General features: G+C 71.7%; 46 protein-coding genes (1 of these 46 running past the window's edge). 18 read left to right on the top strand and 28 right to left on the bottom strand.

Annotated elements, in window-relative coordinates:
• Both ACFYXC_RS36955 and ACFYXC_RS36950 read right to left on the bottom strand, forming a co-directional pair.
• Positions 1–125: the start of a GNAT family N-acetyltransferase gene (locus ACFYXC_RS36955; RefSeq protein WP_388906529.1), read on the bottom strand. 427 nt of this gene lie to the left of the window's left edge; only the first 125 of its 552 coding nucleotides appear in the window; it begins with the start codon at positions 123–125; the stop codon falls past the left edge of the window.
• Positions 126–138: 13 nt separating this feature from the next.
• Positions 139–555: a MarR family winged helix-turn-helix transcriptional regulator gene (locus tag ACFYXC_RS36950; protein WP_389556994.1), complete on the bottom strand. Its 417-nt coding sequence runs from the start codon at positions 553–555 to the stop codon at positions 139–141.
• A 305-nt stretch (positions 556–860) separates the two neighbouring features.
• Here ACFYXC_RS36950 and ACFYXC_RS36945 point away from each other — a divergent pair, with 305 nt between their 5' ends.
• Together ACFYXC_RS36945 and ACFYXC_RS36940 are read left to right on the top strand one after the other, a co-directional pair.
• On the top strand, positions 861–1,829 hold the full coding sequence (locus ACFYXC_RS36945) for an alpha/beta hydrolase (RefSeq protein ID WP_389556972.1): 969 nt from the start codon (positions 861–863) through the stop codon (positions 1,827–1,829).
• A gap of 235 nt (positions 1,830–2,064) precedes the next feature.
• Positions 2,065–2,586: a MarR family winged helix-turn-helix transcriptional regulator gene (locus tag ACFYXC_RS36940; protein ID WP_388906533.1), complete on the top strand. Its 522-nt coding sequence runs from the start codon at positions 2,065–2,067 to the stop codon at positions 2,584–2,586.
• A gap of 17 nt (positions 2,587–2,603) precedes the next feature.
• On the opposite strand, the gene ACFYXC_RS36935 is transcribed toward ACFYXC_RS36940, so the two are convergent.
• The 3 genes from ACFYXC_RS36935 to ACFYXC_RS36925 all read right to left on the bottom strand — a co-directional run bounded on the left by ACFYXC_RS36935 (position 2,604) and on the right by ACFYXC_RS36925 (position 6,551).
• Positions 2,604–4,373 carry a PP2C family protein-serine/threonine phosphatase gene (locus ACFYXC_RS36935; protein WP_389556970.1) on the bottom strand — a complete coding sequence of 590 codons (1,770 nt, stop codon included), beginning with the start codon at positions 4,371–4,373 and terminating at the stop codon, positions 2,604–2,606.
• 208 nt (positions 4,374–4,581) lie between these two features.
• A complete protein-coding gene (locus ACFYXC_RS36930) occupies positions 4,582–5,049 on the bottom strand; it encodes an anti-sigma regulatory factor (RefSeq protein ID WP_389556968.1) in 468 nt (155 codons plus the stop codon).
• A gap of 329 nt (positions 5,050–5,378) precedes the next feature.
• Entirely contained in the window at positions 5,379–6,551 is a 1,173-nt protein-coding gene (locus ACFYXC_RS36925) for a PP2C family protein-serine/threonine phosphatase (protein ID WP_389556992.1), read from the bottom strand.
• A 156-nt stretch (positions 6,552–6,707) separates the two neighbouring features.
• On the opposite strand from ACFYXC_RS36925, the gene ACFYXC_RS36920 reads away from it, so the two are divergent.
• Positions 6,708–7,187 (top strand): MarR family winged helix-turn-helix transcriptional regulator, encoded by a 480-nt coding sequence (locus tag ACFYXC_RS36920; RefSeq protein WP_389556967.1) that lies wholly within the window; start codon positions 6,708–6,710, stop codon positions 7,185–7,187.
• 182 nt (positions 7,188–7,369) lie between these two features.
• Here the strand turns inward: ACFYXC_RS36920 and ACFYXC_RS36915 are convergent, their stop codons facing one another.
• From ACFYXC_RS36915 to ACFYXC_RS36900, 4 genes are all read right to left on the bottom strand, one after another.
• A complete protein-coding gene (locus tag ACFYXC_RS36915; RefSeq protein ID WP_389556965.1) occupies positions 7,370–7,750 on the bottom strand; it encodes an STAS domain-containing protein in 381 nt (126 codons plus the stop codon).
• 208 nt (positions 7,751–7,958) lie between these two features.
• Positions 7,959–10,382, bottom strand: coding sequence for a SpoIIE family protein phosphatase (locus ACFYXC_RS36910; RefSeq protein WP_389556991.1), 2,424 nt, complete (start codon positions 10,380–10,382; stop codon positions 7,959–7,961).
• 192 nt (positions 10,383–10,574) lie between these two features.
• Positions 10,575–14,852, bottom strand: a complete 4,278-nt coding sequence (locus tag ACFYXC_RS36905; RefSeq protein WP_389556963.1) for a HAMP domain-containing protein — start codon at positions 14,850–14,852, stop codon at positions 10,575–10,577.
• Positions 14,853–15,243: 391 nt separating this feature from the next.
• The gene (locus ACFYXC_RS36900) at positions 15,244–16,122 is read right to left on the bottom strand and encodes an RNA polymerase sigma factor SigF (protein ID WP_388906546.1); all 879 of its coding nucleotides are present in this window, start codon (positions 16,120–16,122) and stop codon (positions 15,244–15,246) included.
• A gap of 378 nt (positions 16,123–16,500) precedes the next feature.
• Here ACFYXC_RS36900 and ACFYXC_RS36895 point away from each other — a divergent pair, with 378 nt between their 5' ends.
• From ACFYXC_RS36895 to ACFYXC_RS36885, 3 genes are all read left to right on the top strand, one after another.
• Entirely contained in the window at positions 16,501–17,418 is a 918-nt protein-coding gene (locus ACFYXC_RS36895; protein ID WP_389556961.1) for a SigB/SigF/SigG family RNA polymerase sigma factor, read from the top strand.
• Between the two features lie 101 nt (positions 17,419–17,519).
• Positions 17,520–17,795 carry a DUF5133 domain-containing protein gene (locus tag ACFYXC_RS36890; RefSeq protein WP_388906552.1) on the top strand — a complete coding sequence of 92 codons (276 nt, stop codon included), beginning with the start codon at positions 17,520–17,522 and terminating at the stop codon, positions 17,793–17,795.
• A 294-nt stretch (positions 17,796–18,089) separates the two neighbouring features.
• On the top strand, positions 18,090–19,034 hold the full coding sequence (locus ACFYXC_RS36885) for an anti-sigma factor RsbA family regulatory protein (protein ID WP_389556959.1): 945 nt from the start codon (positions 18,090–18,092) through the stop codon (positions 19,032–19,034).
• A 111-nt stretch (positions 19,035–19,145) separates the two neighbouring features.
• On the opposite strand, the gene ACFYXC_RS36880 is transcribed toward ACFYXC_RS36885, so the two are convergent.
• Positions 19,146–19,718 carry a Dps family protein gene (locus tag ACFYXC_RS36880; protein ID WP_388906559.1) on the bottom strand — a complete coding sequence of 191 codons (573 nt, stop codon included), beginning with the start codon at positions 19,716–19,718 and terminating at the stop codon, positions 19,146–19,148.
• Positions 19,719–19,794: 76 nt separating this feature from the next.
• Entirely contained in the window at positions 19,795–19,965 is a 171-nt protein-coding gene (locus tag ACFYXC_RS36875; protein ID WP_388906561.1) for a hydrophobic protein, read from the bottom strand.
• Between the two features lie 204 nt (positions 19,966–20,169).
• Between ACFYXC_RS36875 and ACFYXC_RS36870 the strand changes: the two genes are divergently transcribed.
• Positions 20,170–20,541 (top strand): PRC-barrel domain-containing protein, encoded by a 372-nt coding sequence (locus tag ACFYXC_RS36870; protein WP_389556956.1) that lies wholly within the window; start codon positions 20,170–20,172, stop codon positions 20,539–20,541.
• Between the two features lie 38 nt (positions 20,542–20,579).
• A complete protein-coding gene (locus ACFYXC_RS36865; RefSeq protein ID WP_388906566.1) occupies positions 20,580–21,026 on the top strand; it encodes an ATP-binding protein in 447 nt (148 codons plus the stop codon).
• Positions 21,027–21,178: 152 nt separating this feature from the next.
• Here the strand turns inward: ACFYXC_RS36865 and ACFYXC_RS36860 are convergent, their stop codons facing one another.
• A complete protein-coding gene (locus tag ACFYXC_RS36860) occupies positions 21,179–21,613 on the bottom strand; it encodes an ATP-binding protein (RefSeq protein ID WP_388906569.1) in 435 nt (144 codons plus the stop codon).
• A 278-nt stretch (positions 21,614–21,891) separates the two neighbouring features.
• On the opposite strand from ACFYXC_RS36860, the gene ACFYXC_RS36855 reads away from it, so the two are divergent.
• A complete protein-coding gene (locus ACFYXC_RS36855) occupies positions 21,892–22,068 on the top strand; it encodes a hypothetical protein (RefSeq protein WP_388906571.1) in 177 nt (58 codons plus the stop codon).
• Between the two features lie 106 nt (positions 22,069–22,174).
• On the opposite strand, the gene ACFYXC_RS36850 is transcribed toward ACFYXC_RS36855, so the two are convergent.
• From ACFYXC_RS36850 to ACFYXC_RS36825, 6 genes are all read right to left on the bottom strand, one after another.
• The gene (locus tag ACFYXC_RS36850; RefSeq protein WP_389556955.1) at positions 22,175–23,893 is read right to left on the bottom strand and encodes a dolichyl-phosphate-mannose--protein mannosyltransferase; all 1,719 of its coding nucleotides are present in this window, start codon (positions 23,891–23,893) and stop codon (positions 22,175–22,177) included.
• A 101-nt stretch (positions 23,894–23,994) separates the two neighbouring features.
• Positions 23,995–26,049 (bottom strand): glycoside hydrolase, encoded by a 2,055-nt coding sequence (locus ACFYXC_RS36845; RefSeq protein WP_389556953.1) that lies wholly within the window; start codon positions 26,047–26,049, stop codon positions 23,995–23,997.
• A 68-nt stretch (positions 26,050–26,117) separates the two neighbouring features.
• Entirely contained in the window at positions 26,118–28,160 is a 2,043-nt protein-coding gene (locus ACFYXC_RS36840) for a beta-galactosidase (protein ID WP_389556951.1), read from the bottom strand.
• A gap of 50 nt (positions 28,161–28,210) precedes the next feature.
• Positions 28,211–29,545, bottom strand: a complete 1,335-nt coding sequence (locus ACFYXC_RS36835) for an ABC transporter substrate-binding protein (protein ID WP_389556949.1) — start codon at positions 29,543–29,545, stop codon at positions 28,211–28,213.
• An 83-nt stretch (positions 29,546–29,628) separates the two neighbouring features.
• Positions 29,629–30,576, bottom strand: a complete 948-nt coding sequence (locus ACFYXC_RS36830; RefSeq protein ID WP_389556947.1) for a carbohydrate ABC transporter permease — start codon at positions 30,574–30,576, stop codon at positions 29,629–29,631.
• A 5-nt stretch (positions 30,577–30,581) separates the two neighbouring features.
• Entirely contained in the window at positions 30,582–31,508 is a 927-nt protein-coding gene (locus ACFYXC_RS36825; protein ID WP_389556946.1) for a carbohydrate ABC transporter permease, read from the bottom strand.
• A gap of 196 nt (positions 31,509–31,704) precedes the next feature.
• Here ACFYXC_RS36825 and ACFYXC_RS36820 point away from each other — a divergent pair, with 196 nt between their 5' ends.
• The gene (locus tag ACFYXC_RS36820; RefSeq protein ID WP_389556944.1) at positions 31,705–32,784 is read left to right on the top strand and encodes a LacI family DNA-binding transcriptional regulator; all 1,080 of its coding nucleotides are present in this window, start codon (positions 31,705–31,707) and stop codon (positions 32,782–32,784) included.
• A gap of 212 nt (positions 32,785–32,996) precedes the next feature.
• Complete coding sequence (locus tag ACFYXC_RS36815) at positions 32,997–33,797, top strand: aminotransferase class IV (protein ID WP_389556943.1); 801 nt, start codon at positions 32,997–32,999, stop codon at positions 33,795–33,797.
• A gap of 251 nt (positions 33,798–34,048) precedes the next feature.
• Here ACFYXC_RS36815 and ACFYXC_RS36810 read toward each other — a convergent pair whose 3' ends face one another.
• Together ACFYXC_RS36810 and ACFYXC_RS36805 are read right to left on the bottom strand one after the other, a co-directional pair.
• Entirely contained in the window at positions 34,049–35,521 is a 1,473-nt protein-coding gene (locus ACFYXC_RS36810; RefSeq protein WP_389556941.1) for a hypothetical protein, read from the bottom strand.
• 114 nt (positions 35,522–35,635) lie between these two features.
• The gene (locus tag ACFYXC_RS36805) at positions 35,636–36,664 is read right to left on the bottom strand and encodes an alpha/beta hydrolase family protein (RefSeq protein WP_389556939.1); all 1,029 of its coding nucleotides are present in this window, start codon (positions 36,662–36,664) and stop codon (positions 35,636–35,638) included.
• Positions 36,665–36,845: 181 nt separating this feature from the next.
• Between ACFYXC_RS36805 and ACFYXC_RS36800 the strand changes: the two genes are divergently transcribed.
• The 3 genes from ACFYXC_RS36800 (at position 36,846) to ACFYXC_RS36790 (ending at position 39,282) form a co-directional block, all read left to right on the top strand.
• On the top strand, positions 36,846–37,661 hold the full coding sequence (locus tag ACFYXC_RS36800) for an SAM-dependent methyltransferase (protein ID WP_389556937.1): 816 nt from the start codon (positions 36,846–36,848) through the stop codon (positions 37,659–37,661).
• 103 nt (positions 37,662–37,764) lie between these two features.
• The gene (locus tag ACFYXC_RS36795; RefSeq protein ID WP_389556935.1) at positions 37,765–38,298 is read left to right on the top strand and encodes a GNAT family N-acetyltransferase; all 534 of its coding nucleotides are present in this window, start codon (positions 37,765–37,767) and stop codon (positions 38,296–38,298) included.
• A 333-nt stretch (positions 38,299–38,631) separates the two neighbouring features.
• A complete protein-coding gene (locus tag ACFYXC_RS36790) occupies positions 38,632–39,282 on the top strand; it encodes a DUF4360 domain-containing protein (protein ID WP_389556934.1) in 651 nt (216 codons plus the stop codon).
• Between the two features lie 64 nt (positions 39,283–39,346).
• Here the strand turns inward: ACFYXC_RS36790 and ACFYXC_RS36785 are convergent, their stop codons facing one another.
• From ACFYXC_RS36785 to ACFYXC_RS36765, 5 genes are all read right to left on the bottom strand, one after another.
• A complete protein-coding gene (locus ACFYXC_RS36785) occupies positions 39,347–40,669 on the bottom strand; it encodes an alpha-glucoside ABC transporter substrate-binding protein (RefSeq protein WP_389556932.1) in 1,323 nt (440 codons plus the stop codon).
• Positions 40,666–41,892, bottom strand: a complete 1,227-nt coding sequence (locus ACFYXC_RS36780; protein WP_389556930.1) for a hypothetical protein — start codon at positions 41,890–41,892, stop codon at positions 40,666–40,668. Before ACFYXC_RS36780 ends, ACFYXC_RS36785 begins: the two co-directional genes overlap by 4 nt.
• Positions 41,889–44,261, bottom strand: coding sequence for a tetratricopeptide repeat protein (locus tag ACFYXC_RS36775; RefSeq protein WP_389556929.1), 2,373 nt, complete (start codon positions 44,259–44,261; stop codon positions 41,889–41,891). The genes ACFYXC_RS36780 and ACFYXC_RS36775 overlap by 4 nt, the downstream gene beginning before the upstream one ends.
• A gap of 90 nt (positions 44,262–44,351) precedes the next feature.
• The gene (locus ACFYXC_RS36770) at positions 44,352–45,851 is read right to left on the bottom strand and encodes a metallophosphoesterase family protein (protein WP_389556927.1); all 1,500 of its coding nucleotides are present in this window, start codon (positions 45,849–45,851) and stop codon (positions 44,352–44,354) included.
• 44 nt (positions 45,852–45,895) lie between these two features.
• Positions 45,896–46,315 carry a RidA family protein gene (locus tag ACFYXC_RS36765; RefSeq protein ID WP_388906614.1) on the bottom strand — a complete coding sequence of 140 codons (420 nt, stop codon included), beginning with the start codon at positions 46,313–46,315 and terminating at the stop codon, positions 45,896–45,898.
• 121 nt (positions 46,316–46,436) lie between these two features.
• On the opposite strand from ACFYXC_RS36765, the gene ACFYXC_RS36760 reads away from it, so the two are divergent.
• From ACFYXC_RS36760 to ACFYXC_RS36745, 4 genes are read left to right on the top strand one after another with little or no spacing between them, the layout of a single operon-like run.
• Positions 46,437–46,919, top strand: a complete 483-nt coding sequence (locus tag ACFYXC_RS36760) for a cupin domain-containing protein (RefSeq protein ID WP_389556926.1) — start codon at positions 46,437–46,439, stop codon at positions 46,917–46,919.
• On the top strand, positions 46,916–47,842 hold the full coding sequence (locus tag ACFYXC_RS36755; protein ID WP_389556925.1) for an acyl-CoA thioesterase: 927 nt from the start codon (positions 46,916–46,918) through the stop codon (positions 47,840–47,842). The genes ACFYXC_RS36760 and ACFYXC_RS36755 overlap by 4 nt, the downstream gene beginning before the upstream one ends.
• Positions 47,843–47,883: 41 nt before the next feature.
• The gene (locus ACFYXC_RS36750; RefSeq protein ID WP_389556924.1) at positions 47,884–49,599 is read left to right on the top strand and encodes an AMP-binding protein; all 1,716 of its coding nucleotides are present in this window, start codon (positions 47,884–47,886) and stop codon (positions 49,597–49,599) included.
• A gap of 10 nt (positions 49,600–49,609) precedes the next feature.
• The gene (locus tag ACFYXC_RS36745) at positions 49,610–51,991 is read left to right on the top strand and encodes a bifunctional salicylyl-CoA 5-hydroxylase/oxidoreductase (RefSeq protein WP_389556923.1); all 2,382 of its coding nucleotides are present in this window, start codon (positions 49,610–49,612) and stop codon (positions 51,989–51,991) included.
• A gap of 275 nt (positions 51,992–52,266) precedes the next feature.
• Here ACFYXC_RS36745 and ACFYXC_RS36740 read toward each other — a convergent pair whose 3' ends face one another.
• The 3 genes from ACFYXC_RS36740 to ACFYXC_RS36730 all read right to left on the bottom strand — a co-directional run bounded on the left by ACFYXC_RS36740 (position 52,267) and on the right by ACFYXC_RS36730 (position 57,289).
• Positions 52,267–52,686 carry a PPOX class F420-dependent oxidoreductase gene (locus tag ACFYXC_RS36740; RefSeq protein ID WP_389556921.1) on the bottom strand — a complete coding sequence of 140 codons (420 nt, stop codon included), beginning with the start codon at positions 52,684–52,686 and terminating at the stop codon, positions 52,267–52,269.
• Positions 52,687–53,123: 437 nt separating this feature from the next.
• Positions 53,124–54,569, bottom strand: coding sequence for a glyceraldehyde-3-phosphate dehydrogenase (locus tag ACFYXC_RS36735; RefSeq protein ID WP_389556920.1), 1,446 nt, complete (start codon positions 54,567–54,569; stop codon positions 53,124–53,126).
• A 167-nt stretch (positions 54,570–54,736) separates the two neighbouring features.
• The gene (locus ACFYXC_RS36730; RefSeq protein ID WP_389556918.1) at positions 54,737–57,289 is read right to left on the bottom strand and encodes a discoidin domain-containing protein; all 2,553 of its coding nucleotides are present in this window, start codon (positions 57,287–57,289) and stop codon (positions 54,737–54,739) included.
• Positions 57,290–57,671 lie beyond the last annotated feature (382 nt).

Raw genomic sequence — 57,671 nt, 5'->3', positions numbered from 1 at the left:
AGGGCCACGGGCGCGGACCAGCCCTGGTAGCGGGCCACCTCGGGATCGGACCGGTACGCGGCCAGCGGCGCCGCGTCCTCGGCGCGGAAGCGCCGCAGGACGAGCCGCGGGGTCTCCAGCAGCATGCGCGAACCGTCCCTAGGGGGCGCTGACGTTGGCCGTCAGGAGGCGGAGCAGTTGTTTGGCCGTGGCGTCCTGCTCCGGGGTCAGGCCCATGGCGTCGCCCATGGCGAGGGGGACCGCCGCGGCCCGGTCCTGGAGCCGTACTCCGGCGTCGGTGAGGCGCAGGGCGACGGAGCGCTCGTCCTCCGCCCGGCGCTCGCGCCGCAGCAGGCCGTTCGTCTCCAGGCGCTTGAGGAGGGGGGAGAGGGTGCTGGACTCCAGTTGCAGCGCGGTGCCCAGGTCCCGTACGGAGATCGAGTCCTGTTCCCACAGCACGAGCATGACCAGGTACTGCGGGTAGGTCAGTCCCAGCTCGTCCAGGAGGGGCCGGTAGCGGGCGGTCACCGTCCGGGAGGCCGCGTAGAGGGCGAAGCAGAGCTGGTCCTGCAGCAGGAGCGAGCCGGGTTCCGCCGGGGGGAGCTGCTGCTCCTGGGCCGGCCGGGGTGTTCCCTCGGGTGCCGATGCGGTTCCGGCAGTGCTCACGGCGTACCTCCTTGTATCCGCGGCTCCGGGTCGTGGGTCCGCGTTCCGCCCGGGCCCGGTGAGCTCCACCCTATCGCCGGTGGTCCCCACGATCGTATCGTGCCCGCATTAGTTGTGCACGACTAAGTCGTGCGCTACTGTCAGGGAAGTGCCGCCGCCCCCGGCGAAGCCCGCCGCAGGAGCCTGCCCACGGCACCAGATCCGAGGAGATCGCCATGACCGACACGACCGGCATCCGTCCCGTCCTCGAGCCCGCCGCCGCGGCGTTCGCCGAGGCGACCGCGAATCCGCCCTACCTCTTCGACCTCGGCCCGGTCGAGGGCCGCAAGACCGTCGACGAGGTGCAGTCGGGCGAGGTCACCAAGCCGGACGTCGACGAGGAGTGGATCACCGTCCAGGGCGGCCCCACCGGCGAGGTCCGCACGAGGATCGTGCGCCCCGCGGGAGCGACCGGCACCCTGCCGGTGATCCTCTACATCCACGGCGCCGGCTGGGTCTTCGGCAACGCCCACACCCACGACCGCCTGGTGCGCGAACTGGCCGTCGGCACCGGCGCGGCGGTCGTCTTCCCCGAGTACGACCTCTCGCCCGAGGCGCGCTACCCCGTCGCCATCGAGCAGAACTACGCCGTCGCCCGGTGGGTCGTCACCGCCGGCGCCGACCACCGCCTCGACGCCTCCCGCATCGCGGTGGCGGGCGACTCCGTCGGCGGCAACATGACCGCGGCCCTGACCCTCATGGCCAAGGAGCGCGGCGACGTCCCGCTCGTCCAGCAGGTGCTCTTCTACCCGGTCACCGACGCCTCCTTCGACACCGGCTCGTACCACCAGTACGCCGAGGGCTACTTCCTGCGCCGTGACGCCATGCAGTGGTTCTGGGACCAGTACACGACCGACGAGCAGCAGCGCGCCGAGATCACCGCGTCCCCGCTGCGCGCCACCACCGAGCAGCTCACCGGCCTGCCCCCGGCCCTCGTCATCACCGGCGAGGCCGACGTCCTGCGCGACGAGGGCGAGGCGTACGCCGACAAGCTGCGGGAGGCCGGCGTCCCGGTCACCGCGGTCCGCTACCAGGGCATCATCCACGACTTCGTGATGCTGAACGCGCTGGCCGAGACCCACGCGGCCCGCGCCGCCATCAGCCAGGCGATCACCGTGCTGAAGGGCGCCCTGGCCACCGGCTGACCTGCAGGCCCGCAGGTCACGGCCCGGCCCGCGCCCTCCCGTCCACGCACACGGGAGGGCGCGGTCCGGGCCGTTCGCGGTCACCGGCGGTCAGGTCCGGAACGCATCGGCGACGGCAGTCTGTGTACGGCCGGATTCTTCGGGTAGGGCCGACGTACATGACACCTGTCCGGGCCGGAGTCGACTGGAAGAGAAGTGCGTGTGATCACCCCCGTGCCGGATCCCGGCCGAACCTGTGAACGCTGACCGCGCCGTGGGCTGCGAACACGACCCCGGCCACCTGCCGGACAACGTTGCCGATCACGTCCTCGACGCGGTGGAGAGCCTCGTGATGCTGTGGTTCGCGGCGGCCGAGGACCTCACCCCCCGCATGTCCACACGCCAGCTCCTCGCGCTGCAGACCGTGCGCCGCCTGCCGGAGCTCAACCTCACCGCGCTGGCCGAGCACCTGGGCATAGCGCTGCCCACCGCGAGCCGCCTGTGCGACCGGCTGGAGGCCGCGGGACTGCTGCAGCGCACCGTCCAGCCGCACAACCGCCGCGAGGTGCAGCTGGTGGTCACCTCGCAGGGGCGCCGGCTCCTGGCGGACGTCACCGAACTGCGCGCCCTGTGCCTCACCACGGTGTTCGACGCGATGGCGCAGAGCGAGCGCGACTCCCTGCAGCACGGGCTGCGCGCCTTCCACCACGCCCACACCCTCGTACGGTCACGGCCGCCCCGGGACGTGCGGGACCTGCGGCCGGGGGAGGGGCGGTGACCGGCGGCTGAGCCCGCTCAGCGGGACAGCTCGGCGGGACGGCTCTGCGGGGGCCGCGCCATCTCGGCCGCCCGGCTGTGCAGATGGCACAGCAGAAGACACACGTCGTCGTCCCGCTCGGAGTCCTTGAGCAACGGGTTGAGGAGCAGGTCGGCCGAGCCGTCCAGGTCCGCGTCGAGATCGGCGGACCGGAACGTTCCCAGCGCCGCCGCGAGACGCCCGATGCCGGGGTCTATCCCCTCGGCACGCCGTTCGACCAGCCCGTCCGTGTAGAGCGCCAGCGTCGAACCGGGCGTCAGAGTCATGGTGTGGTCGCGGATCCGCTGTTCCACCGGGATGCCCAGCATCGCGCCGGGCTTGGCGTCGAGCGTGTGCACCTGCCCGTCGGGGGTGCGCAGCACGGGCGGCGGATGACCCGCCGCGGCCCAGGTGAGCGTCGGGTCGTCGGGGTGGAAGCGTGCGATGACGGCCGTCGCGTACAGGTCGGGCTGCAGATGGTGCAGGAAGATGTGCAGCCGGGTGAGGAGCTGGCCCGGGGTGCCGCCGTCGACGGCGTAGGCGCGCAGCGCCGTGCGGAGCTGGCTCATCATGACGGCGGCGTGCAGTCCGTGTCCGGTCACGTCCCCGATCACGGTGATCAGGCTGCCGTCGGGCTGGCGGAAGGCGTCGTACCAGTCGCCGCCGATGTTCAGACCTCTGGTGGCCGGCAGATAGCGCGCGGCCAGCTGCAGCCCCGGAGTGGCGGGCAGGTCCGTGAGCAGCGCCCGCTGCAGCGTCTCGGCGATGTCGCGGTTGTGCTCGAACCGCCGGGCGTTGTCCAGCGCGATGCCGGCCCGCCGGGTGAGTTCGATCAGCATGACGGCGTCGTCGGCGTCCCAGCGGACTCCCGACGGCGCGAGGGTCAGGACCCCCAGCGCCGTCCGCCGTGCCGACAGCGGAATGCACAGCAGGGGCACCGAGGGATACGCCGCCGAGGGGGGCCGGTCGTCCACGCCGGGCAGTCCGCCCGGATGGTCGGCGGCGTACTGCGGGCGTCCGCTGCGGGCCGCGGTCACGGCGGCGGCCGGACGGGGCACGCTCGGCACCTCCTCCTCCCCGCCGTCGAGGAGCCACACGTCGACACTGCGGGCGTACTCGGGGACCAGGAGGCTCCGCAGCCGGCGGACGATCTCGTCGTGGTTCAGCGAGGCCGTCAGGACGGCGCTGGCGTCGGCCAGGAACGTCAGCCTGCGGCGGGCGGTCTCCGCCTCCGTCCGCGCCGCGCGCTCGGCGGCGAAGAGCTCGCGCTGGGCCTGGCCGGCCGCGTCCAGCTCGGCGTGCAGGGCCAGCACACCCTGGTTGGTCTGGTGCAGTTCCTCCCGGTGGGAGGTGACCAGGTCCTCCTGCTCGGCGAGCTTCTCCAGTACCAGGGCGGTGTCCTCGTCGGCGCCCAGCAACCCCTCGGCCAGCGTCTCGGGATCGTCCGCCGCGGGCACGGTGTCCGCCGCGTCCCCGCCGTGGGGGCAGGCGACCGTCATGTGCCACGGTGGTCGCCGCTCGGCGCCGGTGTCGTCGCACGAGGTCACGACGGCCCGCAGCAGACCGTCCTCGGACGGAGCCGGGGCCGCCTCCAGGTCCAGCCTCCAGGTGCCGCCCTCGACGAGGCACTGGTGCAGGTGGGCGCTGAGGGCGGCCGTCAGCCGGGTCCGCTCCAGGCCGGGCACCCCGTACGCGGCCGCCAGGCGGGCCGTGTCGATGCGGGCCCGGGCGGCGTCGGTGACGGTGGTGATGTGCCAGGTGCGAGTCATGGTCTGCGATCCGACGGAGTGGGGGCCGGTACGGCGACGGCGGCGTCGTCCCGCACGGGCCGGGCGGGGCTGCTCGTACCGGACACCCCGGGGGCGGCGGTCACAGCCGGGGCGGAGGACGCGGGACCCGCGCCGACGGGCGGAGCCCATCGGCCGGACGGGCCACCGGCTGCCGGCGCTCGCGCGGGTACGTCCCGGTCGAGCGGCCTCACATCCCCTCGCGCGGACGCGGCGCACGGGGCGGACGCGGTGGTGGCGGCGGGCCGCCGGCCCAGCAGGTCACCGTGACCGTCGTCCCCTCGCCGGGGCTGCTGTCGACCGAGAACTCGTGCACCAGCCGCCGGGTACCGCCGAGCCCCATTCCCAGCCCGCCCCTGGAGGCGTGCCCGTCCCTGAGCGCCTGGTCGAGGTCCGCGATGCCGGGGCCCTCGTCCGCGAAGGCCAGCCGCAGCCCCCGGGCCGGGCCGTCCGTCAGGCAGGCCGACTCCATCGTGCCGCCTCCGCCGTGCACCAGCGTGTTGCGCGCCAGCTCGCTCGCCGCGGTGACCAGCTTGGTCTGCTCCACCAGGCCGAAGCCGAGCCGCGCCGCCGTCCGCCGCACATGCTGCCTGACCCGCACCAGGTCCAGGTCCGAACGGATCGGCAGGCAGGCGTGGACCCGGCCGGCTGTCTGCATGACGGGCTCTCCTGGCGTGGGCCGCCGGGGCGGGACGTCTGGGGTCGTGGCCTGCGTACGGGCGGATCACCACGCGGACGCGTCGCCGGTCGCCGGGCCCGCGACGGCGGACCCCGGCCCGCCGGGGGCGTACGCCAGGGGCTGCTGTACTGCCGTTCCGTGCTCCGGCACTGCTTCTCTCCTCGTGTGCTGCTCATCGCCCGGGTTCGCCGGGGACGACGTGACAACGATCAAACCATTGCCGGACGGCAACTGTATCGGGGGTCCGGGGTCGCGCAACACCGCACCCCGAACGGGGAGTTCCCCCCGCAGTCCCACCCGGCGCGGACTCACGTCGCCGGAATGCCTCCGTACCAGTCGAGACAGGCGACCAGCGCGTCGTCGTCCGGTTCGGGCCCGCCACGGTGTCCGGTCAGCTCCCGCAGGATCGCCCCGGGGACCTCGGCCGCCGGCACCAGGCTGGTGGACGTGATGGCACGGGCCAGCGCGCGTTCGCCGTACACCTCGCCGCCGGGCCCCGCCACGGCGTGGACGCCGTCGCTGACGAAGATGAGCCGGTCGCCCGGCTCGATGACGAACTCCTGGGCGAAGTAGTCGGTCTCCTCGAACATGCCCAGCGGAAGCTGCGCCTCGAAGTCGACGGCCGTCACGGTCCTGTCGCGCAGCCGCAGCATCTGCGGCGAGCCGGCGTCGACGACCCGCAGACGGCCGGTGGACAGCTCCAGGTCCAGCATCAGCACGGCCAGATGGGCGTCCCCGCGGTAGTGCGCGTACACCGCCTGGTCGGCGAGGGCGGCCTGGTCCGCGAGCGGGAGGCCGGCCCTGCGCGCGTTGCGCAGCGCGTTGACGCCCAGGCTGGTCAGCAGCGCGGCCTCGATGCCCTCGCCCATGCCGTTGGTGATGTACAGCGCCAGATGGTCGGCCGTGGCGGACCAGTCGAAGTTGTCGCCGAAGACGGCGTAGGCGGGCTCCAGCTGGGCGCCGAGCGCGTACTCGGGCCGCGCGCAGGAGCGGGCGGGCAGCAACTGCCACTGCATCTCCGCCGCGAGGGTGAGCCGGTCCTTGCGCCGTGCCTGCAGATACAGGTCGGTGTCACGCTCGGCGACGATCACCTCGTGGCCCAGCACCTCCGCCACCTCGGCCAGTTCGGCCGCGCCCTCGGCGGCCGCGTCCGCCGAGGGCAAGGTGACGGACAGGACGCCCAGCCTGTCGCCGCGCACGGTGACGGGCAGGTGGACGCGCACCGCCCCGCCGGGGCAGTCCTCGGTGACCGGCTCCTGGGCCCCGAAGGCCCGGCCCGCCGGACCGGTGTGTATGGGCAGCGGGGGCAGGGTGAGCGGCAGGGTGGACACCGGCTGCAACAGGGTCAGTCCGTAGTCGGCCATGAAGAGTTCGACCTCCTCGGCCGCGTACTGGCCGCGCAGCACGTCCCGGACCGCGTCCAGCAGCTGGTGCGGAGCGGCGGAGCGCAGCGCGCGCTCGGCCGCGACGAATCTGTTCACCAAGTCGGGTACGCCGTTCTCTGCGTGTCGGCGGCCGGATGTCCGCGCCATGGGGTGCCCGGTGCCGGGCGTCTTTCCTGTTCCGGGCCTGCCGGGAGCACGGGCGGCGCCGGCGGGCGGGCTGACATCGCCCGAGAAGCCTGCGAGAGTGGCAGCGTGACTTCCTCCTCCGCGCGTCCCCGGCCCCACGAGGTGGCGCCGGTGGCCGCACAGGCGGCGGAGCTGCTGGAGGTCCTGTGGGGGCGCGCCTCCACGGCGCCCGTCTCGGCGTCCCAGCTGCGGGTGCTGTTCATCCTGGAGCACCAGGAGGGCATCAACCTGCGCACACTCGCCGATGCCCTGGGGTCCACGCCTCCGTCGACCAGCCGGCTGTGCGACCGCCTCCAGGCCGTGGGGTTCGTCGAGCGCCGGCCGGGTGCGACGAGCCGCCGCGAACTGCGGCTGTACCTGAGCCGCCGAGGACGGACCTTCCTCGGCGACCTGCGGTCCCGCCGCGAGCGGGCGCTGGAGTCCGTGCTGGAGCAGATGCCCGCCGCCCGGCGGACCCAGCTGCTGCAGGGACTCGTGGCGTTCTGCGCCGCCGCGGCGGAGGAGATCCACGAGGACGGCACGGTCACCGGCGCCGCGACGGCCTGACCGCCCGCACTGCCGCGCCCGGCGCACGGGTCGGTCCTCGTCGTCACATGCATCCGGATCCCTTCCGCGCCTCGGCGCTGCCCACTTTCTTGCTTCTGACCATTGTTGTCAAACGGCAAGTGTCAGGTATGAGTGTGCTCCGCCCTTTCCCCGGTGGGACGGCGGAGCGTGTCGGACGGATCTCAGGCGGAGTCGCCCTGCTGCTTGTCCACCAGGGCGAGCGAGTCCTCGACGCTGTCCGAGACCGGCACGGTGATGCTCACACCGGTGAGATCGAGAATCCGGCGCACGGCCGGCGCCGGCGCGATGATGTGGACGCTTCCCCCCAGTTCCCGGGTCTGCTGGTACGCCCTGATGATGATGTTCATGCCGGACGAGTCCATGAAGGGGACGGCCGAGAGCTCCAGCAGGAAGTGGCGCCGGCCGTGCTGGAACTGGTTCGCCAGGTGATGCTGCAGTCCGGTCGCCGTATCGATGTCCAGATGCCCCTCGACCGTGAGCAGGACGACGTCCTCGCGAGGCAGGGTGACCTCGACGGACAACGGGTTCTGGGCTATGGACACAAGTACCTCCCACAAAGCAGCAATGATCTGGCCCGGCTACCCCCGAACGCGGATCCGATGCCTTCGATCACCGGCATGGCGGTGTGATCCAGCTCTCGTCGCCCTGCTCGTCCGGCCCACCGGAAGGGCAGCCCTGTCCCTCGTCGCCCATGCACCGCACCTACCCCCGCGCAGGTCCCGCATGCGGGGGCGTCACGCGAGTGGGGGACTACGACACCCGGATGCCCACGATGCAGGTGTCGTCGTCGGTGTCCGACCTGCTGTAGGTGAGGAGCCGGTCCAGCTGCTGGTCGAGCGTGCACGGCGCCGCCCGGACCGTGGTGAGCAGCTGGGTCATGGACTCCTCCATCGTGCGGTCCCGGCGCTCGATCAGACCGTCCGTGTACATCAGCAGCGTGTCGTCCACCGCGAGCTGCACCTCGTCCTCGGTGTACGTCACCTCGGGCACGGCGCCCAGCAGCAGGCCCTTGAGCCGGGGCAGGGACACCGCCTCCGCGTCCCGCACCAGCACGGGCGGCAGATGACCGGCCCTGGCCCAGCGCAGCGTACGGGTCTGCGGGTCGTAGATGCCGCAGACCGCCGTGGCGGTGATGGAGCCCGTCAGATGGTGCGCCACGCTGTTGAGCCAGGACAGCAGCTGGCCGGGACCCGCGCCCGTGACGGCCAGTCCCCGCAGGGCGTTGCGGAGCACGACCATGCTCGTCGCCGCCTCTATGCCGTGACCGGCCACGTCACCCACGCACAGCAGCACCAGACCGGACGGCAGCACGACCGCGTCGTACCAGTCGCCGCCCACCAGCTGCTCGGTCTCGGCGGGCCGGTAGCGGACGGCCACGTCGAGCCGGGGAGCCCGCAGCGGCGCCTGCGTCGGCGGCATGATGGCGTGCTGCAGTTGCAGCGTCAGCCGGTTGCGTTCGGCCGCCTGCTGCTCGGAGTGCGCGAGCTGGTCACGCGTGGCGGCCAGCGCCACCTCCGTCCAGTGCTGGGCCGAGATGTCCTGGTAGGCCCCGCGCACCACGAACGGCCGTCCGCCGGCGTCGAGCACCGGCTCCGCCACCACCCGGATGTGCCGGGTGACCTCGTCGGGGCGCTGCAGCCGGAACGCCGCGGACGCCGCCCGCCGGTGATGCAGCAGCGTGCGCAGGAAGCGGCCGATGGCGACGGCGTCGTCCGGGTGCGCGTGCAGCGCCAGCTCCTCCAGCGGTACGGGACCGCTCGACGGCGGCCTGCCGTACAGGCTGAAGAGCTGGCCGTTCCAGGTGATCTCACCCGTGACGAGGTTCTCCTCGAAGCCGCCGATGCGGCCGAGGCGCTGTGCGTGCTGGAGCAGGCTCGCCAGCCGTGCCGTCTCGTCCTCGATGCGCCAGATGAGCAGCACGCTGTTGCCGTGGCGGCTGATGCTGATGTCGGCCACGGCCGCCAGCGGCACCTGGTCGACGAGCGCCGTGAGGTTCATGCGCTGCGCGCGGAACGGCTCCCCGGTGGCGTAGACGCGCTCGACCCGCTGGAAGAGCTCGCTCTCCCCGGCGGCCATCGGGTATGCCTCGAGCAGCAGGGCACCGCTGATCAGACCGCGCGGCCGGCCGGCCGGGTCGAGGAAGCGGCTGTTGACATGGTGGATGTGGAAGTCCACCAGCTGTCCGCCGTCGGTGTAGGGGACGAGGACCAGCGCGGGGTCGTGCAGTCCGTCGGCCAGATCCACCAGTTCGGCGGCGTCCGGCATGACCCGGGCCTCGCTGACGCTGTCGCCGCCGTTCACGAAGGCGTACGTCTCCAGGGTGTGGGCGCACAGCTCCGCCAGCGCCTCCACCTGCCGGATCACCTGCGGCGACTGGGGCGGCAGGGGAGCGGCCCAGACGACTTCGAGGACGCCGTGGACGCGCCCTCCGGCGCCGGCGGGGAGGGCGGCCCTGCCGCCGTCCGGGTAGTGGTGCTGGCCGATGGAGGGCAGGCCGGTCTCGGCGAGGGAGCCGATCCACTGCCCCGCACGCTCGGTGAGGCTCGTACGGGCCACCGTCGTCACGCCGGGGGGCACGTAGTGCCACCGGGCCGCCTCCGCCGGGGAGAAACCGGCGCTGCCCGCCAGCGTCAGCGAGCCGTCGGAGCGAGCGGTCCAGATGGCCACCGCCACCGCGCCGAGCGGCGTCAGCGCGTGGGTGAAGAGGGAGTCGGCGACGGCCTGGGTGTCCGGGGCCGCCAGTGCGCCGCTCTCGGCCTCCCGCAGCCGCACGGCGGCCGAGCGCGCGCCCTCCTCGCGGGCCGCGGCCCTGGCCGAGGCCGCCGCGGCGGCCGTGGCCTCGGCGTCCTTCGCGCCGGCCAGGAAGGCGCCGGTCATGTCCGACAGCCGGTCGCGGGCGGACTGGTTGATGACGTCGACGGCGAGTTCGAGCGGTGTCACCTTGGCCTGCTCGGCGAGTGCGGCGAGCTGTCGGGCGGCCTCGGCCGGGCCGCAGCCCAGCCGTTCGACCAGGATGCCCTTGGCGAGTTCGATCAGGGCCCGCCCGTCGGCCTCGGCCTGCGCCGCCCGCACCTCGCGGCGCAGGCGCTCCACCGTGGCCGCCAGCTTGCCCACCGGGTAGCGGGCGTCGAGGGTGGTGTCGCGCTCGTCCGCGGGCAGGCCGTCGCCGTCCACGGCGATCTCCGTGCCGGTGCCGGTGCCGGTGTCGTCGGCCTCGGACGCGGGGTACGACGCGTCGTCGGCCGGATCCGGGCGACGGTGTTCAGGATGGCTCACGATGCTGTTGCTCCTCGGCTGGGATGCCCGTGCGGGCGGGGCGCGGGGACGGCGCCCGGCCGGCGCGCACGCACGGCCGGGCGCCACCCCTCACGCGGGCAGCCAACGGCGGACGCAGGCGATGAGGTCGTCGGTGTCGACCGGTTTGGTGACGTAGTCGCTCGCACCGGAGGCGAGACTCTTCTCCCGGTCGCCGGGCATCGCCTTCGCGGTGACGGCGATGATGGGGAGCTGCGCGTACCGGGGCATCTTGCGGATCTCGGCCGTGGCGGCGTAGCCGTCCATCTCCGGCATCATCACGTCCATCAGGACGAGCGCGATGTCGGGGTGGTTGACCAGCGTCTCGATGCCCTTGCGGCCGTTGTCCGCGTGCAGCACGTGGAATCCCTGGAGCTCCAGGATGCCGCTCAGCGCGAAGAGGTTGCGCGCGTCGTCGTCGACCACCAGGACCGTACGGCCGAGGAAGGCGTCCTCGACGGCCCGCGGCGCCTCGGCCCGCGGCTCCTCCGCGCGGGCCAGGGACGGCACGTCCCCCAGTTCCTCGGCGGACAGGTGCAGGGCGATGCGCTCCCGCAGTTCGTCCAGGCTGGACAGGAACTCCAGGGCGCGGGTGCCGGAGCGGGCCTGGAGCGCCTGCTCCTGCGCCAGGTCCGCGCGATGACCGCTGTGCACCAGCACCGGAACGTTCGCGAGCGCGGAGTCGCCCTGCATCGCGTCCAGGAAACGCGGCGCCTCGCCGCTCGGCATGCCGAGTTCGAGGACGACGCAGTGGCAGGGGCCCGCGGCCAGCGCGCTCGCCGCCTCGTGCGCCCCTGAGGCGGTGATGACGTCGACGGTGCCGCGCGGGTCACCGGCGTCCTGGCCGCGGGTGACGTCCGAGACGGCGCTCTCCGCGACGAGGGTCAGCAGTCCGCGCTGCCGCTCCTCGACGACGAGCAGCCGGCGCCGCGGGCGCCTGGCCGGGGCGGCCGGACCCGGGACCGGGACGCTCGCCTCGGACTCCTCGGAAGGGGCGGTGCCCGGCGGAAGCTCCGGGGCGCGGTCGCCGATCACCAGGTTCTCGAAGTCGGGGCGGGCCACGGGCAGGAACAGGGTGAAGGTGCTGCCCTGCCCCGGTGTGCTGTCGACGGTGACGGCGCCGCCGAGGAGATGGGCGATCTCCCGCGTGATGGACAGGCCGAGGCCGGTGCCGCCGTACTTGCGGCTCGTCGTCCCGTCCGCCTGCTGGAAGGCCCCGAAGATCGTCTCCAGATGCTGCTCCGGGATCCCGATGCCGGTGTCCTGCACCCGGAAGGCGACGATGGTGCCGCCACGGAACACGCCGGTGGGCACCTCGTGGTCGGCCGCCGGTTCGATGCGCAGTTCGACGCCGCCGTGCTCGGTGAACTTGACCGCGTTCGACAGCAGGTTGCGCAGGACCTGGCGCAGCCGGGAGTCGTCGGTCAGCAGGTCGGCGGGCGCGCCGGGCGCCGTGCGCACGGTGAAGTCCAGGCTCTTCTGTGTCGTCATCGGCCGGAAGGTGGCCTCCACGTACTCGAGGAGCTGGCGCAGCGGCACGACCTCGGGAGTGACGTCCATCTTGCCCGCCTCGACCTTCGACAGGTCGAGGATGTCGTTGATCAGCTGCAGCAGGTCGGAGCCCGCGGAGTGGATGATGCCGGCGTACTCGACCTGCTTGGGGGTGAGGTTGCGTGACGGGTTCTGGGCGAGGAGCTGGGCGAGGATCAGCAGGCTGTTCAGGGGGGTGCGCAGCTCGTGGCTCATGTTCGCCAGGAACTCCGACTTGTACTTGGAGGCCAGCGACAGCTGCTGGGCGCGCGTCTCCAGTTCCTGCCTGGCCTGCTCGATCTGCAGGTTCTTCGCCTCGATGTCGCTGTTCTGCGCCACCAGCAGCGAAGCCTTGTCCTCCAGCTCCTCGTTCGAGCGCTGGAGTTCGTCCTGCTGGACCTGCAGCTCCTCCGAGCGGGCCTGCAGTTCGGCGGTCAGCCGCTGGGACTCGTCGAGCAGTTCGTCGGTCCTCGCGTTGGCGACGATGGTGTTGACGTTGACGCCGATGGTCTCCATCAGCTGGCCGAGGAAGTCCAGGTGGATCTGGGTGAAGCGGGTGACCGAGGCCAGCTCGATGACTCCCAGCACCTGGTCCTCGACCGCGATGGGCAGCACCACCAGGGCGGTCGGCACCGTGTGGCCGAGGCCCGAGGAGATGGACACGTAGTTCGGGGGCAGTTCGTCGACGGTGATGGCGCGGCGGCTGCGCGCGGCCTGGCCGACCAGCGAGCGGCCGAAGGAGATGCGCTCGGGACGGCCCTCCTCGTCGGGCCAGCCGTAGGAGCCGACGAGCCGCAGCCCGCTGCCCTGCGCGCTCTCCTCCGCGAGGTAGAACGCGCCGTACTGGGCCGAGGCGAGGGGCGCGAGCTCGTCCATGATGAGCTCGGCCACCACCGACAGGTCCCGGTGGCCCTGCATCAGTCCGGAGACCCGTGCGAGGTTCGTCTTGAGCCAGTCCTGTTCCTGGTTGGCCCGGGTGGTCTCGCGCAGGGACTCCACCATGGAGTTGATGTTGTCCTTGAGCTCGGCGACCTCGCCGGACGCCTCGACGGTGATCGAGCGGGTCAGGTCGCCCTCGGCGACGGCGCTGGCGACCTCGGCGATCGCGCGCACCTGCCGTGTCAGGTTCCCGGCCAGCTCGTTGACGTTCTCCGTCAGCCGCTTCCAGGTGCCGGACACGCCCTCCACCTCGGCCTGGCCGCCGAGCCGGCCCTCGCTGCCGACCTCGCGGGCGACGCGGGTGACCTCGGCGGCGAACGCGGAGAGCTGGTCGACCATGGTGTTGATGGTGGTCTTGAGTTCGAGGATCTCGCCGCGGGCGTCGACGTCGATCTTCTTGGACAGGTCGCCCTTGGCCACCGCCGTCGTCACCAGCGCGATGTTGCGCACCTGGCCGGTGAGGTTGTTGGCCATCGAGTTGACGTTGTCGGTGAGGTCCTTCCAGGTACCCGCCACGTTCGGGACCTGGGCCTGTCCGCCGAGGCGTCCCTCGGTGCCGACCTCGCGGGCGACGCGGGTGACCTCGTCGGCGAAGGCGGACAGCGTGTCGACCATCGTGTTGATGACGTCAGCGAGGGCGGCGACCTCGCCCTTGGCCTCGACGGTGATCTTCTGCGAGAGGTCGCCGCGGGCGACGGCCGTGGCGACCTGGGCGATCGAGCGGACCTGACCCGTCAGGTTGGAGGCCATCACGTTGACGTTGTCGGTGAGGTCCTTCCAGGTGCCCGACACCCCGCGGACGGTGGCCTGTCCGCCCAGGTTGCCCGCGGTGCCGACCTCGCGGGCGACGCGGGTGACCTCGTCGGCGAAGGCGGACAGCTGGTCCACCATCGTGTTGAGGGTCTCCTTCAGGGCGAGGATCTCGCCGCGGGCGTCCACGGTGATCTTCTGCGACAGGTCGCCCCTGGCCACCGCGGTCGCCACCTGGGCGACGTTGCGGACCTGGGCGGTGAGGTTGCCCGCCATGAAGTTCACGGAGTCGGTGAGATCTCGCCAGGTGCCCTTGACGCCCTTGACGTCCGCCTGTCCGCCGAGGCGTCCCTCGGTGCCGACCTCGCGGGCGACGCGGGTGACCTCGTCGGCGAAGGCGGACAGCTGGTCGACCATCGTGTTGATGGTGTTCTTGAGTTCGAGGATCTCGCCGCGGGCGTCCACGGTGATCTTCTGCGAGAGGTCGCCCTTGGCCACCGCGGTCGTCACCTGGGCGACGTTGCGGACCTGGGCGGTGAGGTTGCCCGCCATCAGGTTGACCGAGTCGGTGAGGTCGCGCCAGACACCGCCGACGCCGGGCACCTGCGCCTGTCCGCCGAGGCGTCCCTCGCTGCCGACCTCGCGGGCGACGCGGGTGACCTCGTCGGCGAAGGCGGACAGCTGGTCGACCATCGTGTTGACGGTCTCCTTCAGCTGCAGGATCTCGCCCCGCGCCGGTACGTCGATCTTCTGGGAGAGGTCGCCCTTGGCCACCGCGGTCGCCACCTGGGCGATGTCGCGGACCTGGGTCGTGAGGTTGCCGGACATGGCGTTGACCGAGTCGGTGAGGTCGGCCCAGGTCCCGGAGACGCCCGGCACCTCCGCCTGTCCGCCGAGGGTGCCCTCGGTGCCCACCTCGCGGGCGACCCGGGTGACTTCGGAGGTGAACACGGACAGCTGGTCGACCATGCCGTTGAAGACGGTGGCGATGTCGCCCAGGAGCCCGTCCCCGTCGTCCGGCAGACGGGTGCCGAAGTCACCGTCCCGCACCGCCGTCAGACCGGCCAGCAGCTGTCGCAGCTCCTGGTCGCCCGGCGTGCGGTCGACGGCGTCGGTCGTCTGGCTGGTCATGCGCACCCTCGTTCCATGCCGAAGAGGTCCCTCGGCGGAGGGACTCGGAACTTCAGGCCCACTGCCGGACCACGCCCTCACCCAGGGTCCCGTTGTCCGGGCCCGTCGGCGGGGAAATACGCCGCAGGCTAACCCGTGAGTGTAGTTGTGAACAAAGTGTGGTGCCGAAATCGCCACAGCGGGGACAGGACGAGGTCAGACCGGGAGTGGACCGGGCACACAGGGGGCGTTCACGGGGTGCTGCGCGCTCGGGGCGCACGAACGCGTCCGCCGTCGCGGTCCGGTGAGCGGGGGCTCCTGGGACCGCGACGGCGGACTCGTTCTCCGGCGCAGGGGGAGGCGCCGGTTCTCCGGCGTGGGGGGACGCCGGACAGGTGGGGGCAGCCGGGTGTCAGGCCACCGAGGGGTCGAGCAGGCCGGCCCGGAGCCGCTTGATGATGCGGCTGATCAGACGCGACACGTGCATCTGCGAGATGCCGAGCAGCTCGCCGATCTCGGCCTGCGTGCGCTCCTCGACGAACCGCAGGTGGATGATGCGGCGCTCGCGCTCGTCCAGCTCGGCGACGAGGGGGGCCAGCGAGTGCAGGTCCTCGACGAGCTCCAGCGAGTGATCGTCCTCACCGATGAAGTCGGCCAGGACGGATTCGCCGTGCGAGCCGTTGTCGGGGGCCAGGGCGGCGTCGAGCGACGAGGAGTTGTAGCAGTTCGCCGCCTTGCGGGCCTCGATGACCTCCGCCTCGGGCAGCGACATGAGCTCCGAGAGCTCCTTCGTCGTGGGCGTGCGCCCGAGACGGGTCCGCAGCTCCTCCGTCGCCTTCGCCAGCTCGACCCGCGCCTCCTGGAGACGGCGCGGGACGTGGACGGCCCAGCTCGTGTCACGGAAGAAGCGCTTGATCTCGCCGACGATGTAGGGGACGGCGAAGGAGGTGAACTCCACCTCGCGCGTCAGCTCGAACCGGTCGATGGCCTTGATGAGCCCGATGGTGCCGACCTGGACGATGTCCTCCATCGAGTCGCCCCGGCCGCGGAACCGGGAGGCCGCGTACCGCACGAGGGACAGGTTCATCTCGATCAGGGTGTTACGGGCGTACTGGTACTCGTGGGTGCCTTCCTCCAGCACCGCGAGGCGGTCGAAGAACTGCCGGGACAGGTCCCGGGCGTCCCGCGGCTTGACGCGCGACGGGTCCTCGATGAGAGGCAGCTCCGTCTCGTCCGTCGTCCGGGTCCCCTGCGCCGTGGCCGTTGCCCCGCCTGCCGTCACGGCTGCCATGCCGTCCACCCCACTCACCGTCGCTGTTGATGACACCGGCCGTCTGCCCCGCTTCGAACAGCTCATGCCATCCAATTTCGAAAGAGATCCGCGTCACCCCGGATCTGGCCGGAAGTCGGCGCCCGGGCCGCCCTCGTCGACCGCCGGCCGACGGTCACCGGCCGTGCCGACGGCCGACGGCAGGGTTGGATCCCGTCTATTTCAAGACGGGGTGTTTTGCCTCGTGGAGCCAGGGCAAGCGGAACTCGTGCTTCGGACCGGAGGCACGCCCGCAGGAACGGTTCAGCCGACCGCGGTGGCCCTCCGGCGTCCCCGGAAAGCCACCAGTCCTTCCTGCGGCACCCCCTCGCAAGCCATCTTGTTCAGGAGCGAATCCGCATGCGTATCGACTTGTCGACAAGCCGCCTCGAGGAATACGCACCCACCGAGGCGAAGCCTGCGCCCGCCGGTTCGGCAGACGTGTCCGGTCCGCCCGTCCGGTCCGCCGCAGCAAGGCATCCGCACGACGACGCCCCCGACTCGGCGAGCGACTTCGCCCGGCTGGCCGCGCTGGAGGAAGGACCCGAGCGGGACGCCGTCCGTGACGAACTGGTGACGGCGTGGCTGCCCATGGCCCACCGCATCGCCGGACGCTTCCGCGACCGCGGGGAGAACATCGAGGACCTGCGCCAGGTCGCGGCGGTCGGGCTGGTGAAGGCGATCGACCGGTTCGACCCCTCCCGCGGCGCCTTCGAGAGCTATGCCGTGCCCACCATCACCGGCGAGGTGAAGCGGCACTTCCGTGACCGCATGTGGGCCCTGCGGGTGCCCCGCCGGGTGCAGGAGCTGCGCAACAAGGTGCGGGTCGCCCGCAGGGACCTCACGCAGAACCCCGGGGCCCCCGAGCCGACCACGGCCGAGATCGCCGCGCACGCCGGGCTGACGGAGGACGAGGTCGCCGCGGGAATGGAGGCGATGGAGAGCTTCAGCACGCTGTCCCTCGACGCCGAGCTGTCGTCCGCCGACGACAACTACAGTCTCGCCGACACCCTCGGGGACTCCGACTCCTCCTTCGACGTGGTCGTCGACCGCGAAGCGGCGAAGGAAGGGCTGCGCCGGCTGCCGGAACGCGAGCGGAACATCCTGTACATGCGCTTCTTCGAGGACATGACGCAGAACCGCATAGCCGACCAGCTCGGCATCTCCCAGATGCACGTCTCGCGCCTCATCACCCGAAGCTGCGCCCGGGTCCGGGACGAGGCGCTCGGTGACCGGACCCGCTCCGCCCCCGGCGACGGCGGACCGGGGGCCGCGTGACACGGCGCCGTGGTCCCGGCCCCGTACGAGGTGTCCCGGCCGGATCGTCCGAACCCGCGGTGGAACCACCGTCACGTCGTCAAGGAGCAGACCCGATGCTGATGCCCGATCCCGCAGTCCTGCGCGCGCTCGTGGAGGAGTACGAGACGCTCACCGCCCGGGCCGGGAGCGGCACCGCGGACGTGGATCAACGGGCGCAGGACGTGGCGTACACCCTCTGCGTGTCGACCGGCACGCGTGACGTCCGGTCTGCCCTCGACGTCGCCCGCCGCCGGCTGGCCACGGCGCCGGAACCCGGCCCCGTGGTGCCGATGGCGTCGCGGCCCACCGGGACCGGGGTCGCGGAGGCCCGTGACCTGGGTGAAGCCGTCGCCTGACGAACCCTCCGAGCCGGCCGCACGCGGGTACGGCCGGCCCGGCCCCCACCCGCCGGACGCCCGAAGCGATGAGGGAACGCCAGTGCGACCGAGTAGGGTGGCCCGAGGGGTGAGACCGGTGGACCTGATGGACAGTACGGACAGCTCGTCGTCGACGCCGCGGTACGGCAGTGCCGGGCAGGCCGGGCCGACCCTGCCGCAGACACCCGCCGCGCGGGCCGTCCACCCCGGCCGGACCCGGTGGCGCGCCCGCCGCGACGGCCGGTCCGCACCGCCCGCGACGAAAGGGCCGGCATGACGACGACGGCCACCGCGCGGGAGACCGGCGCCACTTTCGTGCACCCCGCGCTCTTCTACCGTGACGACCAGGAGTACCTGTCGGGCACGGTCCCCTTCATACACGAGGGCCTTTCGGCGTCGGAGCCGGTGGCCGTGGCCGCCCCCGCCCCGCGGCTGGCGCTGATCACCGCGGAACTGGGACGAGTGGCACAGGACGTCCGTCTCGTCGACATGAGCCTGGCCGGGCGGAACCCCGGCCGCATCATCCCGTCCGTCCTGCGGGCCTTCGCCGACGCCCACACCGGCGTCCGCGTCCGCATCATCGGCGAACCGATCTGGCCCGGCCGCACCGCCACGGAATACCCCGCCTGCGTTCAGCACGAGGCTCTGATCAACGAGGCGTTCAGCGGCCGTGACGTGATCATCCTGTGCCCGTACGACGCCCGGTCGCTGCCCGACAGCGTGCTCGCCGACGCCCACGCCACCCACCCGGTCCTCATCAGCGGGGGACGTCAGCGGGCCAGCGACGCCTACGACCCCGGGAAGGTGCTCGCGCGCTGCAACGAACCGCTGCGCCCGCCGCCCGGCGCGGCCACCTTCTCCTACGACGCGAGCACGCTGCCGGCCGTCCGGGACTTCGCACTCGCCGAGGCGCGGGAGCGCGGGACGAGCGCGGCCCGGCTGCAGGACCTGGCACTCGTCGTCGCCGAGCTGACCACGAACAGCGTGGTGCACGCCGGCGGCGGGGGGACACTGCGGCTGTGGGCGGAGAGCGACCAGATCGTCTGTGAGGTCCAGGACCTCGGCCGGCTGTCCGATCCCCTCGCGGGCCGCCGCCCCGCACGCCCCGACCAGATAGGCGGGCGCGGCCTCCTGCTCGTCCACCTCCTCTCGGACCTGGTACGCCTGCACACCGGCGACCGGGGCACGACGATCCGCAGTTACCTCGCCCGCGTCTGACGCACGCCACCGCGACGCACCTTCGCCCGCCGTACGCCGCGCACGTGCCTGCCGCACGCGCGGGGGCCCGGATCCGTCGCGGATCCGGGCCCCTGCGCGTGACGGCGTCCGTTACGCGCCGCCGTCCTGCCCGGCCGAGCGGGCGGCCTGGGTCTCGGTGTGCGCGTCCGCCGTGGACAGGACGCCACCGGAGCTCTCGAGGTGCGCCCGCACGAACCACTGGAACTGCTCCAGGGAACGCAGGTGCTCGGTGAGGAGGTCCTCCGTCACCGGGTCGAACTTGCCGGCCTCGGCCAGTGCCGCGCGGTGGCTCTCGATGATGCCCGTGTACACCAGGTCCAGGGCACCGAGGTGCGCGATGGCATCGGCCCGGCCGACGTCGTAATCGTCCCACGTCCGCTCCGCGACGAGGGCGCCCGGGGTACCCGCGGGGACCCCGCCCAGCGCGGAGATGCGCTCGGCCGTGTCGTCGGCCATGGCCCGGACACGGTCGACCTGCGGGTCGAGCATCTCGTGGATGGCGATGAAATGCGGACCGACCACATTCCAGTGGATGTGCTTCAGGGTGAGCGAGAGGTCATTGAGCGCGTGCAGCCGCAGGCGGAGCAGTTCGATTACCTTCCCGCCGTCCTGGGTGCTGAGTCCGGGAACGGTGTACTTGGGCTCGTTCGAAGACGACGTCATTCCGTATTCCTCCCTGGGAATTCTCGATGTTCGAAGATGGCGGGTGCCGCGGTCGGCATCCGGGGCTCGTGCCCTCCTACCAGCGGTACCACCGTCCACGGCGGCTGCCGGAGGTGTTCGGGCGCACGACGAAGCCGAGCAGCCAGACGATCAGTACGACGACCGCGACCCACCAGAGGATCTTGAGTGCGAAACCCGCGCCGAAAAGAAGCAGCGCCAGCAGCAGGACAAGAACAAGAGGGACCATCGATATCGACCTCCAGCGTTTCAGGTGCCCTACCTGTCTCCGGATACGCCTCCCGGGCCCGAAGAGGACCTGATTGGCCGCTGTGACGAAACCGCCGAGAATGCGGGTGCGGCGGCAGGGTATTTGCTGCCCGAGGGGAACGGCGGACGGCGCACACGGGGCCGCCGTACCTCCTCGGACTCGACCATGAGAGAGGGGAGCGACGTGACCACCGACAGAATCTGGTCGTACGCATCGGTCAGCGGGTACTCGGAGGGTCTGCTGCTCACGGGGTTCACGGTCGCCGCGAGCGACGGGACGATCGGGCACGTGGACCGGCAGGTGGACGCATCCGGGATGCGGCACCTGATCGTCGACACAGGCGGCTGGCTGTTCGGCAGGAGCGTCCTGATACCGGTGGGCCTCGTCACCGCCGTCGACCCGCAGGCCCAGGAGATCACGGTGGCCTGCACCGAGGACGAGGTCAAGGCCGCGCCCGGGTTCCGGACCGACAGCGAGACGCTGGACCCGGAGTACCTCGCCGGAGTCGGTGACTACTACCGGAGCCTGCCTCCCAGGCAGGCGACCGCGACCTGACCGGGCGCCACCAAGCAGAGTGCAGGGACACGACGCATATGGACCGAACCGACACGACCACCGTCGCGTCCACGGACCCGCCCGGGGGAGCCTTGTCCGCGGCGCCGATCACGACCGCGGCCATGGCCCGTGCGTACGCGCGGAGCGTGGTGCTCGAACAGTGGAACCGCCCCGGCCGTACGGCGACGGAGGCGGCACTCATCGATCTCCTGCTGGTCGTCTCGGAGCTGGCCGCGAACGCCGTCCGGCACGGAGGAGGGCTGGCCGGTTTCGAGGTGACGCCCACGGGCGGGGGAGTCCGGCTGGCCGTGCACGACAACAGTGAGGTCGTCCCGGCCGCCGCCTTCGGCCCTGGGGGCTTCCCGGCGCAGCACCACGGCAACGGCTACGGATGGCCGGTGATCATCCGGCTGGCGCGCGAGATCGCCGTCGAGAGGCGTCCGGGCGGCGGCAAGACCATCAGTGTGCTGGTACCGCTCGTCTGACGGGCGGCACCCACGGAAAACAGCCTCGGGCGGGCCGTCAGGCTCTCGTCCGAGGCTTCTGCGTTCCCGTCACATCTCTGTCTTCTCACATGCCTGTCTTCGGATCGCTGTCCCCGGAGGGTGTCCCGGACACCCGGTGAGACCCGTGGACCTCACCACGGCATGAAGACGTGGATGTCCTTGCCCTCGTCGGTCACCACCACGCTCACCTGGTCGCACAGGGTGTGGATCAGGTGCCACCCGACGCCTCCGCCACCCCGGCCGGGATGGAACGGGCGTGGTGCGGGCGGTGTGGTGCTGGTGTCGTGCATCGCCACGTGCACGCCGTCGAACGTGCGCCGCAGGCACAGTTCGAACGGGCCCGGGGCGTACTGCACCACATTGGCGGCCAGCTCCGTGACGACCAGGAGGATGTCGTCCCAGTGCTCGGGGGCAGCCGGTGGTGAAGCGCGCGTGAGCGCAAGCAGGAACTCCTCGGCGGCGAGTCGTGCGCCCGTCACATTGGGCAGCTCACCGGCGAAGGTGGTCGTCCTGGTGTACTTCTCGTCAGAAGGCAGTTTGTCGCCCCAACGCGGCTCGGTCGCCATTGCGCCTTCCCCAGCCCGTTCCCCGCAGGGCTGTACTGATCCTTTGCTTCCACCGCTGCTGCTTCCCGACGGGAAGAGCCTTACTCGTCCGGGTCCGGTGGGGGGTGGTGGGTGACCCGTGACGCGGTGGTCTCCGGTGATCCTCGTGTGGTCGGCGAGTACCACGATCGGACCGAGTCATGGGTCCCTTCTTCACGGGTCTGTTTCGGCCGGGCCGGGGCACATGGAGGTCTGGGACGAGAGTCCGTCTCGCCCCGTCACCGGAAAGAGGAGAATCCGTGCTCGGCATCGCAGCTGCAGTCCTGTTCTTCATCGCGTTCCTGATCAACGCCGCTGACATCTCGACGAACGACACCTTCACGTCGACGAACTGGATGCTCATCGGGCTGACCGTGCTGGCTCTGCACGTCGCCGGTGTGGGCAGTGGCTGGGGGAGCAGGAGCCGCCGGCGGTGACGTGGAGGACACCACCCCCGCACACCCGCAGGCCCAGAACGGACCGCAGAGCGACTTCCCGTCGCTGTGCGGTCCGTCCGCCGTTGCGGGGCCGTCGGAGCCGGTGTCATATCCACGTGTCGAACCACATCCTGGCGTGCCAGTCGGGATACGGAATTGTCGCACCCGTGTAGACCGGGAAGAAGTAGATGAAGTTCCACAGGACGAGCAGCACGAGGGCGCCCGCGGTGACCGTCCCCAGGGCCCGGCGCCGCTCGCTCGCCTCCGGCGGCCCCAGCAGTGCCCCCGCCGCCATCGCGACGGCCAGGCAGAGGTACGGCACGAAGACGACCGCGTAGAAGGAGAAGGTCGTACGGTCCTGGTACTGGAACCACGGCAGGAGACCCGCGGCCACCCCGCACAGGACGGCTCCCGCGCGCCAGTCGCGGCGCATCGCCCACCGGAACACCAGGTACAGCAGCGCGAGACACGCGGACCACCACAGCAGGGGCGTGCCCAGCGCGACGACGGCCTCGGAGCAGCCGGCGGCGGTCCGGCAGCCCTCCTGGGAGAAGTCCGTCTCGTAGGAGTACGCCACGGGGCGCCCCTGTACGAGCCAGCTCCACGGGCTGGACTCGTACCGGTGCCAGGAGTGCAGCCCCACGTTGAAGTCGTAGACCCCGCTCTCGTAGTGCCACAGGCTGCGCAGCGCCGCCGGAACCCATGACCACGGGCCGCCGCGGCCGTCCGCCCAGTGCCGCCCGTACCCGTCGTCGGACAGGAACCAGCCGGTCCAGGTGACCAGATACGCGGCCAGGGCGGCCGGGACCACGGACAGCACCGACCAGCCGGCGTCCTTGCGCAGCACCGCCAGACAGGGGCGGCGGGCGCCGGCGACGCGGCGCGAGCCGACGTCCCACAGCAGGGTCAGGACCATGAAGAACGCCAGGAAGTAGAGGCCGTTCCACTTGGTGGCGGCCGCCAGGCCGAGAAAGAGACCGGCCGCGATCCGCCACGGCCGCGGGCCCGTCCCCGTCCGCTCGCCCGTGCGCCGGTCGGGGCCCGCGAAGCCGTCCTCGCCCACGGGCAGGCTCGCCGCGAGCCGGGCCCGCGCCCGGTCCCGGTCGAGGAGCAGGGACCCGAACGCCGCCAGGACGAAGAACATGACGACGAGGTCGAGCAGCGCCACCCGGCTCATCACGAAGTGCAGCCCGTCCACGGCCATCAGCAGCCCGGCGAGACAGCCCAGGGCCGTCGAACGGAACAGGCGGCGGCCGATGCGGCACAGCATCAGCACCGACAGCGTGCCGAGCACCGCCACCATGAAGCGCCAGCCGAACGGGTTCAGGCCGAACATCCACTCACCGAGGGCGATCACCCACTTGCCCATCGGCGGATGCGCCACGAAACTGCCGGTCTCGGAGAGCGGGACGACCTGCGGGTCGGCCAGGATCTGCGGGTCCGCCACCTTGCGGTCCGGCCAGGTCCCCTCGTAGCCGTGCCTCAGGAGCGACCACGCGTCCTTGGCGTAGTACGTCTCGTCGAACATGACGATCCGGGGCCGGTCCAGGTGCCAGAAGCGGATCGCCCCCGCCAGGACGGCCACGAGGACCGGCCCCAGCCGGCTCATCGCCTTCGCGAGCCGGTACGCAGGACGCGGCCCGAGACCGAGCGCCTCCCCGACGCGCGTGCCCGGTTCGGGGAACGGCGGCACCAGCAGGTCCCGGGTGTCGGTCCGTGGGCGGGCCGTGAACCCGAACCGGCGCAGGCGCTCCGGCCAGGGGTGTGAACGCCCCTCCGTACGGGTCTCGTCGACGCCTGCCTGAGCCGCGGTGTCACTGGTCACCGGGTCATCGTAAGGAACGGATGCGCACGGTTGTTCCCCAGGACGGCCGGTGACCGGCGACGGCCGTCGAGCCGTCGCCGGTCACCGGCCGCCGCACCGGGTCAGCCGGCCCGGCCGGAGACCTCCGTGACCTTCCAGCGCTGGTTGGCACCGGAGTTGGGCGTCCACAGCGTCACGGACGCTCCCTCGTGCGTGGCCTGGCCGCCGACCTCCAGGAGCCGTCCGGTGGCCGCGTTGACGAGGGTCCAGGTGCCGTCGCCGGTCGACGACATGATCCACTGGGTGGCCCTGTCCCGCGGGCCGGTGTCGGCCTCCAGTACCGGGGCGCCGTCACGGACGGCGAGGCGCTTGCCCTCCACCGGGTTGCTGAACACGTACCGCTGCCGGTTGCCGGTGTCGCCGGAGATCTGACGCAGCGTCCACTGCCGGCCGGCCTCCTGGGCCGTCGTGCTCCTGATGACGAGGCCCGTGCCGTCGTCGGCGACGGTGAGCGCCTTGCCGCTCTGGACACCGGTCAGCTCGTACGTGTGCCCCTTGCGCAGCTCGGCGGCGTCCTTCGCGACCCCGGAGACGCCCTTCACCAGGAAGGAGGTCACGGACTGCGCGGGCACGGTGAAGGTGGCCCTGCGGTCGCTGACCCTGACGGCCGCGCGGCGGTCGAGCTTGCCGCCGGCGCTGGTCACGACGGGGGTGACGGTGGCGCCGCGGGCGACCTTGCCGAACTTCGACAGGTCGACCGTGACCGTACGGGCCTCGGTGGTGCTGTTGACGTGGACGACCGTCGCCCGATCGCCCTTCCTGCCGACGGCGGCGGCGCTGGACGTGTCGTCCGTCTTGACCAGCCGGTCGCCGGGCTTGATGTAGTGCGTGAAGTTACGGGCGGTGTCGAACTTGGTGTTGGTGTGGATGGGGCACGACGTGAGGGTGTCGTCGGCGGTGCAGCTGAACGGGAGCTGGATGCTGCCCCAGTTGCCGCCCTTGGCGGACTCGCCGCCCGGCCTCATGTTGTCGTGGTCCTCGACGGGCTGCCAGAACACCCAGGCCCTGGGCTCCAGTTCCCGCAGGTCGTCGACGATGCGCTGGGCGAGACCGAGCCCCGGCCGCATGTCCGTGAAGCTTTGGCCGTCGCCCCAGTCGCCCTCGACCTCGCTCTGCCACAGCGGCTTGCCGGCCGCCTTGGCCAGGTCCCGTACGGTGGTGCGCTGGCCGGTGCCGTAGGTGTGGACGTTCATCTGCCCGACGAGGTCCCGCACCTCCTGCGGGTAGGTGTTCCAGTTCTGCGCGAAGAGGGACGGGTTGGTCTCGTCCATCGCCGAGATGTCCGCCCCGGTCTTCGCCTCGCGCAGCGCCGGAGCCAGGGCCTTCAGCACCTTCTGCTGGAGCTCGGGGCCGATGTGGGCGCCTTCCTGGCGGCCGCCGACGGGCTCGCCGTCGGCGCCGAGGCGGGTGCTCCAGTAATCGGTGTTGGGCTCGTTGAACGGGTCGATGGTGTCGACCTCGATGCCCTCGGCCTTCTCCAGCCGCTTGGTCGCGCCGGCCAGATAGGCGGCGAAGTCGTCGACCGACTCGGCCTTGAGCTGGTCGTCGGTGGCGGCGAAACCACCCGACACGTACCCGCTCTCCGTCATGAACCACGGTGGGGAGTTGCTGAAGGTCTCCCAGTGGTCGATGTCGTCCTTGATGCGCTCGACCCACCAGCGCTGTGTGGCGTCGGCGTCCTTGTTCCAGTCGGCGGGGTCGTCGGCGCTCCACCAGTCGGTGTCCTCGCGGGTGGTGCCCGCCGGGGCCTTCCACCAGCCCTCCACCGCTCCACCCGCGCGCAGGTAGTCCTCGACGTCCGGTGCGTTGCCGCCGCCGATGTTGTAGCGGGCGATGTTCAGCGCGAGCCCGTCGTCCCCGAAGAGGAGCCTCGCGAGCTTCTCGCGTATCTCCTCGGGGTAGTCGCCGGTCGCGTTGGCGAACCAGACCAGGCTGGTGCCCCAGCCCTCGAACCTCTCCTGCGCGTACGAGGGGTCGGGCCGGACGGTGACCGGGGCGGTGTCCGCCGCCCGGACCTGTGCCGTGGACGAGGGGGCCAGGGTCAGGGCGGCCCCGGTGGCCAGCGCGGTGAGGCCGGCGGCTCCGAGGAGACGTCTGTTGCGGGTAGGGCGTGCCATCGTGTGCTCCCAACTGCGGTGTGGTAGCTGCGCGGTGGATCGGAGACGGGGCGGACAGGGCGGTGCGGTCAGGCGGTGTGCTGGTGCAGTACGGCGACGGCTCCGGGCCCGAGCACGAGAGCGTCCCCGGTGCCGGTGCCGCCGGTCAGGACCTCTCCGGCGAGACCGGTCAGGGACACGCTCCCGTCGGTCCGGTTGACCAGGAACAGGAAGCGGCCCCCGGGTCCGCGGCGCACGGTCAGCTCGACCGATCCCCGTGCCTCGGCGGGCAGTTCGCTCTCCACGCCGGCCGGACCGAGCAGCGCCGGCAGCAGTCCCGCCAGCCCTTCGGCACCGAGCCGGGTGGACACGTACGCGGCGGAACCCCGGCCCACCGCGCGGCGGGTGACGGCGGGCCGTCCCGCGTACGCGCCGGTGCGGTAGTGGGCCAGTACGTCCACGGCGGGGTCGGTGACGGTGATCCGGTCGGTCCACAGGGTGCCCGTGGCGGCGCCGTCCAGTTCGACGGAGTCCCCGTCGAGCAGCGGCCCGAACTCCTCGATGCGGATACCGAGCAGATCCCGCAGGGCGCCCGGGTGGCCGCCGAGCCAGATGTGGTCGTTCTCGTCGACGACTCCGGAGAAGTACGTGGTGACGAGGTGACCGCCGCCCTCGGCGTACCGGGTGAGCTCCTTGGCCAACGCGGCGGGCACCACGTGCAGCACCGGGGTGATCAGGACGTCGTACCGGTCCAGGTCGGCCGTGGTGGTCACCACGTCGGCCCGGACGCCGAGACGGTGCAGGGCCGAGTACCAGTCCAGGGCCTCCCGGCGGTAGTCGAGGAGGGCGGTGGGGTGCGAGTCCTGCTCGCTCGCCCACCACGACTCCCAGTCGTGGACGATGCCCACCCGGGCCGGCTCCCGCTCGGAGCCCGCGACCGGTGCCAGCGCCTTGAGGGTCTGCCCCAGCTCGACGACCGCGCGGAAGACCTCGCTGTCGGCGCCGGCGTGCGGCACCATCGCCGAGTGGTACTTCTCGGCGCCCGCGGCCGACTGGCGCCACTGGAAGAAGCACACGGCGTCCGCGCCGTGCGCCACGTGCAGCAGCGAGTCACGGGCCAGCTCGCCGGGCCGCTTGGCCACGTTGACGGGCTGCCAGTTGACCGCGCTGGTGGAGTGTTCCATCAGGAACCACGGCCGGCCGCCCGCTATCCCGCTGGTGAGGTTCGCGGAGAAGGACAGCTCGTCCCGGTCCTGCGGGCCCGGGTGGACGTAGTGGTCGTTGGAGACGAAGTCGATCTCGCCCGCCCAGTCCGGGTAGTTCATGCCCTTGGTGCCGCCCATCACCATGAAGTTGGTGGTGACCGGTACGCCCGGCGTGATCTCCCGCAGCACGTCCCGCTCGGCGACCAGGTACTCCTTCAGCGCGTCGGAGGAGAAGCGCTTGAAGTCCAGCTGCTGTGTGGGGTTGGGGTGGGAGGCCGCCAGCCGGGGCGGCAGGATCTGCGCCCAGTCGCTGTAGCGCTGGGACCAGAAAGCCGTGCCCCAGGCGTGGTTGAGGGCGTCGAGGGTCGTGTAGCGGGCGCGCAGCCAGTCGCGGAAGGCACGGGCCGCGTCGTCCGAGTAGTCGTAGACGTTGTGGCAGCCCAGCTCGTTCGAGACGTGCCAGGCCACCAGGGCGGGATGGTCCGCGTACCGCTCGGCCATCGTGCGCACCAGACGCAGGGCGTGCTCGCGGAAGACGGGCGAGGTGGGCCGCCAGTGCTGCCGCGCCCCCGGCCACACCGTCTCCCCGGCGGCGGTCACCGGAAGGATCTCCGGGTGGGCCGTGGTGAGCCAGGGCGGCGGGGACGCGGTGGCGGTGGCCAGGTCGACCCCGATGCCGCCCGCGTGCAGGAGGTCCATGACCTCGTCGAGCCACGCGAAGTCCCACTGCTCCTGGGCCGGCTGGATGCGGGCCCAGGAGAAGATCCCCACGGAGACCAGGTTGACGCCGGCCTCACGCATCAGCCGGACGTCCTCCTCCCACACCTCGCGCGGCCACTGCTCGGGGTTGTAGTCGGCGCCGTACGCGAGGCGGGGGGTGCGGTCACCGTCCGGCCCGTCCAGCTGGGACAGGAGGGTGGAGATCATCGTGGTCCTTCCGGGTTGCACAGGGGGCGGCGCGGGGGGCTGGGTGTCGACTACTCGACGGTGAAGCCCTGTTCCTTGCCGTACTTGACGGAGGCGTCCTGCCAGGACTTCAGGCCGTCGGTGAGCTTGGTGCTGCCCACGTACGCCTTGCCGACGGTGTCGTTGAAGATCGAGTTGGCGTACTGCTGGAAGGGCAGGTACGACCAGTCGTCGGCGACGTTGGCGGCGGAGTCCGCGAAGATCTCGTTGGCCTTCTGGCCGCCGAAGTACTCGAACTCGGTGTTGAGGAACGCGTCGGTCTTCAGCTCGGCGTTGGTCGCCGGGAAGGCGCCCTCCTTCACCCGGCTCTGCACACCGGCGCCGGAGTTCGCGTACTCGACGAAGGCGTAGGCGAGTTCCTTGTTCTTGCCCAGCGCGGGCAGCGCCAGGGAGCTGCCGCCGTTCTCCGCGCTGGCCTTGTCGCCCTTGGTCCAGGCGGGCAGGGGAGCGGCGCGCCAGTCACCGGAGGCGTTCGGGACGCCGGTGACGAAGTTGGCGGGCATCCAGGCACCGCTGGGCAGGGTGGCGAGGGTGCCGTCGCCCAGGCCCTTGTACCAGTCGTCGGTCCAGCCGTTGATCGGCGCGACGAGCTTCTCGTCGATCAGCTTCTGCCAGGTGTCGGTGTACTTCTTGGCGCCGGCGTCGGAGAAGTCGACCTTCACCGTGGTGCCGTCGACCTTGTAGGGGCGCGAACCGGCCTGCCACAGCAGACTGGTGGTGAGGCCCGCGTCGCCGGCGTCGTTGGTGATGTAGACCTTCGGGTCGGCCTTGTGCAGCTTGCGGGCCGCGTCGAGGTACTCGTCCCAGGTGGTGGGCACCGCCACCTTGTGCTTGTCGAAGATCTTCTTGTTGTAGTACAGCGCCATGGGGCCGGAGTCCATCGGCAGGCCCCAGACCTTGTCACCCTCGCTCACCGCGTTCCACGGGCCGGGGGTGTACTTGTCCTTCAGTTTGTCCGCGCCGAAGGAGGACAGGTCGGTCAGGCCCTTGGTGAGGGAGTACTGGCCGAGCGCGAAGTACTCGACCTGCGCGACGTCCGGGACGCCCTTCTCGGCGGAGATGGCGTTCGACAGGGCGGTGTAGTGCTTGTCGCCCGACCGCTCGCCGACCAGGTTGATCTTGACCTTGGGGTACTTCTTCTGGAAGTCGGCGGCGACCGTCTTCAGCGTGGGTTCCCAGGCCCAGACCGTGACCGAGCCGCCCTTCTCGAGGGCCGCCTGGACGTCGTCGGCGGAGACCGGCTTCGAGCCGGAGTCGTCGTCGGAGCCGCCGCAGGCGGTCGCGCCCAGGGCGAGGACGGAGAGGACGGAGAGGCCGCGCATCAGGCGGCTGGTCGTTCTGCGCATGGAGGTGCTTCCACTTCTTCGTGGGCGGGACAGGGTGAGGGTGAGGGAGGAGGGACGGAGGGGAGTGGTGGCCCGCGGGCGGGTCATTCCTTGACGCTTCCGGCGGCGAGGCCGGACTGCCAGTACCTCTGCAGCAGCAGGAACGCGGCGATCAGCGGCACGATGGTGAGCAGCGAACCGGTGATCACCAGATTGAAGATCACGTCGCCGCCGATCGTCTCGGCCTGGGAGTTCCAGGCGCTCAGGCCGAGGGTGAGGGGATACCAGTCGGGATCCTTGAGCATGATCAGCGGCAGGAAGTAGTTGTTCCAGGTCGCGACCGTGGTGAACAGCAGGACCGTCACTATGCCGGGGGCGAGCAGCGGCAGGGCGACCTGGAAGAAGGTGCGCGCCTCGCCCGCCCCGTCGATACGGGCCGCCTCCAGCAGTTCGACGGGGATGGCCTCGGTGGCGAAGACCCACATCAGGTACAGGCCGAAGGGCGAGATCAGCGAGGGGATGATCACCGCCCACGGGGTGTCGGTCAGTCCCATCTTGCTGAACATCAGGAAGGTCGGCACCGCCAGGGCCGTGCCCGGGACGGCGACGGCGCCGATGACCACCGCGAACACGCCGCGCTTGCCGGGGAAGTCGAACTTGGCCAGCGCGTAGCCGCCCAGGATCGCCAGGAAGGTGGCACCGCCGGCGCCCAGGACGACGTACAGCAGGGTGTTCAGGAGCCAGCGGCCGAAGATGCCGTCGTTGTACGTGAACGTGTCGCCGATGTTGTCCCAGAGCGCGAAGTCGTCGGCGAACCACAGTCCGGACGAGTCGGCGAGCCCTTCCTGGGTCTTGGTGGCACTGATCAGCAGCCACACCAGGGGGACCACGGTGTAGACGAGGATCAGGCCGGTGAGCACGGTCAGCAGGACACTGCGCCTGGGGCGCCGGCTGTCCTGGTCGCCGCGCTTGCGCAGCCGGGGCACGCCCTTGGCCGGAGCGGAGGCCGGGACCGGTGCGGACGGGGACGCGGTGGTGGTCGGGCTGCTCATGCGGGTCACGCTCCCTTGCGCATGCCGCGCAGCTGTACGACATAGGCGATGACCATGGTGATCAGGCCCATGATGATGGCGACCGCCGCGGAGTAGTTGTGCTGCTGGCCGTTGAAGGACAGCGAGTACGTGTAGAAGTTCGGGGTGTAGTCCGTGGTGATCGCGTTGCGGGCCAGCGGCCGCAGGATGTTCGGCTCGTTGAAGAGCTGGAAGCTGCCGATGATCGAGAAGATCGTCGCGATGACGAGGGCGCCGCGGATCGCGGGGAGCTTGATGGCGGTGATGACGCGGACCTGCCCGGCGCCGTCGATCTCGGCCGCCTCGTAGAGCGAGTTCGGGATGACCTTCAGCGCGGAGTAGAAGATCAGCATGTTGTAGCCGACGAACTCCCAGGTGACGATGTTGCCGATGGACGCCAGCACCAGGTCGCTGGAGAGCGGGTCGGGCAGGGTGACGCCGAACGCGTCGTTGATGTCACCGACCAGCCCGTACTTGGTGCCGTACATGAAGCCCCACATGAGAGTGGCGACCACGGCGGGCACCGCGTACGGCAGGAAGATCGTGATGCGGAAGAAGTCCGTGCCGTAGAGGCGGCCGCTGTCCAGCGCGAGGGCGATCAGCAGACCGAGGAAGAGCATGATCGGCACCTGGACCGCCAGGAAGAGCGAGACCCGGCCGAGGGACGCCCAGAACTGGTCGTCCTGCAGTGCCTGCTGGTAGTTGTCGAGGCCGACGAACTGGGTGCCGCCGATCAACTGGTCCCGGAACAGGCTGAGATAGATCGAGTACACGATCGGGGCCAGGAAGACGAGGGCGAACACGGCCACGAAGGGACCGATGAAACCCCACCCCGTCCAGGAGCGGCGGTCCCCTCTTGCCGGAGGCCGGGCCGTGCGCGGCTCGGCGGCCGCCGGCGGTTGAAGCGTCGTCATGTCGTTCCTCGCTCGTCCCTCTCGCGAAAACCCGGCGTCGTGCGCCGATGATGTTTGCGTGAACACCACAGTCCGCAAGCGCCCGTGGCCTGTTATGTTTACGTAAACATCTGATGGCGGCATGTCTACACTGCCCCCTTGACGGTGGTCAAGGGTCATTTGAGGAAACTGCGGTTCGACACGGCGAGGGAGACGGGTGGACACGACGGACGACGCCTCGGCGAGCAGACCGCAGGTGGTGGGGGGTACCAGGAAGCGGGTGTCCCGCAGGACGCAGAGCGCGTCCATGGCGGACGTCGCCCGGCTGGCCGGGGTCTCCTCCCAGACCGTCTCGCGCGTCTCCAACGGTTACGCGGGCGTGAACGAGGAGACGCGGCAGCAAGTGCTCGCGGCCATGCGCGAGTTGGGTTATCGGCCCAACAGTGCCGCCAGGGCGCTCAAGCGTGGCGAGTTCCGCACCATAGGTGTGATCACTTTCGGACTTTCCACCACCGGTAACGTCCGCACCCTGGAGGCGATCGCGACCTCCGCGGCGCACGAGGGCTACGCCGTGACGCTCCTGCCCGTCGCCGTGCCCACCCAGGACGAGGTGCGGGGCGCGTTCTCCCGGCTGGGGGAGCTGGCCGTCGACGCCGTCATCGTCATCCTGGAGGTGCACCTGCTCGACGCGGTGACCCTCTCGCTGCCGCCGCACATCAAGGTCGTGGTGGCCGACTCGGACGCCGGCGACCGCTACACCGTGGTCGACACCGACCAGGCCGGCGGCAGCCGCGACGCCGTGCGGTACCTGCTCGGCCTCGGCCATGACACCGTCTGGCACCTGGCGGGTCCGGAGGAGTCCTTCGCGGCGCAGCGCCGGGCCGACGCCTGGCGGGCCGAGCTCACCGGGGCGGGCCGCACGACGCCGCCACTGGTCCGCGGCGACTGGTCGGCCGAGTCCGGCTACCGGGCGGGCCTCGAACTCGCCGGACGGCCCGACTGCACCGCGGTGTTCGCGGCCAACGACCAGATGGCGCTCGGCCTGCTGCGGGCGCTGCACGAGCGGGGCCGGTACGTGCCCGACGACGTCAGCGTCATCGGCTTCGACGACATCCCCGAGGCCGGCTCCTTCCTGCCGCCCCTGACCACCGTCCACCAGGACTTCGCCGAGGTGGGGCGGCGCTGCGTCGAGGGCGTGCTGCGGCAGATGGGCCAGGACACCCCGGAGCACGGGACCACGCTCGTGCCCACGCGCCTCGTGGTGCGCGACAGCACGGCGCCGCCGCGGCGGCCCTGACCGGCGCCGGAGGGCGGGGCGGGGCACCGGTGGGGAGACCTGTCAGGACACCGGCCGGGACACCGGCCGGAGTGGCGGTCGGGACACCGGTCGGAGTGGCGGTCGGGACACCGGTCGGAGTGGCGGTCGGGACACCGGTCGGGGCGGCGGATGAATCCACCGGCTTCGGCGGACGTACTCCCGGGTGTACTGAGAAGAGGAGAGATTCTTTGATGACACAACCGGCAACCGCAGAAGGGCTGTTGGCGTGGGTACCGGGACGCGGCCTGATCGCGGGGCTCGCGGCCGACACCCAGCTGCTGGTCGCGGACTCCTGGCTGGTCAGGGACGGACAGGTGCGCGGCCTCGACCGGCACCGCGAACGGTTCTTCCGGGCCTGCGGAGACTGCGGAGGGCCCTCTCTCCCTCAACTCGACGAGTTCTGGCGGGACATGACGGCCGCGCTGCCCCGTACCGGGTCCTGGTTCCCGCGCGTCGAGCTGGTGGCCGGCTCCCTCCAGCTCAGGGTGCTCCTGCGGCACGCCCCGCCGCTCGTCCCCGGGATACGGGTGTGGGCGGCGGGCCAGCCCGATCCGCGTACCGTGCCGCGGCGCAAGGGGCCGGACCTGGACGCCCTGGCCCGGGTCCGGCGGCGGGCGGCCGGGCAGGGCGCGGAGGAGGCGGTGCTGATCGCTCCGTCCGGGGCGGTGCTGGAGGCGGCGACCGCCAGTCTGCTGTGGTGGGAGGACGACACGCTGTGTCTGCCGCCGGCGCGGCTGCCCGTCCTGGCCGGTGTGACGGCGGGGCTCGTCCAGGAGCACGCGGTGCGCGGTGGGATCGAGGTGGCCCGCAGGGAGCGGACGCTGGACCAGTTGGCGGGGCGTGAGGTGTGGCTGGTGAACGCCCTGCACGGGATTCGTGCGGTGGTGGGGTGGGAGGGGCGGGGCATGGCGGCGGGGATCGCTCCGCGGGCTTTGGGGTGGCGGGAGTGGTTGGAGGGGCTTGGGGAACCTCTGCCTTCCGGCGGCTCCTGAGGTGAGGTTGTTGTTGGGGTGCGGGTGGGATGGGGCTGGTCGCGCCGTTCCCCGCGCCCCCGAGGAGCATGGGGTGCGGGAGGTTCTTCGGGTGCCGGTTGGTTGTGGTTGAGCGCGCAGTTCCCCGCGCCCCTTCAGGGGCGTGGGGGTGCGGGGGTTCGTCGGGTGCGGGTCGGTTGGGGCTGGGCGCGCCGTTCCTCGCGCCCCTTTAGGGCGGGCAGTTTTTCGTGGCCCCGGCTGGAATGTTCGGGTCAGGGGGTGATGCCTGCGTTGGGGATGTGGCTCCAGGCCGTTTCCTGGGTGGCGGTCATCGCCGGCCAGCGCAGGCCGCCCGGGCGGGGGTTGACCTTGGAGGCGTAGGACGCGGGGCGGAAGTCCGGGGCGTAGAAGCAGCCTGTGCCGTAGGTGGTGTCGAAGGCCGGGCAGGACGCCGCGACCGACTGCGGGGTGGGCTTCCTGCCGGTGCGCACCCACGTGTCGAGCGCGGCGATCGAGGTGGCGTACTCGGCGTCGCTCAGTCCGCTGTGCTCGCTCTCCCGGGTGAAGGTCTGCACGAGGTGCCGGTCCCGGCCGGCGCCCCGCAGGCTGTCCCGGTAGGCCGACTCGTGCTCGACGAACGCCGTCGGATCGTCGATCGCGTGGAGCGTGAGCACGGGAATCGCGACCTTGCCCGTGAGGTCGCTGTCGTACGACAGGTCGCGTACGGCGGTCGGATCGGCGGAGAACCGCTCGACGCCCGCGTTGAGCGCCCGGTCGTCGTGGGACCCGGAGTACCGCACGCCCCGGTTGCCGAACGGATTGCGCCCGCCCAGCCGGTTGTGCACGATGTCGCGGAAGGTGAACGTCGCGAACCGCAGATGCGACTCCAGGGTGCGTTCGGGCACCCCGGTGACGGCGAGGATGTCGTCCAGGTTGCGCTGCTGCAGGGCGGTCCGGTCCTGCGGCGCGGACTCGAACCCCGTGCACTCCTGAAGGCGGGCGCCGAGCCCGGCGGACGTCATGGTCGAGGACGCCCGCAGTCCCTCCCACAGCGGGTACCGGGGCTCGGTGGGACGGGGATGGTTCCGGCAGTAGTACTGGTAGACCACGCGCAGGTCCACCCGGTAGTCGTAGCCGCGCGAACCACCGCCCAGGACCCCGTTGGTGAGCAGGGCGCCGTCGTACGGGCCGTGCTTCCCCGCGCCGTACGTCTCCACGACCTTGGCCGCGACGTCGCCGCCCCAGGACTGGCCGTGCACATAGGTCCGCTTCGGCTCGCCGAACTCCTCGACGAACACCCGGCGCACGCTCTCCGTGTCGGCGGCGCCCATCCGGGTCCCGTACCCGCCGCGGCGGTACGACGAGCCCGCCCAGGCGTAGCCCTCCTCCACCATCACCGACCAGCGCTCCAGGTCACCGGTGCTGCGCTCCGGGTCGGACGCGGCCGTGAGGTCGGGCCCGCCGTGTGCGTGCACGACGAGGGATCCGTTCCAGCTCTCAGGGACGGCCAGCGCGTAGTGGGCGCCGTCGACGTCCTGGCCGGTGTAGCAGGTGGCCTTCCCGACGAGGCCCGCCGGGCACTCCACGGCCGCCGGTCCGCCGGTCGTCGTCGCGGAGGCGGAAGCGGGGCCGGAGAGGGTGCCCAGGACCATCCCTGCGATGCCCGCGGCCACCGCCGCACGGCGGCGCCGCAGGAATCCGGACCCGCCCCGGATCCCCGGTGTACTCGACCTCGTCCTGGCCATGGCGTGTTCTCCTTCTCCTCGGCGGCGCACCGTCGCGCGGGCCGATGCTAAGGAGAGCCGGGACGAAATCCCATGGCTTGATCATTACGTTCATTGAGTTCGTCCGGCGGCGGGTCAGCGCAGATGCCGCTCGAAGAACGCCATCGTCCGGTCCATCGAGGCCGGCCACCGCGGTCCGAACGTGTGCCCCTCACCACGCCACTTCACGAGCTCGACGTCCTTGCCCGCCGCCTCGAACGCGGCGGCGGTCCGCTCCGACCAGGTGAGGGGGCAGGTGTCGTCGGCGGTGCCGTGGTGGATCAGCAGCGGCTCGCTCGCCCGGTCCACGTAGGTGACGGGGGCGACTTCCCGCCAGAACTTCGGGTTCTCCTCCGGGGTGCCGTGCTCGGCGTCGATCCTCGCGACGACCGGGTCGTCCCCGTCACGCTGGAAATGGTCGATGTTCTCGTCCGGCCGCGAACTCACCGGGGCGAAGACCACCGCCGCGTCGACCAGACCGGGCGCCACGACCAGCGTGTTGTAGACGACGCCGCCGCCCATCGACCTCCCCAGCAGGCCGATCCGGTCGCCGTCGATCTCCGGGCGCCCCGACCCGCGCAGCGCCAGCACGGCGCCGATGGTGTCCTCGGTGTAGCCGAGACGCAGGTTCACGTCGTTGTCGGGGTCGTCGTCGGAGCCCGCGTGGTTGCGGTAGTCGGTGTGCAGGACCACATAGCCGTTGCGGGCCAGCAGGTCCTGCTCCCGTGCCAGACCGCGCCCCGAGGTGTAGACGGCGGGGTCGATGTAGCCGTGCGCCAGCACCAGGGCGGGGAAGGGCCCCTTGCCCTCGGGGACGTTCATGATCCCGGAGACGGTCAGCCCGCCGGTCTCGTACGTCACCGCGTACCGGGTGTAGGCGCTCGTACGGGCCAGGACGTCGCCGAGGCGCAGGTCCGAGCCGTGGTGGTCGCGCTCGATCAGGGCGGGGATCGACACGGGGTCGGCCGGCGCCGCGGTGGGCGGAGGAGTCCTGGCGGGTGCGCTGCTCGTGGCCCGGGTCGTGGCCGGTGGTTCCGGGCGGTCGGCGTCGCCGCCCCCGGTGCAGCCGACCGCCGCCACCACCAGCAGACCGGCGGCGGCACAGGTCCAGCTCCGTGACCGCATGGACCCAGTATCCCGCAGTCCGCCGGAATGGACCGTCCCGCGCGGCCGGCGCCGCGACCGGCTCGAATCGTTCGGACCGTGCCTCGGTCTCATCGCTGCCGGGCGGTCGATGGTCCTAAGTTGTGGTCCGGGCCCGGTCGTCGTGCCGGGCCGACGATCGTTTCCCGTATGGAGGTTGCCGGTGACGCAGCACCCGTCCGCCCCGGAGAGAGCGGTGCCGGCGAAGGTCGACTCGACCGTGCCGCACTCGGCCCGCATCTGGAACTACTGGCTCGGCGGCAAGGACAACTACTCCGTCGACCAGGAGGCCGGCGACGCGTTCCGCGAGGTGTTTCCCGGCATCACCGATCTCGCCCGCGGCTCGCGGGCCTTCCTCGGCCGCGCCGTGCGCCACCTGGCCGCGGAGGCCGGGATCCGGCAGTTCCTCGACATCGGCACCGGACTGCCGACGGCCCACAACACCCATGAGATCGCGCAGGGCGTGGCACCCGAGGCCCACGTCGTATACGTCGACAACGACCCCCTGGTCCTGGCCCATGCCCGGGTGCTGCTCACCAGTACTCCCGAAGGGGCGACCGCCTATGTCGACGCCGATCTGCACGACCCCGCGACCGTGCTGCGGGAAGCGTCGAGAACGCTGGACCTCACACAGCCCGTCGCGCTGACACTGATGCAGGTCAGCGGACACATAGCCGACTACGACGAGGCGCGGCGCATCGTCGGGGCCCTGATGGCGGCACTGCCCTCCGGCAGCTACCTCGCGTTCAACGACAGCGTGGACACCAACAAGGCCAACGTGGAGGCCACCCGCCTCTACAACGAGAGCGGTGCGGCCCCGTACCGGCTGCGCAGCCCGCAGCAGCTGGCCGGCTTCTTCGACGGCCTGGAACTGGTCGATCCGGGCGTCGTCCCCCTCGACGACTGGCGTCCCGAACCGGGGGCCGCCCGTCCCTCCGGTGACGTGATCGCCCTGTGCGGAGTCGCCCGCAAACCGTGAGACCCGGGCACCGGCACCGGCTCACCGCCCAGAAGCCCGCTCGTACGCGTCGCGGCCACAGGGTGGATTTCGTGCTGGTGGGTTCTGCCGACAGGATGGGGGGATGAACGACATCCGTACCCCCCGTCTTCTGCTGCGCCGCTGGCAGGACGACGACCTCGTGCCGCTTTCCGAGATCCAGGCCGACCCGACCGTGATGCAGTGGATCGGTGACGGGCGGCCGCGTTCCCTGGAGGAGACCGCCGAGGACATCGAGGCGTGGGAGGAGGAGTGGGACGAGGAGGGGTTCGGGATCTTCGCCGTCGAGCTGCTCGGCTCCGGGGAGCTCGCCGGAGCGGTCGGACTGTATGTCGCCGGCTCGCCGCCCGACCTCGCGGACCGCATCGCGATCAGCTGGCGGCTCGGCAGGGTCTACTGGGGCCAGGGGTACGCGTCGGAGGCCGCCCACGCCGCGCTGGAGTTCGCCCTCCAGGACCGCGGCATCGACCGGGTCGTGGCCGCCGCCCGCCCGGGTGACACCGCGTCCGCGAACGTGCTGGACAAGCTCGGCATGCAGGCGGAGGGCGCCACGCAGGACCCGGTGCACGGGCACGACCTGCGGCTGTACGCGATCGACCTGACGGAGTTCGAGGGCTGACCCGGGGCCTGGTCCGCCCGCCCGCCGGACGTGGCGCGGCGAATGGCCGGAGTTCGACCTGGCCGAACCGGGCGCCGCTGCATACGATGCGATCGCTCCCGGCCTTCACAGCTCCTTCACAGGGGCCGGGTTCCCGTGCACGTGTAGTTGATTGATTGACATGTGCATGACGCATCTCGTTCCATGACCGCTGTTCCCGCACCAGGTCCGCGACGGCTCCTCTCGCACGGCGTGCAGCCCGTGACGCCGTGCACCTGAGAGAGCCGCACCCCCCATTTCGCGGCGGGGCGAGCTGCCCGCCGCCGGAACACCTACGCAACGGATGGGAGCACCATGACTGGTGGGCTGTTTCTGAGTGGCGCGGTCGCCGCTCTGTTCGCCACCGCACTCCCCGCGCACGACCCGTCGACGGGCATCGTCGACCCGCCCCCGGACAAGATCGTCATCAAGGTCGCCACGGTGAACGGCTCCGGCTGTCCCCAGGGCACCGCCGCCGTCGCCGTCTCCCCTGACAACACCGCCTTCACGGTGACGTACAGCGACTACCTCGCCCAGGTCGGAGGCACCTCCGATCCCACCGCGTTCCGCAGGAACTGCCAGCTCAACCTGACCGTCGCCGTGCCGGGAGGCTTCACGTACGCCATCGCCAGCGCCGACTACCGCGGCTTCGCCTCGCTCCAGGCGGGGGCGTCCAGCACCGAGAAGGCGTCGTACTACTTCCAGGGCTCGCCGAACACGGTCGCCATCACCCACCCCTTCAAGGGCCCCTACAACGACAACTGGCAGGCCACGGACTCGACGGAGTGGGCCCAACTGGTCTGGGCACCCTGCGGTGTGCAGCGGAACTTCAACATCAACACCGAGCTGCGGGTCAACGCGGGCACCTCGGCTCCCAGCAGCACCAGCTTCATGACCATGGACTCGACGGACGGTGACATCAGCACCGTCTACCACCTGGCCTGGAAGGAGTGCCCCGGCTCCTGACCCGGATCAGGCTTCTTGGCCGGCTCCTTCGCACCGGAGCCGGCCAGGAACGGTCCGGGCCGGCTCAGCCGCCGGGACCGGCGCAGATGTCCTCGGGCAGCCGAAAGGACCGGCTGTCGTCCGACTCGTCGTCCACCTGGGCCCGGATGGTCTCCAACTGCCGCAGCAGCGAGACGAGATGCTTCTCCGCGGGATCGCGGAAGAACTCCAGCACCGCCCGGTGGAAGGCGTCCCGCAGTTCGGGCGGCATCACGTCCGAGGCGTCGAAGCACAGGGTCCGGGCCGTGGAGTTGAGCAGGGCGTCGATCTCCTGCTCGGTGGCGTTCGCGGGCTCCGTGGGCGGCAGCCCCGTCGCGTTCGGGAAGAGCGGGCGCACCGCGGGGTCCGCCTCGGCCCGCCACCGCTCCCGCCCGGCCGGGCTCGACAGCCGCTCGACCAGTTCCTGCGCCGCCGGGTCGTCACTGAAGACGGCGGCCATGTCACCGGAGACCTCGAACGCGTCGCGGAACTCGGCCCGGCCGTCCAGGAACCGCGCCGACGGCTCCACGCGGATGTCGTCGCCCGCGTACACGTACCGGATGAACGCGCTCTGGTGCTCGTGGGTGCAGTCGAAGCCGGGGGAGTTCAGCAGCCCGCGGGGGCCGGACGGCCCGGCCGTGCCCTCGTACGACGTGGTCAGGGACCGCTCGACGGACCTGTCCGGGCGGCCGGCCAGCAGCCGCGCCCAGGTCGTCCAGGCCCGCACGACGTCCGGGTCGAGCCAGCTGAGCCGGCTCGTGGCCCACTCCTCGTAGCGGGCGGGACCCGCCTGGTGGAGGAGGATGTCCTCGACCCAGTCCGTACCGGGCCAGCCCGAGGTGGCCTGCGAGGCGAGCCCCACGCACCAGGTCGGGTCGTCGCTCGGCACGCCCTCCTTGCTCCACACCAGACTCTTCAGGTCGACCTTCAGCGGTACCCAGTAGGTGCGGCGCCTGCCGTCCACCAGCAGGGTCGGCGCCCAGGGGAGGAAGGCGCGTTCCGTGGTCCGCTCGGCGATCGGCCTGAGGTCGCCGCGGCGGGCGTACTCGGTGAGTTCGCCGATGCTGTTGAGGACCGCCACGTCCGGCGGAGTGTCCGCCTCCAGCTGTGAGACGAGGGTCTCGCGCAGTGAGCGGGTGCCCTCGTAGGTGTACGTCCGGCCGGTCCCGTCGTCGAGCCGCTGGAGCGCCGCCTCGAATGCCTCGCCCTCCGGGCCGGTCCACGGCCCGAGGACGACGAGCGGGTCCGGGTCGTCCGACGTGCAGCCCGGGACCAGCGCGAGCAGGCACGCGGCGAGCAGCACGCGTACGAGACGGGTCGCGCGACCGGCCGGACGACCGGGCCCCGGCCGGCCCGCGCGGCGGGTCATGCGACGGCCCCGGGGCGGGCGACCACGAGGTACTCGCGGCGGTACGCGTGCAGGGCGCCGCCGACGAGCGCGGCACCGGCCAGACCCGCGGGCAGGACGAAGGGGGCGGCCCCGTCCAGGAAGGCGAGCCGCCCGTCCGACAGTGTCGCGTCGATGCGGGACTCCAGGACCTCGACGGACCGTGGATCGGGGCCGTCGAAGGGGCGCTCCTCGGCGATCGTCTCCGTCTCCGGTGAGGTCCGCTCCGCGAGCGAGGTGGCCAGGGGGACGGACGCGGCCTGGGCGTGCTGCGCCAGCACCGCGTCGGCGGTCAGGAACGGCACGGCGAGCAGCGGCAGAGCGGCCGCCGCCAGCGGGATGCTGAGCCGGATCCGGAAGCGGCGGCGCAGGAACAGCACCGTCCGCCACAGGCCCACGGCGAGCAGTACGAGGGCGAGGCCGGCGATCGCCGCGGCGGCGAGGACGCCCCCGCCCCACGCGGCCCGGTCCGCCAGCCGGTCCCGCAACTGACGTTCGAGACCAGCGATCCGGTCGACGATCGAGGTCGCGGCGGAACCGGTCGTCGGCGGACACGGCGGGTAGCGGTCCTGGCGGTCCGCGATGGCCACCGGCGCCGAACAGAGCATGCTGCGCGCGTAGGTGAGCTCCGCGTCCCGCAGGACGGCGTCGTCCGCGTGGCCCTGGGCCCGGCCGATCCACCCCGTGTAGTCGACGACCAGCGCGGACACCACCCGCAGCTCCTGTTCCTCGGCCACGGTCAGCGCCCCGCTGCGGGTGACCTGGTTGAGGCTCTGGGTCGCCCGCGCCACCCGGGTGCGGTAGCGCTCGCTGAGGCCGCCCAGTTCGGCCGCTCCCGCCTCGTCGAGGTTCTCCTCGGCCTCGCCCTGCGCGATGAACAGGGACGCCTTGGCGTGTGCCAGCCCGACCAGGGCGGGAGCCAGCCGGTCCCGCAGCTGCGCCGAGTCGTCGCGCACGTCCGCGTACGCCCAGCCGAAGGCGCCGAACGCCAGCACGGTGAGCAGCGGCAGCGCGACGAGTCGTTCCCGCAGGTACGCGCGGTTGCGGCGGCCCGTGGTCGACGGCCACGCGTAGCGCCAGAACCGGCGGGCCAGTTCGGCGGCGACGGCCACCGCTCCCCGCACCGTGCGGCGCAGACGGGCGGGCGGCGCGCCCCCGCCGTCCGCGCCCCGGGGCGTACCCCCGTGCCGTGCCGCGCCGGTCACTCCTGGGCCGTCCGGCCGCTCTTGCCCTGTGTCTCCTGGGTCCCCCGTGTCCCTCGTCCTTCTTGTCGCCCCTGCGACGGTGTGTGGGCGATCGTCCGCAGCCAGGTCGTCACCCGCTTTCCCAGCCATGGGCTGTCCCGGTGGTGTCGGAAGGTGAGCGGACGGACCGCGTAGGCGCGGTCCAGCAGGATCTCGGCGACGGCCCCGTCCTCGGCGGCGGCGGACCGGGCGGCCTGGTGCGCGAGGGTGAGATAGAGACGCGAGAGCTCCCTGCGCAGCCCCGGCTCGTCGGACGGCAGGCCCAGCCGGGGGTCGGCGCCCGCCGCCAGTCCGGCGAGGCCGCCCGCGCCGATCGCACCCCGGGCGAGGGCACCCCGTACCGCCTCCCACACCTCCGCCGTCATACGGACCCGGGCCTGTTCGTCCGTCAGCCCGTGCGCGTGGAACAGCCGTGCGAGGCGCGCCAGCACCTCGCGGAGCCGGTCGGCCACCTCGTCCGGGCGCTCGGCGGTGCACACGTGCTCGACACCGACGCGTACGGCGGCCGTCCGCGCGGCGGTCCGGTGCCGTGAGTGCTGCGGCACCGCGTCCAGGGCCCGTACGGCGTCGTCCCACACCTGCTCCCCGCCCAGCGCGAGCCGCGCCCGCGCCGCGCCGAACGCCGCGCTGCCCAGCGAGGGGTTGCGCAGCCGCACCGCCTCGTAGAACGTCAGCGCCTCCTGCCAGCGGCCGAGGCGCTCGGCGCAGTAGCCGAGCGCCAGCTTCGGCGCGTACTCGCCGGGGATCGCCGCGAACACCAGGTCGAAGTGGCGCCGGGCCGACGCGACCTGGTCACGTCCGAGCGCGAGCAGCCCGCGGTGCCAGCCGAGCCGCCAGTCGTGGGGCGCGCGCTCGGACCCGATCAGGTCCTTCGCCGACCGCAGTTCACGTTCGGCGGCCTCGGTCCCGCGCCCGGCGCTGCGCAACCGGAGGCGACAGCGCAGCAGATGGACCTCGGGGGAGTCGCGCCAGTCCCCGGTGTGCTGCAGCAGCGCCTCGGGGGCGGCGTCGGCCAGCCTGCTCAGCTCGGCGTGGTGGAGGTCGTACGGATCGGGCCGCGGTACGGGCAGCCGCTGGGCGACCTCGGCGGGTGACGGCGGCGCGTAGGGGGCGGGGGCGTCCGGCGCGGCCCACCGGGTGAGGGGCGGCGCGGAACCGAGGGCGGCGTCGAGCGCGTACGGCGACTGGAAGAACAGCGGTGACGGCTCGAAGGTCTCGACGCCGGTCCGCAGTGACCGCAACTCCCGGAACACGCCCCGCAGTTGCTCCTCCATCTCCCGGGCGGTGGCGAACCGCTCGGCCTGCTCGCCGCGGGTGGCGCGGTGCAGTACCCGGGCGAGGGACACCAGACCGAGTCCGCGGGGCGCGGGCGCCGTCATGGGGGGAACCCCGGGAGCGCCGGAGGTCCCGGGATCCCCGGTGGCCGTGGCGGACCCGCCCGGTGACTCCGGCCCGCTGATCATGTCCAGGCGGCCCAGTTCCGCCAGGTCGTCGGGCGAGCGCCCGAGGCCGCTGAGCCGGCGCAGGGTCTCCCCGAGGCTGTACAGGTCGTCCTGGCCGGTGGATTCACCGTTCGGGCCGACCGTCGGTGCGCGGAAGCCCTCCGTGGTGTGACCGGGCAGCCCGGCCGAGCGGACGCTCCCCACATCGATGATCTTCGTGGAGGTGCCGTCGTGCATCACGTTGTCCGGCTTGAGGTCGCCGTAGACCCGGCCGGGCCGGCCGGCGTGCAGATGTCCGAGCGCGGCCAGGATCCGCACGCCGTAGGCGAGGACGAACTCGTGGAAGCGGCCGCCGCCGAACTCGTCCGGGTTCACCTGGACCCGCGCGCGCACCTCTTCGAGGGTGAGGCCGTCCACGTACTGCAGGACGAGGAAGTCGCCGACCCCGGGATGGTGGCCGTAGTTGAACACGCGGATGATGTCGCCGTGACTGAGGTCGACCATGGCCCGCCGCTCCTGGGCCAGCGCCCCCGCGGAGGCCGCGGCCTGCTGCGGGTGGAGGATCTTGATGGCGACCTCGCGGTTGTCGACCTTGGTGTCGAGCGCGAGGTGGACCTCGCCCATGCCGCCGTAGCCCAGGGGCCGGATCAGCCGGTACTGCCCCGCGAGCAGCCGTCCCGAGGGCAGCGGCAGCCGTTCCGGGTCGCCGCCGTGGGACGCCGCCCGGTCCAGCAGGGTGATCGACGGGAGCAGGACCGGGTCGGGGCTCTCCTCGGGCAGTTCGACGTGCGCGGCCCGCAGGATCGGCGACGCGACGACGAGGGGGCCGAACGACGCGCTGGATTCCCGCACTTCACCGGTCGCCCTGCTGCCCGCTGCCCCCTCCATGCGACCCCAGAATAGACGCGGGGGCCCGGAATGACCCCGTCCCGAGGTCACCGAACTGAGGGACGGCGGATCGGCGGGAGCCGTCCCGTGTCACCGCAGGGGGATGACCACCTCGTCCTCGACGGGGGGATCGAGCTCCTGCGCGAGGTTCCCCGTCGCCGAGAAGCAGCGCAGCCGGACCGACTCGGGGGAGACGTCCAGGCGCAGGAAGCACTTGAAGAACGGCGGACTGTACGTGGCCGAACCCGGCGAGAAGAGCCGGGTGTACGCCTTGCGCACCGGCAGGCGCAGGCGGGACGTGCGGTCGGGGCGGCCGCCGGCCCCCAGCAGGCTCGCGACCAGGCGGGTGCGCAGGGTGACGGGGGTGTCCCGCACCCGGGCGCGGGTCGGTGGCACTCCGAGCCGTTTCGAGACGACGGCGGTCGCCTGGTCCTCGGTGAGGGTGAAGAACCGCCGCATGCGCAACCGGCGCCCGTAGAGCCTGCTGTAGAAGGCCAGCGAGTCACCGCGCAGCGGGTAGCAGCGGAAGTCCTTCTCGGTGACACCGGCGACCGAGACCCGGGGCATGGTGTGGGTGGAGTGCATGAAGGCCCCGCCGCCGCCGGCGACCACGTACTGGATCGTGCGGCCGTCCACCGTCACCGGGTAGCGCTGGTAGTTGTGGATGTCGCCGCCTATCACGGCCACGTAGTGATGGTCCGGATCGCGCACGATCTCGTCGACCGTCCCGCCGCCCTCGATGCGGCAGGGGTGGTGCTCGGCGTCCACGTACAGGGGCGAACCGGTGACGAGGATCTTGGGAGTGTCCGTCCTGGAGACCTCGCGCAGCCACCGGCCCTGCTCGGCGTCCACCGTCCCCAGCAGACCGGTGTCGATGCCTATGATCCGCACCGGACCGGCGTCGATCGCCCAGTACGGGCCGGGCTGGACAGCCTGTTGGGCGGGGGCCGAGCGCAACTGCCGTGCCTCGGCGAACAGTTGCGCGTCGGCTGTGCCCGGTCGGTGCCACAGCAGCGACCGCCACCAGGCGCGCGACAGCCGGCGGGGCGCGGGCGGCGGCGCGAGGGGCGGGGCGTCGCAGAAGACGCGCATGAACCCTTCGAGGTCCTCGTACCAGTCGTGGTTGCCGGGTATCGCGTAGATCGGCGCCTGATAGTCCCGGTACGGGCGGAAGAACTTCGGGCCGTAGTCGTCGGTGCTGCCGACCGGGTAGATCACGTCGCTGGCGAGCACGGTGAACTGCGTGTCCTGACCGACTTTCAGGAAGCCCGGCACGACGGCGTATTGGGGATCGTCGCCCTCGCCGGTGTCCCCGACGACCATGAAGGAGAAGCGGTCCGGAGCGTCGTGCCTGACCACCTTGTCGGGCGGCGCCCCGGCGGCGGTCCGCTGTTCCACCCAGCGGCCGCGGGTCCGGCTCGTCGGATCCCCGAACAGCGAGGCCAGCACGCCGTTGCGGGCCGGCCACAGGGTCCTCGGATCGACCCACGACAGCTGTTCGGTCCGTCGCGGCATCAACTGCTGGTAGGCGCCGCGTTCCGTCGAGCCCCAGCCGGCGCCCGCCGCGGTGTCGCGTGAAGAGTCAGACATCGGTGAACGGTAACAACGCGCTCTCCGCGGAACGGCCTTGGGGCTCACCGTCGCGGCAGGACCAGCCGTTCCTCGGGGACGACGGCCACACCCAGGATCTCGATCATCGCCTCGGGCTGCCACAGGGCGGTGCAGCCGATGCCGGCCATCGCCGGGTAGACGGGCCCGGCGAGTTCCCGCCACACCGCGCCGATCTCCCTGCCGTGCGCCTGGTAGTCGGGGATGTCGGTGAGGTACAGCGTCACGCTGACCAGGTCCCGCGGTTCGCCGCCCACTTCGCGCAGTGTCGTCAGGACGTTGCCGAACGCCTGGCGGAACTGCTCGACGATCCCGCCGGGCACGATCTTCATGTCGGCGTCGAGAGCGGTCTGCCCGCCGAGATGGAGCGTGTTCCCCGCGAGCGTTCCGTGCGAGTAGCCACGGGGCGCCGGCAGAGCGCCCGGGTTCACGGCGATGGGAGTCACGGGGCCTCCGGTTCGACTGGGCACGTGTATTGACAATAAATGACGGTCGTGAAAAAAACGAGATACCACTGACGGGAACCGCACACGGCGCCGCCATCCGGCCGGAACGGAGCCAGCCCCCATGGAGCCCGACCTCAGCAAGTACCGCCTGGAGGGCGACGCCTCGATGTACCGCCTGCCCAGCGGGATCGTCGCCCCCGTGGTCACGCGCGCCGGATCGGAGAGCGGGAACACCGCCGACTCGGGGGGCGCCGTCCGGATCTCGGGCGTCAGCATCCAGCACACACCCGCCACGAAGCTGTGGTTCGGCAAGGTCAGCAACGACCCCGGCTACCGCTCGGTCACCCACCACCACGGCGAGGCCGAGACCGGCGGCTATGTCCTGTCGGGGCGGGCGCGCATCTACTTCGGCGAGGAGTTCGCGGACTACGTCGACATGTCGGAGGGCGACTGGGTCTTCGTCCCGCCGTTCATGCCGCACATCGAGTGCAACCTCTCCCGCACCGAGCCGCTGACGTGGATGACCACCAGGACCCCGGAGAACATCGTCGTCAACATGACCGACGTCCCCGACGCCGACCTGCGCGACTGGCTCGACCGATGACGCCGCGGCCCGGCCCGGCCCCGGGCGGGACACCGCCCACCTCCGCGTACTTCACCGAGGCCGTCACCCTGACCCCCGCCCCGGCCGAGCACTTCGACCTCGCCTTCACCGCCGTCACCCAGCCCTGCCCCTGGCCCAAGGCGTACGGCGGCGACCTGGTGGCCGCGGCCGCCGCCGCGGCGATGCGGTCGGTGACCGACGCCAAGACGCTGCACTCCATGCACAGTTACTTCCTGCGCCCCGCCGACATCGGGGCACCGGTGCGCTACGAGGTGGAGGTACTGCGCGACGGCCGCGGCTACAGCACCCGGCAGGTACGCGGCCACCAGAACGGCAGACCGCTCTACGTGTGCCTGGCCAACTTCGCCGCGGGTGAGCCCGGCGGCACCTTCCACGCCGAGTTCACCGAGGTCGTCCCGGACCCCGAGGACCTCCCCGGCTCGGCGGCGTACCTGCGGGGGCGCGACGGCGGTTCGATGACCGAGGAGTCGAAGGCGTACTGGTCGGCCGGCCGGAGCTTCGACATGCGGCACGTGCCCGGCCCGGTCTACCTGACCGTCGAGGGCAGACGGGCACCGCACCAGGCGGTCTGGGTCCGGCCCTTCGACGCGCTGCGCACCGTCGAAGGGCTGACCGACGCCCAGCGGGACCTCGCCGCGCTGGCGTACGTCTGCGACTACACCATCCTCGAACCCGTTCTGCGGGTCCTCGGTCTGGCCTGGGCCGACCCCGGCCTCGTCACCGCCAGCCTCGACCACGCCATGTGGTTCCACCGCCCGGGGCCCGTCGAGGACTGGCTCCTCTACGTCCAGGAGGCGGTCGCCGCCGACGCGGGCCGCGGCCTCGGCACCGGCCGGTTCTTCACCCGCGACCACCGGCACCTCGCCACCGTCGTCCAGGAGGGCATGATCCGCCCCGCCTGAACCGCCGCCCACCGCCCGCGGCTCCCGGAAGGACACCTCCGTTGACTCTTCCGCCGCCCCTCCCGCCCTCCCGTTCCCCCTCGCACCCTCCCGCGGTCTCGGCGCACCGCGACACCTTCACCCGCGACCACCTGCCGCCCGCGCACCTGTGGCCGACGATCGAGTTCACCACCCCGGAGCTGCGCCACCCCGAGCGGCTCAACGCCGCCACCGAGCTCATCGACCGCCCCGCGGCGGCGTACGGGGCCGGCCGGCCCGCGCTGCGCACGCCGGCCGGCGAGACGTGGACCTACGGGGACCTGCGGAGGCGGAGCAACCAGGTCGCCCAGGTGCTCACCGAGGACCTGGGCCTGGTCCCGGGGCAGCGGGTGATGCTGCGCTCACCCAACACGCCCTGGACGGTGGCGAGCTGGCTGGGCGTGCTGAAGGCCGGGGGAGTCGTCGTCACCGTCATGGCCGCGCTGCGCGCCGGCGAGATCGCACCGGTCGCCGAACGCACCCTGCCCGCCCTCGCCCTGGTCGACCACCGGTGCGCCGAGGACGTCCACACCGTACGGGACACCGTCCTGCCGTCGCTGAAGGTCGTCGAGTCCGGCGGCACCGGACCGGGCGACCTGGTGGCCCGCGCCACGGCGAAGTCCGGCGAGTTCACCGCCGTGGACACCGCGGGCGACGACGTGGCCCTCCTGGCCCCGACGTCGGGCAGTACCGGCGCACCCAAGATCACCATGCACTTCCACCGGGACATCCTGTCCATCGACGACACCTTCGGACGCCATGTGCTGCGCCTGCGCCCGGACGACCTGGTCGCCTGCAGCGCGCCCTTCGCCTTCACCTTCGGCCTCGGCATGCTCGTCGTCTTCCCGCTGCGGGCCGGGGCCTGCGCACTTCTCACCGAGGCCGCGACCCCGCCGGCGATGGCGGACCTCGTCGAGCGGCAGGGCGTCACCGTGCTCGCCACGGCGCCCACGGCCTACAAGGCGATCCTGCGGGAAGGGTGCGAACAGCGGCTCGCCGGACTGCGCGTGGGGGTCTCGGCCGGCGAACACATACCCGTCGGCACCTGGCAGCAGCTGCGGGACAGGATCGGGCTGAGGGTCGTCGACGGGATCGGCGCCACCGAACTGCTGCACATCTTCATCTCCGCGGCCGGTGACGACATCCGGCCCGGCGCCACCGGGAAGCCGGTGCCGGGCTTCCGCGCCACCGTCCTCGGCCCCGACGGCACGGAACTCGGCCCGGGCGAGCCGGGCAGGCTGGGCGTCATCGGCCCCGTCGGCTGCCGCTACCTCGACGACGAGCGGCAGCAGGACTACGTCGTGGGCGGCTGGAACGTCACCGGCGACGTCTTCCACCGCGACGAGGACGGCTACTTCCACTACCACGCCCGGGGCGACAACATGATCGTCTCCTCGGGCTACAACATCGGCGGACCCGAGGTCGAGGCAGCCATCGACACCCACCCCGACGTCCTGGAGTGCGCCGTCGTCGGCCGCGGCGACGCCGAACGCGGCGAGGTCGTCTGCGCCTTCGTCGTCCTGCGGGACGGGGTGACCGGCGACGCCGCCAAGGCCAGGGAGATACAGGACCACGTCAAGCAGGTCATCGCACCCTACAAGTACCCGCGCGACGTGCGGTTCCGCGACTCCCTGCCACGCAACGCCAGCGGCAAACTGCAGCGCTTCGCGCTCCGCGCGGCCGCCGGGAACACCGTCATGGAGGACGAGCAGGCCGCCACGCCCGCCGTCGAGCACTGAGAGGAACCCCGTGAAGATCGCGATCGTCGGCGGCGGCCCCGGCGGCCTCTACCTCGCCGCCCTCCTGAAGCAGCTCGACCCGGCCCACGAGATCACCGTGTGGGAACGCGACGCCCCCGACGACACCTTCGGCTTCGGCGTGGTGTTCTCCGACGAGACGCTCGGCGGCATCGAGAACGCGGACGGCGAGTTCGCCGAGGCCATGGCGCGCCGCTTCGCCCGCTGGACCGACATCGACATCCACTACCGGGGGCGGACCCACACCGTCGGCGGCCAGGGCTTCGCCGCGATGGGCCGCAGGGAACTGCTCCGACTGCTGCAACGCCGCTGCCACGGCCTCGGAGTGACGGTCCACTTCTCCACGCCCGCCCCCGGCACCGACACCCTGCGTGCCTCGTACGACCTCGTGGTGGGGGCGGACGGCGTCAACTCCGGGGTGCGGGCAACCCACGCGGACGTCTTCCGTCCCACGCTGGACCGACGGCACAACAAGTACATGTGGCTGGGCACGGACCGGGTCTTCGAGGCGTTCCAGTTCTTCGTCAGGCAGACGCGGTGGGGCACCATGCAGGTGCACGGCTACCCCTACTCCGCGACCGGCTCCACCTTCATCGTCGAGATGCACGAGGACGTCTGGCGCCGGGCCGGCTTCGACGCCACCGAGGGCACCGACTTCCCGCCGGGCACCTCCGACGAGCGGGCCGTGCAGCGGATCCGCGCTCTCTTCGCCGAGGAACTCGCGGGGCACCGGGTGTTCGCCAACAACTCCAAGTGGCTCGGCTTCACGACCGTACGCAACGAGCGCTGGCACCACGGCAACCTCGTCCTCGTCGGCGATGCCGCGCACACCGCGCACTTCTCGATCGGATCGGGCACCAAACTGGCGATGGAGGACTCCCTCGCCCTCGCCGCCTGTCTGCACGAACACCCGTCCGTCGAGGACGCGTTGAGCGCCTACGAGGCGGAGAGGCGCCCCGTGGTCGAGTCCACGCAGCGGGCCGCCCAGGCGTCGCTCGAATGGTTCGAGAACATCGGCATGTACGCCCACCAGGAGCCGACCCAGTTCTGCTTCAACCTGCTCACCCGGTCCCGCCGCATCACGTACGACAACCTCCGCACCCGTGACCAGGAGTTCGCCGACCGGGTCGACGCGGCCTTCGCGGCAGCCCAGGGGCTGCCCGGGGTCGCACCGGCGATGTTCCAGCCGTTCCGGCTCGGGGAGCTGGAGCTGAAGAACCGCGTCGTCGTCTCCCCGATGGACATGTACTCGGCCGTCGACGGCGTACCCGGCGACTTCCACCTCGTCCATCTCGGCTCGAAGGCCATGGGGGGCGCCGGACTGGTGATGACGGAGATGGTCTGCGTCTCGCCCGAGGGCCGCATCACACCCGGCTGCACGGGACTGTGGACCGACGGGCAGCGCGACGCGTGGCAGCGGATCGTGTCCTTCGTCCATGAGCGCAGCGGCGCCCGCATCGGCCTCCAGCTCGGCCACTCCGGCCGCAAGGGCTCCACCCGGCTGATGTGGGAGGGCATGGACGAACCGCTGCCGGACGGCAACTGGGGGACCGTCGGCCCCTCGCCGCTGCCCTACGGGCCCGGGTCCGCCGTCCCGCGCGAGCTGGACCGGGCCGGCCTGGACGGGCTGGTCGCGGACTTCGTCGCCGCCGCCCGCCGTGGCGCCGAGGCCGGTTTCGACCTGCTCGAACTCCACTGCGCGCACGGCTACCTGCTGTCCTCGTTCCTCTCACCGGCGGCGAACCACCGCACCGACGAGTACGGCGGTCCGCTGGGCAACCGGCTGCGGTTCCCGCTGGAGGTCTTCGACGCCGTCCGCGCCGTCTGGCCGGCCGGGCGGCCGGTGATCGTGCGGATCTCCGCGACCGACTGGGTCCCGGACGGCAACACCGAGCACGACGCCGTGGAGATCGCCCGCGCCTTTATCGCCCACGGGGCCGACGCCATCGACGTCTCCTCCGGGCAGGTCACCAGGGACGAGCGACCCGCGTACGGCCGCTCCTACCAGACGCCGTTCGCGGACCGGATCCGCCACGAGGCCGCCGCGGCCACCGGCACGGCCGTCATCGCGGTCGGGGCCATCGCGTCGTACGACGACGTGAACTCGATCCTGCTGGCGGGCCGCGCCGACCTGTGCGCCCTGGGCCGCGCCCATCTCCACGATCCGCACTGGACCCTGCACGCGGCGGCCGAGCAGGAGTACCGGGACGCCGCGGAGCAGTGGCCGCTCCCGTACCGGGCGGGCGCCCGCAGGCCGCCGAGCGCGCGCACGGATGCCGTGCGGCCGCGGCTCTCCCTGCTGCGGGCCGAGGAGCCCGGGCAGACCGTCCACCTGCGCTGGATCCCGCCGCGGGAGCGGGCGACCGTCTCCTGAGCGGGGGGTCGGGCGCCGTGCGTTCCGCGCGGCGGACCCGTCCGGGGTGTCCGGGGCGCGTCGCCCCGTCCGGGGTGTCCGGGGCGCGTCCGAACGGTGACGGGCGGCCGTGGCCGGGCGCGCAGTTCCCCGCGCCCCCAGGGACGCCGGGGCCGGACCGGTGGCGCAGTTCCCCGCGTCCTTGCGGGACGTCGGGGCCGGACCCGTGGTATTCAGCGGGCCCGGGACACCTCCGGGGTGGCGGCGCGCGGGGAGGTGACGCGCGGCGTCGTGTCTCAGCCGGACTGGCTGTTGTCCTTCAGCGCGCCCCAGCCGTGCCACCGCTCGATGTCGATCCAGGCGCTGACCCGGGGGCGCTCCCGGTTCGGGTAGGGCTCGCCGGTGTAGTGCCGGGAGATGCGGTCGATGTCGGCCAGGTTCTCGTCGTCCGCCATGTCGGTGGCCTGGCCCAGGAGGGTGACATGGGTGTACCAGTCCTCACCGTCGAGCACGGTGAGGGTCACCCGCGGGTCGCGGCGCAGGTGCTTCAGCCGGACGCGGCCCACGTCCATGCTGATCAGTACCCGGTCGTCCTCCCACAGGTACCAGGTGGGCGTGGACACGGGCGCGCCGTCCGAGCGCACGGTCGCGATGACCGCCGCGTTCGGGCGTTTCAGCAGTTCGACGGCCTCGGGCGGAAGCGGCGGCTTGGACATGTGGGCTCCTCGGTGTCGGCGGGCATGGTCGGCGGGGACGCGGCCCCGGGCGTCGTCGGCGGGTGTCCGTATCCCGGCGGTCCATGCGGCCGGGGCGGATCGTGATCGTCGGGCTCCCGCGAAGGCATCCTCGCGCCCCGGGTTTGCGGCCGCCACTCGAAGTCCGGGTCCGCCGAGCACGCCGTCCCGGACCGGAAGTCCGGGACGGCGGACGGATCAGGGCAGGTGCAGGGGAGTTCCGGCCCTGTGGTCCCCGAGCCAGACGATCCGTTCGGTCTCGCCGTAGACCCCGTTCGTCCCCGTCCATACCCAGCAATGTCCACCACGTTCCGATCCCTTACCGGGCTCCGCCGAGACCTGGCACCGGCCCCGGGCACCACGAAGGACGCGCACCCCGGCAGCCGGGGCGCGCGTCCTTCGTGGTGGTGCCGCTCCGCTCAGGCAGCGGGCGCCGGGTATGTCGGGTACTCGACCCCGGTCACGTGCTGGACGACCCGGACGACCTGGCAGGAGTAGCCGAACTCGTTGTCGTACCAGAGGTAGAGGATCGCGTTGTCGCCGTCGACCTTGGTGGCCCCGGCGTCGACGATCGAGGCGTGGCGCGAACCGATGAAGTCGCTGGAGACCGCGTCGGGAGCGGTGGTGAAGTCGATCTGCCGCTTCAGCGGGGACGTCAGCGACACCTCGCGCAGATGGTCCAGGACCTCCTCGCGGGTGGTCTCGCGCCCGAGCCGCAGACTGAGGATCGCGATGGACACGTCCGGTACCGGGACGCGGATCGAGCTGCCGGTGATGGGCGCCTCCAGGTCGGGCAGCGCCTTGGCCACGGCGGAGGCCGCGCCCGTCTCGGTGATCACCATGTTGAGCGGCGCCGAACGACCGCGACGGTCCGCCTTGTGGTAATTGTCCAGCAGGTTCTGGTCGTTGGTGAACGAGTGGACGGTCTCCACGTGCCCGCGCAGGACGCCGTACTCGTCCGCCATCGCCTTCAGCGGCGGGACGATCGCGTTCGTGGTGCAGGACGCGCAGGACAGGATCCGCTCGTCCGGTTTGATCGTGTCGTGGTTGACGCCGTGCACGATGTTGGGGACGTCGGCCTTGCCCGGCGCGGTCAGCACGACCTTGTCGATGCCGGGCCGCAGGTGCTGCGACAGGCCCGCGCGGTCGCGCCACCGTCCCGTGTTGTCGATCAGGACGGCGTCCTTGATGCCGTACGCCGTGTAGTCGACCTCCGACGGGTCGTCCGCGTAGATCACCTTGATCACGTTGCCGTTGGCGACGATCGTGCTGTTCGCCTCGTCGACGGTGATCGTGCCCTGGAACTGGCCGTGGATGGAGTCGCGGCGCAGCAGCGAGGCCCGCTTGACGATGTCCTGTTCACCGCCCTGTCGGACGACGACGGCGCGCAGGCGCAGTCCGTTCCCGGAGCCCGCCTTCTCGATGAGCAGGCGGGCGACGAGGCGGCCGATGCGGCCGAAGCCGTACAGGACGACGTCGCGTCCCTCGCGCCTCTCGGCCCGGCCGGCGCCGGTGGCGCCGGCGACGGCCTCGGCGGTGAAGTCCTCGACCGAGAGGCCGCGGTCGTCGGCGCGGTGGGTGGCGGCGAGCATCCCGATGTCGATCTGGGCGGGGCCGAGGTCGAGCGTGGTCAGAGCCCGCAGGTAGGGCAGGGTCTCGGTGACCGAGAGTTCCGCGCCGGCGATCTGCCGGGCGAACCGGTGGGTCTTGAGGATGCTGACCACCGACTTGTTCACCAAGGAGCGGCTGTGCAGCAGGACCGTGACGTCCCGCTCGCGGTGCAGCTTCCCGATGATCGGGATCATCGACTCCGCGATCTCCTCGCGGTTCTTCCAGTTGGTGAACGAGTCGTCGTTGACAGTCACAGGTTTATCTTTCGAGCTAGGCGGTGCTCAGATGATAAACCGTGGCTGATCTCCCCTTTCACCCGGCCCGGCACACGTGCCTGTGGCCCGCCGGGAGGGCGGGCCACAGGTGCTGCTCAGCGGTTCAACCGGTTGTCCATCCGGTCAGTGACCGGCAGGACGGACGGTCACGGGAAGCTCGTGATCTTCGAGGGGATGGTGTCCGATCCCGAGGTGGGCGCGCCCGTGTTGTTGACGACGTGCGCGTACTGCCCCTTTCCGCCGAGGGAGACGACCTGGATGCTGTGCAGCTTGACGCCCGACTTGACCGGCACCTGGAAGCCGTGGTGCTGGACGATCGTCGAGTCGGTGGTGAAGTTGCAGTAACTGCCCAGGCCCCAGGCTTCATGGGTGTTGACGCTGTCGGCGACCTTGTAGGCGGCGTACCCGACGATGCCGTCGTGGGTGACGGCGGCGGCGTTGGGCACGTCGTACGCCTTCTCGTTCTGGAAGAAGATCGTCCGGCCGCGTTCGCCGCTCCACACCACGTCGTACTTGTTGAAGTGTTCGACGAACAGGCCCGTGGCGAGGACGTCGTCGCCGTTCACCTCCAGTCCGTAGTCGGCGCGGTTGGTCTCCCAGCCGACGCCTTCGCCGTGGTCGGCCCGCCAGATCCAGGTGTGGTCGACGATGACGTCGTCGCTGTTGACGACCATCGAGTGGGTGGCCAGGCCGGGACCGGCCCCGCCGATCCGGATGAACACGTCCTGCACGGTGGTCGGGTTGGCGGCGTGGTCCGCCGAGGAGCCGGGTGCCCCGACCTGGAGCAGGGTGTCGGACTTGGCGGCACCGGCGTCGATGAGGAAGCCGGCCAGCTTGACGCCGTCCACATCACCCACGTGCATGGCGTCCACGCCGTTGTCGGGAATGATCGTGGCGAGACCCAGCCCGAGGACGACGGTGTTGGCGCGGTTCACGTTGATCGTCTGGTCGAGGTGGTAGACCCCGGGTGTGAACAGGAGGTTGAGGCCCTGCGCCAGCGCGGCGTTGATGGTCGCGGCGGTCGCGCCGGGCTTGACGACGTAGAACTGGCTCAGCGGGAGCGAGGTGCCGCCGGCGTTGGCGGGCCAGGACACGTTACGGCTGTTGGTGCGCTTGCCGGGCACGAACACCTTGTAGTCGTTGCCGTCCAGGTAGAGGAACGGCTTCTCCCGGCTGATCGGCGTGGTGTCCAGCGTGGTGTACGGGCCGGTGTCGAAGTTCGTCGCCGGGGCGCCCTGCACACCGGAGAACGTCATGTTCCACACGCCGTTGGTCCAGCCGCCGACCGAGCTGTCCCGGGTGTACCACTGCTGCTGCGAGTACGGACCGACCGTGCCGTCGATCTTCGAGTCGGCGATGTAGCCGCCGGAGGCCCAGCCGTAGCCCGCGGGCGCGAGGTTGAGACCGCCCTCGACATGGATACGGCGGAACGGAGCGGCCTGCGCGACCGCCCAGCGGTTCGTCCCGTTGACGGGCTTGATCGCCAGGTTCTCCGCCGAACGCCAGAAGTTCTGCGTCGCGTTGCCGTTGAACCAGCCGGCGTCGACGGTGATGTCACCGTTGATCTTCACGTCGTCGGGGTTGAGACCGAGTCCGGAGATCGAGGTGTAGAAGCCCAGCTGGGCGTTGATCCCGTTGTACGTGCCCGGCTTCATCAGGAACTGGTAGCGGCCCGAGCCGAACTGCGCGGACTCCTGCTGAGCGAAGACCTGGTCGAACTTCCCCTGCAGGTTCGGGGTGTTCGGGTCCACGACGATGACGTTGGGACCGAGGTCGCCGCCGCCCTCGACGGGAGGATTGCTGCCACCGGTGCCGGTGTGCACGGCGACCTCCCACAGGGAGTAGCCGTAGGCGGTGGCGCGGGCGGTCCCGTGGACGCGTACGTAGCGGCCGGAACCGCTGACGTCGTAGGACGCCGTGCCGCCGGTGCCGTTCGTGACGGACTTCAGGGTCGTCCAGTCCTGGCCGTTGCCGGACGCCTGGATGGTGAAGTCCTTGCCGTGGGCGGCCTCCCAGTTGAGGTCGACCTTGCAGATGTCCTGGACCGAGCCGAGGTCCACGCGTACCCACTGGGGGTCGGACGCCTGGCTGGACCAGCGGGTGCCCGTGTCGCCGTCGAAGGCGCTCGCGGCGGGCGTGCCGGCGTTCTCCGTGGAGGAGGCGGTGGCCGGTTTGCCCCGGGCCGCGTTGGCGGTCGAGCAGTCACCGGCCGGGGGGTTGCTCGTACCGGAGGTGCCGAAGACCTGGAACTCCCAGAGGGAGTAGCCGTATTCGGTGGCGCGGGTGACGCCCTGCAAACGGACGTAACGGCCCTGGCCCGAGATGTCGAGCGTGTCGGTGCCGCCGTCGCCGCCGGTGACGGACCTGACGTCGGTCCAGGAGCTGCCGTTGTCGGACACCTGGATCTTGTACGCCTTGCCGTAGGCCGCCTCCCAGTTGAGGACGACCCTGCTGAGGGTGGCGGAGGTCCCCAGGTCGACCTGGAGCCACTGGGCGTCGGTACGCCCCGAGGACCACCGGGTCGCGCTGTCGCCGTCGACGGCGCCGGCGGCGGAGGTCGCGGCGTTCTCGTCGGAGGAGGACGTGGCGGTTCTGCCTTGCGAGAGCGGTGCCTCGGCCGCGGCGGCCGGCAGGTGGGAGGGGAGGGTCACGAGCGCCGCCGCTGTGGCGAGCGCGATCCCCAGGGATCTGAGTCTCATACGTTGACTCCGTGCGGGTGTGGAGGGGGGATGGGGCTGTGCGAGCGCGCGGTACAGGGACCCCGCGGTGCAGCCCGAGAGGTCTGTGAAAACCCGGAACCCTTGCGTCGACGCTTAGTTCAGGTGTTGATTTAAGTAATGAATCAACTGCTCGGCAACCCGTCGGACACGACTTCTTCAGTCGAACCGAAGCGGACCGGGCCGTGGAGGCCGTCGCCGCACTCGCGTGTACGGCGGGACGGCCTCCACGGCCCGGTCCGGTCGCGCAGGGAGGTGGGGGGGCCCCCCGGGGCCCCCCGGGGCGGCCCCCCCCCCCGGGGGGGGGGGGGGGGGGCAAACCCCCCCCCCCGGGGCGCCCCCCGCCCCCCCCCCGGGGGGCGCC

The sequence above is a fragment of the Streptomyces sp. NPDC002701 genome, from assembly GCF_042889045.1.
GTDB lineage: Bacteria > Actinomycetota > Actinomycetes > Streptomycetales > Streptomycetaceae > Streptomyces.
This window is presented reverse-complemented; position numbering and strand designations above follow the sequence as displayed.

Coding starts and splice junctions, on each gene's coding strand:
- ACFYXC_RS36945 (WP_389556972.1), top strand. CDS start 861: ATGACCGACACGACCGGCATCCGTCCCGTCCTCGAGCCCGCCGCCGCG.
- ACFYXC_RS36935 (WP_389556970.1), bottom strand. CDS start 4,373: ATGACTCGCACCTGGCACATCACCACCGTCACCGACGCCGCCCGGGCC.
- ACFYXC_RS36930 (WP_389556968.1), bottom strand. CDS start 5,049: ATGCAGACAGCCGGCCGGGTCCACGCCTGCCTGCCGATCCGTTCGGAC.
- ACFYXC_RS36905 (WP_389556963.1), bottom strand. CDS start 14,852: ATGACCAGCCAGACGACCGACGCCGTCGACCGCACGCCGGGCGACCAG.
- ACFYXC_RS36900 (WP_388906546.1), bottom strand. CDS start 16,122: ATGGCAGCCGTGACGGCAGGCGGGGCAACGGCCACGGCGCAGGGGACC.
- ACFYXC_RS36895 (WP_389556961.1), top strand. CDS start 16,501: ATGCGTATCGACTTGTCGACAAGCCGCCTCGAGGAATACGCACCCACC.
- ACFYXC_RS36890 (WP_388906552.1), top strand. CDS start 17,520: ATGCCCGATCCCGCAGTCCTGCGCGCGCTCGTGGAGGAGTACGAGACG.
- ACFYXC_RS36885 (WP_389556959.1), top strand. CDS start 18,090: ATGACGACGACGGCCACCGCGCGGGAGACCGGCGCCACTTTCGTGCAC.
- ACFYXC_RS36880 (WP_388906559.1), bottom strand. CDS start 19,718: ATGACGTCGTCTTCGAACGAGCCCAAGTACACCGTTCCCGGACTCAGC.
- ACFYXC_RS36875 (WP_388906561.1), bottom strand. CDS start 19,965: ATGGTCCCTCTTGTTCTTGTCCTGCTGCTGGCGCTGCTTCTTTTCGGC.
- ACFYXC_RS36865 (WP_388906566.1), top strand. CDS start 20,580: ATGGACCGAACCGACACGACCACCGTCGCGTCCACGGACCCGCCCGGG.
- ACFYXC_RS36860 (WP_388906569.1), bottom strand. CDS start 21,613: ATGGCGACCGAGCCGCGTTGGGGCGACAAACTGCCTTCTGACGAGAAG.
- ACFYXC_RS36845 (WP_389556953.1), bottom strand. CDS start 26,049: ATGGCACGCCCTACCCGCAACAGACGTCTCCTCGGAGCCGCCGGCCTC.
- ACFYXC_RS36840 (WP_389556951.1), bottom strand. CDS start 28,160: ATGATCTCCACCCTCCTGTCCCAGCTGGACGGGCCGGACGGTGACCGC.
- ACFYXC_RS36835 (WP_389556949.1), bottom strand. CDS start 29,545: ATGCGCAGAACGACCAGCCGCCTGATGCGCGGCCTCTCCGTCCTCTCC.
- ACFYXC_RS36830 (WP_389556947.1), bottom strand. CDS start 30,576: ATGAGCAGCCCGACCACCACCGCGTCCCCGTCCGCACCGGTCCCGGCC.
- ACFYXC_RS36825 (WP_389556946.1), bottom strand. CDS start 31,508: ATGACGACGCTTCAACCGCCGGCGGCCGCCGAGCCGCGCACGGCCCGG.
- ACFYXC_RS36815 (WP_389556943.1), top strand. CDS start 32,997: ATGACACAACCGGCAACCGCAGAAGGGCTGTTGGCGTGGGTACCGGGA.
- ACFYXC_RS36810 (WP_389556941.1), bottom strand. CDS start 35,521: ATGGCCAGGACGAGGTCGAGTACACCGGGGATCCGGGGCGGGTCCGGA.
- ACFYXC_RS36805 (WP_389556939.1), bottom strand. CDS start 36,664: ATGCGGTCACGGAGCTGGACCTGTGCCGCCGCCGGTCTGCTGGTGGTG.
- ACFYXC_RS36795 (WP_389556935.1), top strand. CDS start 37,765: ATGAACGACATCCGTACCCCCCGTCTTCTGCTGCGCCGCTGGCAGGAC.
- ACFYXC_RS36790 (WP_389556934.1), top strand. CDS start 38,632: ATGACTGGTGGGCTGTTTCTGAGTGGCGCGGTCGCCGCTCTGTTCGCC.
- ACFYXC_RS36785 (WP_389556932.1), bottom strand. CDS start 40,669: ATGACCCGCCGCGCGGGCCGGCCGGGGCCCGGTCGTCCGGCCGGTCGC.
- ACFYXC_RS36775 (WP_389556929.1), bottom strand. CDS start 44,261: ATGGAGGGGGCAGCGGGCAGCAGGGCGACCGGTGAAGTGCGGGAATCC.
- ACFYXC_RS36770 (WP_389556927.1), bottom strand. CDS start 45,851: ATGTCTGACTCTTCACGCGACACCGCGGCGGGCGCCGGCTGGGGCTCG.
- ACFYXC_RS36760 (WP_389556926.1), top strand. CDS start 46,437: ATGGAGCCCGACCTCAGCAAGTACCGCCTGGAGGGCGACGCCTCGATG.
- ACFYXC_RS36755 (WP_389556925.1), top strand. CDS start 46,916: ATGACGCCGCGGCCCGGCCCGGCCCCGGGCGGGACACCGCCCACCTCC.
- ACFYXC_RS36740 (WP_389556921.1), bottom strand. CDS start 52,686: ATGTCCAAGCCGCCGCTTCCGCCCGAGGCCGTCGAACTGCTGAAACGC.
- ACFYXC_RS36730 (WP_389556918.1), bottom strand. CDS start 57,289: ATGAGACTCAGATCCCTGGGGATCGCGCTCGCCACAGCGGCGGCGCTC.